The organism is Salinimicrobium oceani, assembly GCF_012037645.1.
Genome location: NZ_JAAVJR010000005.1, coordinates 57,672 through 115,342, shown reverse-complemented (window position 1 = coordinate 115,342; position 57,671 = coordinate 57,672). Strand labels below are relative to the sequence as shown.

The following is a 57,671-nucleotide window of genomic DNA, read 5'->3' as shown; positions in this document are numbered from 1 at the left end:
CCGACATAGATTCAAAAAGTTCCTGCTGTTGCTTTTCCCCGATTCAAAGCGGCATAAAGTACAATCGGTAATCGAAAATTCTGCCAAAGTAACCCAGAAATACCTGGTGGGAAAATTGATACTCATTGGGCTCCTTGCAGTCTTATATGCCATAGGACTGGGTATTTCGGGAGTAAATAATTTCATTCTTATTAGTTTGCTGGCTGCTGTTTTGAGTCTCCTGCCATACATTGGCAATATTGTAGGTTTCGGGCTGGCAATGATCTTCGGCTATCTGGTTTCGGGAGAAACCGGAATATTGATTGGCATCGTTCTCACCTTTACTGTAGCCCAGTTTGTGGAAAGTTACATCCTGGAACCCTATATTGTAGGAGACCAGGTAGATCTTCATCCATTTTTCGTGATCCTGGCCGTGATCATTGGCGGAATGGTATGGGGAATTGCTGGTATGGTGCTATCTATTCCTATCCTGGCCATCGTAAATGTGGTTTTCGATCATATTTCGCCCTTAAAACCCTTCGGATTTTTGTTGAGCAAGGAGAAGGATTAAGATGGAATTCACTCTAGAAGAACAGTTTCAGGGTTTCCTGGCAACGTCAGAAATCTTTGCTGAAAATACCCTTTTTGAGTACCCGCTTCTACGGACCTTCATTCCTGAAGTTCTTGACAACAAAGTTTTATCACCTCCAGGAGCAACTGTGCTAGGGAAACGCATGGAGCATTTCTTTGCCTGTTACCTTTCCTCCTTTACTTCTGAAGAAATTCTGCTGCAGAATCAACAGATCATCCACCACAAGCGCACCCTGGGAGAATTGGATTTCCTCCTGAAGAATTCGGTTTCTGAAGAAATTTCTCATGTGGAGTTGATCTACAAATTCTATCTCTTTGATCCCGCTACAGGCACTTCAGAGCTAGATCATTTTATTGGTCCTAATAAAAGGGACAGCCTGAACAGAAAATTAGAAAGGCTTCAAAAATGGCAATTTCCTATGCTATTTCAGGAGCCAACGAGAGATTTGCTGCGCGAACTTCATATAGCACCTGAAGAGGTGGTTCAAAAAATGTGTTTTAAGGCAGCAGTTTTTCTTCCGAAGCAATTCGAAAAGATCAGCTTTCAGAAAATTCATCCCGCCGCCGTGGCAGGTTTCTGGATCCACGCTTCAGATTTTAATGCAACCACTTATGCTAACAATAAGTTCTTCTGCCCAAGAAAAAAGTACTGGCCAGTTTTACCCACCAGGAAAATTTCCTGGAACTCCTTCGATGAAATTGTGAACATCATCACTCCCCTGCTAAATAAACAGTACGCTCCCCTGCTTTGGATGAAAACTCCCGAGGGCGATTTGGAGCGCTTCTTCGTAGTGTGGTGGTAGGCCTTAGCAGAATATTAACGGCTAAACCCCAGCTCATTAAGGAAAAATTATGATGTGCAGTCCTGTGGCTTTTTTGTCATCTTAGTATCTTAACTAGGTAATATAAATCTGGAAGCGGGCCGCGTGTTTGGGCTCTTTTCTTCCGCAAAAACTATAGATCATGCCAATTTTGACAAAAGAACAATTCGAAAGCTTAGCAAAATTTGACAGTAACCCGTGCGTATCTATTTTCATCCCTACTCAAAGAGCAGGTAAAGACGTACTCGAAGAAAAAGATAAGATCAATCTAAAAAGTCAGTGGAAAAAGGCGACTGAAGAGCTTAAGGCAATGGGCCTGGCACAGGAAAAGATAGATAAAATAGGTAAACCGATTGAAAGCCTCCTGGATGACAGAGATTTCTGGAGACACCAAAGCGACGGACTTGCCCTGTTTCTCGCAGATGGTTTTTCAGAAAGGTATACAGTACCGGTGAATTTTGAAACTTTTACTTATGTCGCAGATCACTTTTATTTAAAACCTCTTGTACCTATGTTCAATGGAGACGGGAGATTCTACCTTCTACACCTGCAACTTGATGAGGTGAAATTGTATGAAGCTACCCGATTTTCAATTGGCGAGGTGAAAATTGATGACCTCACACCAGATCGATTAGAAGACAGGGTGGGATACGATTACGAAGAAAAGAACAGTAAGCATAAAACACAAAGAAACGCTGTAGGTGCCAATGCCGATGGCACTTCCACACAGCATGGATATGAACCGGCCAGTCGCGATCGCAAAAATGAGATCCTGCGATACTTCAGGGCGGTAGACAAAGGGATTTATGAGCTCCTTCACAATGAGCACGTGCCCCTGGTAGTAGCATGCCAGGATTCTTATTTCCCAATTTATCGCGAAGCGAGTCGGTACAAATATCTTTTTCCGAAGCCTGTGCCCGGGAATCCTGAGGCAGACCACGACAGCTTTTTAGGGCTTCATGCCGCTGCTCTTGATGTGCTGGAACCCCATTTCAAAGAAGAAAGAGAAGTGAAAATGAAAGAATTTAACGAACTTAATCCTTCAAGAACATCTTCTAGTGTAAGTGAGATCATTCCCGCAATCTTCGAAGGAAAAGTGGATACGCTCTTCCTGCAGAACCGCGAAGATATTTGGGGGAATTACAATGAAAATATGGCCTCTGTAGATGTACATGATGAAAGGAAAAACGGAAGTCTTTCCCTCATGAACCTTGCAGCTGTAAAAGTTATTGAGCAAAAAGGCAAGGTCTATCTTGTGGAAAAGGAATTTATGCCAAACAATGATTCCAAAATGAATGCAGTTTACAGGTATTGATCGTACTGCTGCGTTATAGTAAAAGAGTCTGTCTGAAAACATGGAATACGTCTTTGGGAATTTATTTCAGTATCCTAAGAATTAGAAAATCAAAATAAATTGGAGATTGAAATAAGTTCGGTATGACGAACAACTGACTTTTCAGACAGATATTTTTTTATGTGTAGTGGGGCACCTTTCCGGTGATATTCTTATAGAATGCTCTTATTTTCTTGAGGTCCAGATCTATATCACTGGTGACACTTAGAGGAGCCGAAACTTTTACCAGTTTTTTACCAAAATCAAAAGCTATCATCACTATAGGCACTTGAGCTGTTTTGGCGATATAGTAAAACCCGGTTTTCCATTCCAACACTTTTTTACGGGTTCCTTCGGGCGCAATAGCCATACGAAATTCCTCTCTGCCTTCAAACTTTGCTGCCATGGCTTCCACTTTATTCTGTCCAGGAGTCCGATCAAGCGGAGTTCCTCCCATCCATCTAAAGTACCAGCCGAAAGGGGGCTTAAAAAGCTCTTTTTTAGCAACGAATTTTATGTCTACTCCCAGGATCCTTCTTACAAGTAGGCCAAGATAAAAATCATGCCAGCTGGTATGTGGAACCACAATGACAACAGCCTTATTCACTCCCTCGGGCCAGTGTCCTTCGAACTTCCAGCCCATTAATTTAAAGTAGATGAATTTAGCTAACCAGTTCACTCTCCCTGTTGCTCTTTGTGATCTTCCCGCCTCTTCGCTTTCGCTCTTCGTAAAGCAGGGATAATTCCCGACCAGTTTGCCCTTTTACAGAGGTATTTTCTTCTGCCCTTCTTATTAGATATGGAACCACTTCCCTGACCGGCCCAAAAGGTACCAGTTTGGCAACATTGTAACCCGCTTCAGCAAGATTGTAGCTAATGTGTTCACTCATTCCAAAAAGTTGAGAGAACCATACGCGATCATCATTTTTGTCGATCTCCTTATCCTCCATTACCTGCAGCGCCAGGTAATTGCTCATTTCATTATGAGTTCCTATAAAGAGGGAAATATCTTCCAGATGTGCAAGGCCGTATGTGAGAACACCGTTATAGTTTACATCTGTCGCTTCCTTGTTTTCACAAATTGGCGATAAATATCCCATTTTTGAAGCTCTTTCATTTTCCTTTTCAAGATAAGCTCCACGTACTATTTTTGCTCCAACAATAAAGCCCTGGTCCTTGGCACGGCTGTGCAGATCTTTTATGTACTGCATCCTATCCCAACGGTAGCACTGCAGGGTGTTATAGATAATCGCTCTTTCGCGGTTATACTTAAACATCATTTCCTCCATTAGAATGTCGGCAGCATCCTGCATCCAGCTTTCTTCGGCATCAGCTAACAGTCGAACTCCTTGTTTATAAGCTTCCTCGCAAATCCTGTTCACCCTGTTCTTGACCCGTTGCCACTCTTCTTCCTCTTCAAGGGAAAGACTGGCATTGGCAGAAACTTTTTGCCAAAGTTCAAAACGACCAATCCCTGTGGGTTTAAATACAGCAAAAGGCATTTCCTTTCTTTTAGAGATGAACTTTACAATATTAGTCTTTCGTTCAATGGCTTTTTCAAATTCACTTTCCTTTTCCTTGCCTTCTACAGAGTAATCAAGGATGCTGTGAAGATTCTTGGAGTACATTTTTTCTATAGTAGGAAGACAATCCTTCTCTGTCACTCCGCCGCAAAACTGGTTGAAAATGGTTTTTTTAATAAGCGTTTCTACCGGCAAATGCACTTTTAGTGCAAGATTTGTCACGGTAGTTCCCGCTTTCACCAGGAGAGGACGATCTATCATCTCAAAAAGGAATATCGCCCTGTTAAGTTCTGAATCAGATTTTAGAGAAAAAGCTGTTTCAGTATCATTAAATATTTTTTTAGTGATCATTACTGAAAATTAGGGATCACAAAGATAGTTATTGGTTAGAGATTGTTAGATTTTTTCTCCTTATTTTCGGGCTTTTATTGCTCATTTTTTTTGCCCAGTTATGACTTCAAATTCAGAGAAATTACCCGTTTATTTTAATGCAAATGGATATGTTACGTTCAACCAGTTTTTAAGGGATCAGAAATTCACTAAACTCTTTGTTCTGGTAGACGATAACACCCATGAATATTGTCTTCCTCGTTTCCTGCAGCACTTAGATTCAGAGACTCCCATTGAGGTTCTTCAAATTGAACCTGGAGAGGAAAATAAAACCCTGGAAACCTGTAGTGGATTATGGAATGTCCTGTCGGAATTAGGAGGTGATCGCAAAAGTCTTTTGATCAACCTGGGAGGTGGAGTCGTCACAGATCTGGGAGGCTTTGTAGCTGCAGCTTTTAAAAGGGGAATTTCATGCGTGCATTTTCCCACCACTTTACTTGCGATGGTTGATGCTGCAGTTGGAGGGAAAAATGGAGTTAACCTCGGAAGCCTGAAGAACCAGGTAGGAATTATTAAAAATCCGGAGATCATTGTAGCCGACACAGCTTTCCTCACCACCCTGCCCGCACCTGAAATGCGAAGTGGCCTGGCCGAAATGTATAAGCATGGACTCATTGCTGATGAATCTTACTGGAAACAGCTGAATTCCCTTAGCTCAATGAAAATGGACGAGCTCGATGAACTTATTGCAGATTCCATTGTTATAAAAGAACGCATAGTGCAGCAGGATCCTTACGAGAAAGGCCTTAGAAAGAGTCTGAATTTTGGACATACGCTCGGTCATGCTATAGAATCTTACTTCCTGGAGCAGCCGCAAAAGACAAAACTTCTGCATGGCGAAGCAGTTGCCGCAGGTATGGTAATGGCAGCATATCTTTCAGTAGAACTGGAAGGATTCCCCAAAGATCAATATAATGAAATTCGTGAGGTGATACATTCCATGTTTGGAAAGATCGATATTCTTGAGGAGGATAAAGCGAAGATCATCGAACTTCTGAAATTTGATAAAAAAAATGAGGGAGGAAAAATAAATTTTGTTCTTTTGCGGAAGATCGCAGAACCCGTTATAGATCGGGAAGTGCCTAATAGCCTCTTGTTTGAAGCTTTTAAGTATTATGCTGATTAACAATTAAATGAGCTCGAAATTAAAGAGTTCTGACATTAAATTTTTTATTTATTTTAACGGCAGCGGAAAAATGAATTGTTACTTTCGCTAAGATGGAGGACCAAAAAATCACTTATGAAAAGAATTATTGTTGACTACAAAAAGCTCACTCCCGAAATTTTAGGTTTATTGGTGGAAAAATATCCTGATGGATACGATGATGACCAGATCATTTCCTTCAAAAATGCCAAAAATGAAACTGTTGAAGCAGTTGAGGTAAGAACCGAAGACAGTATTTACCTTGTTAAGGTAAGTACCCGATTAGAGAACACCATGGCTAATTACGATGAGGATGATTATGAGGATGCAGATTTTAATGAGCCTATCGTTGAAATTCCTGAAAAAACGGAAGACGAGGTAGAGGAAGAACCTGAAGAAGAAGAGGATGCTGAGGAATAGCACAAAATAAGCATTAAAAAAGCCGCTAATAAGCGGCTTTTTTTTATCCCGTTTTAAGAGGTTAAGCATGTTGCTCCTCATGTTTTCCTTCTTTGATCTCTTCGATCAATTTGGAATTAAATGCAGGAAGGTCATCTGGATTTCTACTGGTAACAAAACCTTCGTCAACAACTACTTCCCTATCTACCCAATTAGCACCGGCATTCATTACATCTTCTTTCATAGAGTTGTAAGAGGTCATGGTTCTTCCTTTAACAACTCCAGCACTAATCAAGATCCAGGGAGCATGACAAATAGCCGCAACAGGCTTCTTTTGCTCGAAAAATGAACGCACAAACTTTAATGCATCTTCATTAGTTCTTAAATGGTCTGGATTTATGACACCTCCTGGCAGTACAAGAGCATTATAGTCTTCTGCTCTGGCATTATCCAAGGTTTTGTCAACTTCATATTCCCTGGACCAGTCCGTTTTATTCCAGGCTTTAATACTTCCTTTCTCCGGGCTTACTATATCTACTTCAAACCCTTCGTTTTCCATAGCTTCTTTAGGAGAAGTAAGTTCAACTTCTTCAAAACCATTAGTTGCTAAAATTGCGATCTTCTTTTTCATTAGTCTTTTCTTTTTTCAATTAATACCTGATATAATGTAACCAGTAGAAAAGGAAAATTGTACTAACATGCTGATAAAAAATTATGGCTAAGGTTAAATTTTGTAAAAGTGAGATCAGTATTTATTCTTGTTCTTTTTCGCCTGATGACGAATTTTCCGCTCGTTCTTTTGCCTTTCCCTGTCCTCAGCTTGTTTTTTTTGCTCCTCCTCCTTATCAGAATAGGATTGTAGCGTGTCAAGAATTCTCTTTTCATCAATAAGCTGCCCTCGTTTTTGTTCAAGCCGCTCCAGCTCCTGATATATGGCGGGTTCTGCGTATTCATTAGGTTCCACCTTCTCCCGTTTGTACAAGGCGTACTGCACAGTGAATTCGGCGCCAAAAAACACGATAAGACAGGTATAGTAGACCCACAGAAGTATAAGCACTACAGAAGAGGCACCACCATATACCGAACCCGGATCACTCTGCCCAAAATAGAAACCTATTAGATATTCTGCCACCAAAAACAAAATAGTAGTGAGCATCGCGCCCAGATATGTTGTCTTCCATTTCAACTTAACGTCTGGAAGCCATTTAAAGATAGCCGCAAATAAAGACATGATAATGGTGAATGAGATCAACAGATCTGCAATGCCCAAAAGAAAAGTGGTAATTGCAGGAGCTATGGAAGCCAGGTAATCTCGCAATGCTTTTATTACTGTAGAAATTACCAGGGAAATGAGCAGAAGTAATCCCAGAACCAGAACCATTCCAAGAGAAATAATGCGATTGATGATAATTCGTTTGACCGTATTCTTCTTGACAGCAATATTCCAGATATTATTCATGGCCGCTTTCAGTTGAAAAAAGACTCCTGTGGCACCAAAGATCAGGAATGCAAAACCGAAAATCACTGCCCAGGTAGAGCTCTGATCTAAAGCTGCGTTTGCTATCATGTTTTCTATGGCAATGGAGGCTTCGAGCCCTATAAACTCACCTACTTCTTCCTTGATTCGTCCCTGTACCGCTTTCCTTCCGAAGAAATAACCGGCAATGGTGACAACTATGATGAGCAAGGACGGCAATGAAAAGAGAGCATAATATGCTATGGTTGCACTTCTGGCCCAGGGATCGTTTCTATTCCAGCTGAAGTAGGAATTCTTCAGCAACCTAACGAATACCTTAAACTTTCGTTTTATCTCTCCCATACTACAAGGTAGAAATATATTTCCATAAAAAAACCCTCTAAACTTGCAGCTTAAAGGGTTTTAATAAGACTTTAATAAATCTATAAATTTTCAAAAATCGAATGCATCAAGCGTTTCTTATCATTGATACTCTCCTCAAGTGAGATCATGGTCTCGGTACGATAAACTCCTTCTATATCGTCTAGTTTAAAGATAATCTCCTTTGCATGCTGCGTATCTCGAGCGCGTACCTTGCAAAAAACATTAAATTTCCCTGTGGTAACATGAGCTACCGTTACAAAGGGAATTTCATTGATCCTTTCCAGGACGAATTTTGTTTGAGAAGTATTTTGCAGAAATATTCCCACATAGGCGATAAACGCATAGCCCAGTTTTTCATAATTCAAAGTAAGGGAAGAACCTAAAATTATCCCTGCTTCCTCCATCTTCTTTACTCTTACGTGAACGGTACCCGCCGAAATGTTCAGCTTCTTTGCTATATCGGTGAACGGTGTGCGGGTATTATCGATCAACATATTAAGTATCTGGTGATCGGTTTCATCTAATCTAAACTTTGCCATATCTTGTCTTTTGTAGATTCTCTCAATATTTTAAACGAAGTACAAAATTAGCACAAAATACTTAGTTAATAACCAATATTTCCCGATTTTATGGTGTTTTTATTGATAACTTCTCTTTATTTAACAAAATAACCTCTACTATATCGTTTTCGGAAAGTTCCCCTCCAGTCACATTTTTGAGCACTCCACCATGGCAGTTTATTTCTTCATGACCAAAGGAAGATAAATTTGGAGCCATGGTTTGGACCTTTGGAACAAAGTTTATCTCTCCTGCCTTCATTATCTCTGTATACTGGACTGCAACATCCACTTTTTCTCCCGCTACTACTCCATTTCGAAGAATGATATCATAGAAATTCTTCTGATTCTCGGGAATACTAAAGTACTCATCCTTCACCTTCGCATTTTTCCTACCCGAAACGATCTCCTCCAAGCCAACCAGCAGCGAATAAGCAAATAATTCCCTCGTCTTTTCACGCTGGTAATCCTTGGAAAAATGTCCGCACTCAAAAAGTATCGTAGGTACCTTCAGGGTTTGAAAGTAATCACCGGTGCAATTGATATTATAGCTGTCATCAAACCTGCCCACCTGTCCGGGAATTTTTCCTTGCAGTGCCCTGTTCATTCCAACTATGACGCTCATGGCTTTTTCTCTTACGTCATTTACAGTCCTGGATTCATCCATGGAAGGTGCCAGAAAGGAAAGGGTTGCGGGTTTTCCGTCTACTCCAAAGATCGTTCTTTGATCATGCAAGTTTAAACAGTAATCGGGCCTGAAGTTTTCAAAGCAGGCCCTCAACACCTTGCTTTCCGGCTCCCTTAGTAGCTGCGCATCCCTGTTGAGGTCGATCTTGTTCACATTTTCACGAGTATATCTCGCTGCACCATCTGGATTGAGCATAGGAATAAGCAATAAGCTGAACTTTGTAAGCAATTCCGCTCCATCTGCTTCCTCCTTAATTTCTGCAAAGAATTGGAGCAGATCGAGAACTCCTTTTGTAGTGGTCGTTTCATTTCCATGCATCTGAGACCAGGCAAGGATCTTTATAGGTCCGCTACCAACTTGTATGCTCTTAATAGGAACATTTAAAAAAGAGCGGCCAACTTCAGCAACTTTAAAGTGAGGTGCAAGCTGGTTAAGAATAGGATCCAGATGTTGAAAGGACAAAAATCTTCCGGTGATCTCATCAACTCTGAATCTTGAATAGTTGTCAAGAAAAATGTCTGCTAGGTTCATGTTTACAAAAGTAAATAATCTTAAAGTTACATCTGTAAACATGATTCTGAGATTTACTTGTCCACTTATGTAAACAGTAGTTAACATTAGGGGTGCCAGGAATGCGGAAAAATTCCTATTTATTAATATTTATGGGTCAAATACCTTTGTTTTAATAAATTACAATATGTTATATGAAGTGATAGATTAATTTAAACCTCCTGAAATTAATTGTTATTGTAAAGCTCAAATAATTGTGTTACTTTTGTAAACACACAAAAAACCAACATCGTTTACAATGGTGAACACTGAGGAATTTACAAATAGAATCAATAAGGTGATGGAATACTATGATCTTTCCGCAGCATCTTTTGCAGATAAAATCGACGTTGGTCGCTCTTCCATCTCCCATTTATTATCTGGTCGAAATAAACCTAGTCTGGATTTTGTGATGAAGATCATTAATGCTTTTCCGGAAGTCGAGCTTTACTGGCTTCTTAATGGGAAGGGAACTTTCCCAAAAAAAGATTCAGCAGCACCTGTGGAAACTAAAAAGCCAGAAGTAAAGAAACCGGCAGATGATCTCTTTACCTCCACCCGGGATCCAGAAAATATTCCTGTTCCTCCTCCTGCACAGGGAAAAATCATTCAGAAGATCGTTATCTTCTATTCAGACGGGAGTTTTGAAGCGTATCAAAACTAAAAGCGAAAAAAGATATTAAATTTGCGGCATGAAAAAATTCCTATTCTTCACTGCCGTTGTAATGAGTCTATCCTCCTGTGTACAGCCAGAACGCAACTGCGCCGATTTTAAGACTGGTACCTTCGAGTTTGAATCTCTTTTGAATGGTGAGCTTGTAAAGAGCAGATTTGTACGTAATGACAGCATCGAAATAGACTTCTTTCGAGGGGAAACAGATACTTCTTCTGTACGGTGGATCAATAACTGCGAATATTTGATCTCCAACCTGAATCCAAAGAACAGGGCAGAAGAAAAACCTATTCATATCAAGATCCTGACAACTGAAGGGAATTCTTATACTTTTGAATATGGCCTCGTTGGGGAACCAAAAAAGCAGAGAGGTACTGTTATTAAAGTAGAATAAAAAAAGGGGCAGCCTTTGTAAAGCTGCCCCTTGCCTAAAAGTTTTTGCTACTTACCTAAAAGTTAGAATTATAATAATTCACAAGGGATTGAAGATCTTGTTGCTTTTTAGGCTTTAGATTATTCTCCTTCATAAACTCCTGCACTTCATCCTGATGTTCTTGGGGAAAAAGTTTTACGAATTTTTTGGTCTTTTTCTCCACCATTACTGGTTTGGAGTCATTGAACCTGATATAGAAATAATCTTTATCTATATAGCGTGGCGCTGTGGCCTTTTGCATTGCTGCTGCGGCTTTTCCTCTTCGCACCTCTTTTTTATATTTCTTCAGCAATACAAGCTTTTTGGAATCGGGCTCTGGTGTAAGTATCTCAAAATATCCAAGCAAATCGAATTTCTTGTTTTCTCCGCGGTAGGTCATCATTTTAAATGGTGTTCCTTCAATCTCCACCACTACTCCAGGGTGAAGAATACGGTAAGTATCCTCTTCCAGCTGTATTTGCATTTCCTCTTTTACAACGTCATAACGTACGGCTGCAGTGAGCGGTTGATTTTCAGGAAAGACCAGTTTCGCCATTTCAAACTCACTCTCTAAATAAGGAGATCCCTTCACATCTGTAGGAGTTTCATTCTTTACCATACCTTTGAGGTACTGGTTCATGATCTCTTCGTTATCATCCCTATTCATGGAACCTGCTCCTCCAGAAGTTCCAATTTGTGCTACACCCGGAGCTGCAACAAATAAAAATGCGAAAATAAATAATAGTTGTTTTGTCATTTAATGATTGTTTTGGATTTAGAAAAATAATGAGTGTAGAGGAACTACAAGTTTAAGAACAAAATTTCTAAAGACTGCTGTTTTTCTTCAGAATTTCATTTTGCTCCTGCATCAGGTTGTTGAGACTGGTAAGAAGTTCTATGTCCTTTGGAGTACTAACCGTTTTATCCTTTGGATCTTCTGCCTTTTTCCTGAACCGATTCATAAACTTTACTACCAGGAAAACCGTGAAGCCAATGATGAGAAAATCGATAAAAACTTCAATAAGCAAACCGTAGCCAATAGACACCTCTTCTATCGCTTCTGAAGTTGGTGTAGCAGGAATAGCTTCCTGCAGCACATATTTTCTCTCGCCGTATTTGATCCTTCCGGTCAACATGGATAAAGGTGGCATCACTACCTGCTTGACAAGAACGTCCACTACCCTGTTAAAGGCGGTACCAATAATGATACCTACCGCCATATCTATCATGTTGCCTTTAACGGCAAATTCTTTGAATTCCTTAAATAATCCCATTAGCGCCTACTCATCAAATAGCTTAATCTGTGCTTCATCTGCCTTCCCAGACTTCTTCTGTAGCTGGCTTGCATTAAAATCGGGAGAGCTTTCTTCAGGCTCGCTATCATTGTCTTTCACAGCCTCTTCTCCTACCACCTCCATGTCTTCGGGAGCAGTTTCTTCTGGCTCCACATAGGGCTTTGGATCCAGGAGATTGATCTGTTTCACCTTTTCAGTAGTAAGCTGATTTCCAAGAGCCTTAATTCCTTTTATTGCAATGAATTCTTCAAACTCCAGTAAATCATTTGGCTTCTGTTCCTTATTCCGTGTTTTGTTGTAGACCACTTCAGCTACGGGAAGATAATCTGTAGAGACCACTTCCAGGTACGACTTAGGATGATCTCCAATGAAGTTCTCCTCTTTATCGCGATTTTCTATTAAAAAGCGTTTCACATAGAATTTCTCTTTTTCACCTTCCCAATAGACAGCAGAAACGGGCTTTTTGGGGGACCATTTTTCGAGTACTATAATATCTTCATCAAACCTGGTTGTCAATTCAGGCTTAATGGTTTTTGCTATTCCGCTTTGAGTAATGATCAAAAGGCGGTCATCTCCCTTGAATTCCCCAAGAAGGTCTCCTCTTTCATCAACATTTAGTCTTCTAACTGTATCATCAAACCATATTCTTCTTGGTTTGAGAGTCGACACACCTTCTTCCTTTAATTCTATCTTTTTCACCGGATACTTAGTGACTATGTTTCCTTTAACGGCGCGGCCTTTAATAGCCATATCTGCAAAGTCTACTTCAAATTTCAACTTTTTGATACTTCCAACCTGTCTCAGGTAAACCATTACTACTTCTGCCTCTCCATTTGGATTAGCAGAAAAATAAAGCACTTCTGAACCTTTTTTCCCCTGGGTAAGGTCATATTCCCTGTCCCTGGTTACCGAGGTAACGGCAAAACGTTTTATATATGATGCCCCGCCCTTTCCATCTTTATATATGTAATTGTAGATAGTGCGGCGATCCTTCTTTTTAAAAATAGCGACATGGATGATGTCCTTACCAATAAAGGTTTTGGAATCTACTTTTGTCACCATCACTTTTCCCTCTCTGGTAAAACAGATCACATCATCTATATCGGAACAATCTGTAACGTACTCGTCCTTCTTGAGTGCTGTTCCCACAAAACCTTCCTGCCTGTTGACATAAAGTTTAGTGTTCCTTATCACCACTTTAGTTGCTTCGATATCATCAAATAGACGCAGCTCGGTCTTTCTTTCCTTCCCTGCACCATAATCCTTTTTAAGCCTTGTAAAATATGCAACAGCATAAGCTATAAGGTGATCAAGATGATGCTTGATCTGCGCGATCTCATCTTCAAGCGCATCAATTTTCTGCTGCGCTTTTTCAAGGTCGAATTTGGAAATTCTTTTAATTCTGATCTCAGTAAGCCTTACAATATCTTCTTCGGTCACTGCGCGCTTCAGGTGAGTGGTATGAGGTTTCAGACCGTCGTCAATGGCCCTTATTACTCCCTCCCAGGTTTCCTCTTCCTCAATATCCCTGTATATCCTGTTCTCGATGAAGATTCGTTCGAGGGAAGCAAAATGCCATTGTTCCTGAAACTCGTCCAATCTTACCTCCAGATCACTCTTAAGCAGGCTCAATGTGTGATCTGTAGATCGCCTAAGAATTTCAGAAACCCCTAAAAACGCAGGCTTATTCTCAATAATAATACAACTAAGCGGGGATAGAGATATCTCGCAATTAGTAAAGGCATATAGGGCATCAATAGTTTTATCTGGAGAAATATTTCCAGGAAGATGAATCAAAATTTCCACCTCACTAGAGGTATTATCTTCTATTTTCTTGATCTTGATCTTGCCTTTATCATTGGCCTTTAAAATAGAATCAATTAAAGTGGAAGTATTGGTGCTAAAAGGAATTTCTTTTATAACCAGCGTGTTCTTGTCAAGCTGAGAGATCTTTGCCCTTACGCGCACCCGTCCCCCTCGCATTCCATCATTATAATTGGTAATGTCGGCAATACCTCCGGTAATGAAATCTGGATATAACTTAAACTTTTTCCCCTGGAGGTGTTTTATGCTGGCTTCAATAAGTTCATTGAAATTATGAGGTAAGATCCGGGTGCTTAGGCCTACAGCAATACCTTCGGCCCCTTGTGCCAGAAGCAACGGGAACATTACCGGTAAATTTACCGGCTCCTTTTTACGGCCGTCATAAGATAACTGCCACTCGGTAATTTTTGGATTGTAAACTACATCGAGTGCAAACTTTGAAAGCCTGGCTTCAATATATCTGGGTGCCGCAGCCCCATCTCCGGTTAAAATGTTTCCCCAGTTTCCCTGGGTATCTATGAGCAGGTCCTTTTGTCCTACCTGCACCATGGCATCTCCTATACTCGCATCTCCGTGAGGGTGATATTGCATGGTATGCCCCACGATATTAGCAACTTTGTTGTATCGCCCATCGTCCAGGTCTTTCATGGAATGCATGATTCGACGCTGTACAGGCTTAAAACCGTCTTCAAGAGCTGGAACCGCTCTTTCCAGGATCACATAGGAAGCATAATCCAGGAACCAGTCCTTATACATCCCGGTAACTTTGGTTAGTACCTCCTGATTCTCTGTTTTTATCTCCTCGCTTTGCTCAAATTGCTCGTCTTGCGGATCGTTAAGATTCTCGTTCTCCATTTAAACCCTCGCTTTATTTTTTTCCAACACTTTGGCAAGTGACATTTTTAGTGACTTTACTTTCTTCGCCGTCAAAAAGGTTATATTATACCTGTAGTGTCTGTAACCCTTACTATTTCTGGAATGTATATAAATGTGCAGGCGCTTGTAAAAAAAGTAATTTTCTACTCTAAAATCCTTTAGCTTAGATTTTGGCACCTCAGTTCTCTGTTCCCTGTAATGCATGAACTGTGACACCAGCACCCCGTTGCTTTTAAAATTTATGGTTTCGCCATCACTGTCAAATTCAAAGGTTTTTCCAACCACAAAGATGTATATTCCTACCAGCAGTGCAATCACATTGGGAATAAGGCTGCTGTAATTAAACGGTACATCGTCATATTTAAGCTCTACAGAAGCAAAGGCGTTAGTAATAAAAACTGCCACCACAATAATATAAATTGAGGGGATAACGCTGGTTTCCTTCCTGTTGTTGAACTTCATATATTACTCTTCAATAAGATCCAGCTCAACCTTTAGATTATCAATAATAAACTCCTGCCTGTCGGGCGTATTTTTCCCCATGTAGAAACTCAGCATTTCCTCAATACTCATGTCTTTATCTAACATGACAGGGTCAAGCCGAATATCCTCACCTATAAAATGTTTAAATTCATCGGGAGAGATCTCTCCTAACCCTTTAAACCTGGTGATTTCAGGTTTTCCTGATAGTTTTGCCACCGCATCTCTTCTCTCCTGTTCTGAATAACAGTAAATCGTCTCCTTTTTATTTCTAACTCTAAAGAGCGGAGTTTGAAGGATGTACAAGTGATTCTCTTTAATTAACTCCGGAAAGAACTGGAGAAAGAAGGTGATAAGCAACAGCCTGATGTGCATTCCATCAACATCGGCATCTGTGGCGATCACAATATTGTTGTAGCGAAGATCTTCCATAGACTCTTCGATGTTAAGTGCTGCCTGAAGCAAGTTGAATTCTTCGTTCTCATAAACGATCTTCTTGCTCAAACCATAGCTGTTAAGAGGTTTTCCTTTTAAACTGAATACCGCCTGGGTATTCACATCCCTGGATTTGGTTATGGAACCACTCGCAGAATCTCCCTCTGTAATAAATAAGGTGCTTTCCAGGTAACGCTCTTTTTTATTATCGCCAAGATGTATGCGACAGTCTCTCAGTTTCTTATTGTGAAGACTTGCTTTTTTAGCGCGATCTTTAGCCAGTTTTCTAATCCCCGAAAGCTCCTTTCGCTCTCGCTCTGCCTGCAGGATCTTCCGCTGAAGTAGATCTGCCGTCTCAGGATTTTTGTGGAGGTAATTATCGAGCTGGGTCTTAAGGAAATCATTGATATAGGTTCTTACAGTGGGGAGATTGCCACCCATGTCTGTAGAGCCCAGTTTGGTTTTTGTCTGACTTTCAAAAACCGGTTCCATCACCTTGATACTTATTGCAGAAACAATAGACTTGCGAACATCGCTGGCTTCGAAATTCTTGTTGTAGAATTCCCTTAAGGTTTTCACAACCGCTTCTCTAAAAGCTGCAAGATGAGTTCCTCCCTGCGAAGTATGCTGGCCGTTTACAAATGAGTGATATTCTTCACTATACTGGGTCTTGCTATGCGTAATAGCTACTTCAATGTCATTGCCACGAAGGTGAATTATTGGATACAGGCGATCCTCATCCTTTATACTATCGGCAAGCAGATCGGCAAGTCCGTTTTCTGAAAAGAACTTTTCACCGTTAAAAACTATAGTCAGGCCCGGATTGAGATAGACATAGTTCTTTAGCATTTTTTCGATGTACTCTGCCCGAAACTTATAATTTTTGAAAATAAGTTCATCTGGAGTAAAGGTGACCTTAGTTCCTCTTCTTCTGGAAGTCTCGTCCAGCTCTTCTTCATTGACCAGGTTTCCCTGCTCAAATTCCGCCGACTTCGATCTGCCATCACGGGTAGATTCAACTCTAAAACTGCTGGACAAGGCGTTAACAGCCTTTGTCCCCACTCCATTTAAACCTACCGACTTTTTAAAGGCGCGAGTGTCATATTTTCCACCCGTATTCATTTTTGAAACTACATCTACAACCTTTCCCAGAGGAATTCCCCGGCCGTAGTCTCGTACAATCACCTTCTGGTTTTGCACAGAGATCTCGATGGTTTTTCCTGCACCCATGACGAATTCATCGATACAGTTATCAATTACCTCCTTAAGAAGAATATAAATACCATCATCTGCGCTTGAGCCGTCGCCAAGTTTCCCAATATACATCCCGGGACGCATGCGAATATGCTCCTTCCAGTCTAAAGACCGTATGTTATCTTCTGTATATTTTGTTTCTTCGATCATAGCTGCCTCCTGCGGTTTCGTGGCTAATATAAGGTTTCCCCTAAAAAGTTGAAACCTCCGGCAAACAAAATAATTAACAATTGTTTCACAAACAGGGGAATTTAAAATTCAAAGTTCAGAATTCAAGATTCAATTATTTGTCAAAATACTTCTCAGAAATGTCATTTTTGAAAAGTATTCTTCAGGGAAATAAAAATGGAGTATTCTTTTACTAAAAAGACCTCACAGGTTTTGAAAACCTGTGAGGTCTGATATTTTAAAAAAGTCTCAGATCTCAGATCTAATATCTCATGTCTATTAAACGTTGAACCTAAAATGCATAACATCGCCATCCTTAACAATGTACTCCTTCCCTTCTACCCTCATTTTTCCAGCTTCCTTCACCTTCGCTTCACTTCCATAGCTTACATAATCATCATAAGCGATAACCTCGGCACGAATAAATCCTTTCTCAAAATCTGTATGTATCACTCCTGCAGCTTGTGGAGCAGTAGCTCCAATAGGAATTGTCCAGGCTCTCACCTCCTTTACTCCGGCAGTGAAATAAGTTTGCAGGTTAAGGAGTTTATAGGCTCCTCTAATAAGTTTTGCCGATCCCGGTTCTTCAAGACCAATATCCTGAAGAAACATTTGGCGCTCCTCATAATCTTCTAGTTCTGTGATATCAGCTTCTGTTCCTACAGCTAATACAAGAACTTCAGCTCCTTCATTCTTGACCGCTTCTTTTACCTTTTCAACAAATTCATTTCCGGAAACAGCATCTTCCTCATTCACGTTACATACATACATTACAGGCTTATCTGTAATGAACTGCAAAGGTTTTATGAATTCTGTTCTCTCTTCTTCTGAAAGTTCTATCGCCCTTACAGAATTTCCTGCTTCCAAGCCATTCTTCACTTTCAAAAGGGCAGCTTCTTCTTTCTGTGCCTCTTTATTACCTGTTTTTGCAGCTCTTTTCACCTTTTCAAGCTTTTTCTCTGCTGTTTCGAGGTCTTTCAGCTGCAGTTCCATATCAATGGTCTCCTTGTCTCGCACCGGATTAATATTTCCGTCCACGTGAACAATATTGTCGTTTTCAAAACATCTCAATACGTGCAAGATCGCATCGGTTTCCCGAATATTTCCGAGAAATTGGTTTCCGAGGCCTTCTCCTTTACTTGCTCCTTTTACAAGCCCTGCAATATCCACGATCTCAACAGTCGCAGGCAGCACTCTCTCAGGATTAACAAGAGATTCAAGTTTTTCGAGACGCCTGTCGGGCACATTTACCACTCCAATGTTCGGTTCAATGGTACAGAAGGGAAAATTGGCGCTCTGCGCTTTGGCGTTAGAGAGACAATTGAATAAAGTTGATTTTCCTACGTTGGGTAATCCTACAATTCCGGCTTTCATATATGAGATACTTTGTGGCTTTTTTAGCGGGTGCAAATATAGGTATAAGGATTGGAATTCAAGCCTCCAAAAATTTAACGAAGCCTTATTACGATTTCTCTTAAGTCTCCTATAATTTAGGATGAAAACCCAGAACATATGAGAAGGATTTTCATTGCAGTATTTTTCCTGGTCTTCACCATGAGTCAGGCACAGGAAACACCAGCGAAAGAAGCGGTTGCGAAAACCGAGAATTACAGGCTTACCAAACAGGAAAGCTATAATTTTAATGACCAGACCTTTTCTTTTTCTCCCGAGCTTAACAGCATAAGGGTGAAAAAATTAGTGAATAACGAGGAAATCGATTTTGGATTGCTTCGTAGAACAACAGATGATGGCTTGTACATTATGACTTCAACTCATACCGAAGATGTCTCCTTTGGACGATTTGATTCCTTGGGAAATTTCAAGACCATGAGATACGACAGCAGAACAGATGCTGTAATGGAAGAGTTATATGAGCGAAAGAAGGATGAGACACGAATAAGTATGAAAAAGTAGGATTTTACCCCCTACATGTGAAAGGCGCCCAAGGAGAATCTCCAAAGGCGCCTTTTTTCTGCCCAAGGCCCGGGAATTAAGTGATTTCACCATTTCTACCCACTCTTAGTAAAATTGGAAAATTCACCTTTCCTACTTCACCGAAACTTCTGCGTAGCTCTTTTGAGATCTTTTCTACAGGGTTCTCACCTTTTTCAGCTTCGTAGGCCTTTACTGCAGACCAGGTGTTAAGATATCCAATTAATCTTTCAAGGCTCCAGCGTTGTTCGAAATGAAATTCCGGAGCTTTTATTTCTTTAAATGGAAAAGGAATACTGCGATAAGCTGCGTCGAGGAGACGCCTTTCCGGTTGCCAGTATGGCCCGATCACAATGTCGTAAAAATGCTTTATGATCTCATTGGTCTCCTTATTGCTCTTAAATAATCCATATCCAAAAAGGGCAATTACAGCGTCTTTTTTCAGGACTCGTTTTACTTCAGGATAAAATCGTTCTAAATCGAACCAGTGTACCGCCTGCCCTACTGTCACCAGGTCGAAGTACTCATTAGGAAAGTTTGTTCTCTCTGCAGGTTGCCGTGTATAAATAACGTTCGACATCTGGATGCCCTGTGAAAGCTGATTAATGCTAATATCTGTAGCTGCAACCGTCTTAACATGCGCTGCCAGGGCTCCCGCCACCTGCCCGATTCCTGTAGCACAATCCCAGGCACTGTCATGGGATTTGCAAAGCTGCAGAATAAATTGGATAAGCTCGGCGGGATAGCCCGGCCGGTATTGCGAATATTGCCTGGAATGCCCTGAAAAGAGATCTTTCATTTTTAAAAATTTCAGTCGAAGATGACCTCTCTAAAATAGCATTTTTGAAGGACATTCTTCCGAAGCAAAAACAGGACAGGGAAGTCCGGCTTCAACTGATTTTCGTCAGATTTTCATCACTTTTTAACCCCTTGTTCCGGTTCAAATTTTATATAAGCCTTACTTTTGCAAAAGAATTTCAGAAACTATGAATAAAGGACTTTATATCGCAACTTTAGAACCTAACAGCGGGAAATCTCTTATTTCGCTTGGGGTGATGCGGGCATTGCTGGGAAAAACTGTAAAGGTAGCTTACTTTAGACCCATTATTAATGAGGCAAAGCCGGGAAACAGAGATAATCACATTGATACTGTCTTGAAATATTTTGATCTTCCCATGTCTTATGAAGATGCCTATGCCTACAACCGGCACGAAGTTATTCAGAAAAGGAATGAAGGGAAGTCGGGCGAGATCATTGATACGATCATAAGGAAATATAAGAAGCTCGAAGAAAATTTCGACTTTGTACTGGTGGAAGGCAGTGATTTTTCGGGCGAGGGAAGTGTTTTTGAATTTGATGAGAACGTAAACATCGCAAAGAATCTGGGTCTTCCGGTTATTATTATTGCGAGCGGAAGAGGCAAAACCAAAGAAGGCCTTATGGGAAGTTTGCAAATGGCCTATCAAACCTTTATTAGAAAGGATGTGCGAGTGATGGCCATGGTGAGCAACAAGATCGAACTTGCCAATCTTACGATCGCCACCAACGGGATGAGGGAATTTTTACCAGATGATGTTGCCGTTTTTGCATTGCCTTTAATAGACACTCTCGCAAACCCCACGCTTAAGGAGATCGTGGAAACGCTTAATGGAAAAGTACTTTTTGGAGAGGAGTTCCTGGACAATCAATCGGGAAGTTTTAATGTTGGAGCGATGCAGTTGCGCAATTACCTCAACCACCTTAAAAATGAAAGTCTCGTGATCACGCCCGGAGATAGAGCAGATATCATTCTTGGCGCGTTGCAGGCACACAGCTCCAGCAATTATCCCCGCATTTCGGGAATTATTCTCACAGGTGGTTTGATTCCGGAAGATTCTATCATAAAGTTAATAGAAGGTCTTTCTCAGGTAGTCCCAATTATTTCTGTGGAGGAAGGAACTTTCCAGGTGACGAACAAAGTGGGCGCTATCAACTCGAATATTTATGCCGACAGTACTCAGAAAATCGAAACCTCAATTAGCCTTTTTGAGAAGTATATAAATATTGATCCTTTAATTGAGCGTTTTGCGGGCTTGCAGCCTACGGGCCTAACCCCTCGTATGTTCCAGTACAGCCTGGTAAAAAGGGCGCAGCAGCAGCGTAAACATATAGTTTTACCCGAAGGTACAGATGAACGTATCCTCACTGCAGCTTCCAGACTTATTGCTATGGATATTGTAGATCTCACCATCTTAGGCGATGAGGATGAGATCAAAAAATTAGTAATGAATCTGGCATTGCCAATGGACCTTTCAAAACTAAATATCATCAACCCCACAACTTCTGGATACTTTGACGACTATGTCAAGACCTTTTATGAGCTGCGGAAACACAAGAACGTGAACATGGACATTGCTCGCGATCTTATGAGTGATGTATCGTATTTTGGAACCATGATGATCTATAAAGGCCATGCCGACGGAATGGTATCGGGGGCTGCACATACAACGCAGCATACCATAAGACCAGCACTTCAGTTTATCAAGACCAAACCAGAAGTCTCTGTGGTTTCTTCTGTGTTTTTCATGTGTCTGGAAGACCGGGTTTCAGTCTTTGGAGATTGTGCAATTAATCCTAATCCTACTGCCGAAGAACTTGCCGAAATATGTATCTCTTCTGCCGAAAGTAGTAAGGCCTTTGGAATTGAACCAAAAATTGCAATGCTCTCCTACTCTTCCGGAAGTTCTGGAAAAGGAGAAGATGTAGATCGCGTGAGGGAGGCAACCGAGATCGTAAGAAGAAAGCGGCCAGATCTAAAGATAGAAGGACCAATTCAATATGATGCAGCAGTAGACCTCAACGTGGGCAGAAGTAAGTTACCAGGCTCTGAAGTTGCAGGCCAGGCCAGTGTTCTTATTTTCCCCGATCTCAATACCGGAAACAACACATATAAAGCAGTGCAACGGGAAACCGGCGCATTGGCCATTGGACCAATGTTGCAGGGCCTCAACCAGCCGGTAAACGACCTTAGCCGCGGTTGCACCGTTGATGACGTATTTAATACCGTGATCCTTACAGCTATACAAGCTCAGGGGCTCTAGTGGTTAATGAGCAGTGGTAAAAAAAATACCTCTGTTTATTGGTTATTGTTAATTGTTAATTGCTAATTGTAAAGTCTTGGCTCTTGATCCTAAATTAAAATTATGAACGAAAATATACTGATTATAAACTCCGGAAGTTCCTCCCTAAAGTTCCAGCTGATAGAAATGCCTTCTGAAAAAGTAAAGGCCTCTGGACTTGTGGAGCGAATAGGCCAGGCTCTGGGCAAAATTCATTATAAGTCGGCTGCGTTTAATACTTCAGAAGAAATGGAGATCAAAGACCATTCTGTAGCATTAAAAGCCGTCACCCGGCATCTAATGCACAAGGATTATGGCGTAATAAAGGATCCTGTCGAAATTCCTGCAATTGGCCACCGGGTGGTACATGGGGGCGCCAGTTTTTCTGATACTATTGTGATCGATGAAAAGGTGAAAAGCAAGATCAGAGAACTGTTTTCCCTGGCACCTTTGCACAATCCGCCCAACTTGAAAGGAATTGAAGTGGCCGAAGAAATTTTTCCGCAGGCGAAACAGGTGGCTGTATTTGATACTGCCTTCCACCAGAATATTCCTGAGCGTGCTAACAGATACGCAATTCCTAATGAATTTTATGATCGGGAAAAAATTCAGGTTTATGGATTCCATGGGACCAGTCATAAGTACGTTTCAGAAAAAGCAAATGAGTATCTTGATAAGAAGGATACAAAATTGATCACTGTGCACCTGGGGAATGGTTGTAGCATGACTGCAATAAAGGATGGAAAAAGCGTTGATCATAGCCTTGGATTTGGTCCGGTAAATGGTTTGATCATGGGCACCCGAAGTGGAGACATCGACCAGTCGGTGATCTTTTATCTTATTGAACAACTTGGCTATTCGGCAAAGGAAGTGAGTGACCTGCTGCATCACAAGAGTGGAATGCTAGGGCTAACTGGCTACAGCGATCTTCGCGATATTGAGGAGCAGGCAGAGAATGGCAACAGGGAATGTAAGCTGGCCCTTGAGATGAATGCATATCGCATCAAAAAATATATAGGCGCTTATGCCGCAGCAATGAATGGTCTCGATGCGGTAGTATTTACTGCTGGAATCGGAGAAAATTCAGACGTTATTCGAAAGCTGGTTTGCCAGGACATGGAGTACCTTGGGCTGCACCTTGATCACGATAAGAACAGTGTGCGATCGAAGGAGATAAGAGAAATTGGAAAAGAAGAGGCTGCTGTAAAGATCCTGGTGATCCCTACAAATGAAGAACTCGAAATCGCAAAACAGACCCTTGCGATGTTATAATTAATAAAAACAAAATCAAAAGCGGAGGGTTGCTACACAAAAAGGTGTGCCTCTCCGCTTTTTACTTTTGCTGCAAAAACACTTATATCTTCCTCCAGTTCCCGCCGGAACTTCAGTTTTAAGGGTTGTACAGAAAAATGAACAGGACAAGGCTGATCTGAGCTACATCTTTTCAATCCCAGCACGCACTCATCCAGTCTTTGAGTGCCATCAATAGTATTTACTACATCTATTAAAGGTCTTTTCAAAGCCTGTTCGGTTATGAAAAACCCTCCCGTGGGACCTTTTGAAGAAGAGATTATATTTTCTCGTGATAAGGACTGCAACAGCTTCGCCAAGAACGGCGATGGCAGCTTTATGGCTTCTGCAATCTCTTTTGCTCTTATCTTATTACTGTCACTGGAGTGCACGGCCAGGTACAGTACAGCATTTACAGCGTATTTACTAGAACTGGATAACATTATTTTTCATTGGTTTTTGTTGGCTTTAGCTTGTAAAAAAGACTTGGAAGTCCAAATTTACAGAAAACCTGATTCTTATCAGGTTTTATCTTAGAGAAGGAGGAGATATTTGTCCTAGATATTGCTGCTCCCCTATTTTACCCAAAGGAACAACAATAAAAAATATTAAAAGACCTCTTTATCTTTAATTACAAATAAAGTTATAAATTTGTCCCATAAACACAATAATCATTTATCATGAAATTAACATTTAAAATCTTTTCTGTATTTCTCCTTCTGTTAGTCATAGCCTGTGGTGAAAAGGAAGAAAAGGAAAGCATCAAATTATCTGAGGGGCAAAGCTCGGTCAAAAAAGAGGTTGTCGAAAAAGCCGCAACAACCACTGCTGAAGTAGACAATATGCAAAATAAAGGTATTGGTCCAATTTCGCAGGTCGTCCTAAATGATGAGCTTGACCAGGCCATGGTGACTCGAGGTGAAGAACTATTCAAAAACATGTGTTCTGCCTGTCATAAGATGGACAAGAAATTTGTGGGGCCTTCCCTTGCAGGCGTTACCGAAAGACGTGCGCCAGAATGGATCATGAACATGATCCTCAATCCTCAGACCATGATCCAGCAAGACCCAATCGCCAAAAAACTTCTTGTAGAATCGAACATGGCTGTCATGGCTAATCAGAATCTTAGTGAAGAAGAAACCAGAGCGATCCTCGAATACTTCAGGCATTATGACCTTCAGAATTAGGTGTCAAAAATGTCATTTTTGAGATCTCTCTTTTCAGTTTTTAAACCAATCCAACACCTATGAAAACCATTAAAATCACATTTTTATTTCTATGCCTCGGCACGTTGTTGTTCTCTTCCTGTAAGGAAGATCAACAGCAGAAAGAGGCAGTTGAAAATTCCGAAGAAGTTGCTTCAACCTCTTCTAACAAGGGACAGGCATATATTGATGATGAAGGTGAAACGCCAAATGCCTTACGCACCGCCATTGAATCTCCAGATCACACTACCCTTGTCGCCGCCGTTGAAGCAGCCGAGGTTCAGAATGCGCTGGTTAACGTAGGGCCTCTTACAGTCTTTGCTCCTACTAATGAGGCTTTTAACAAATTACCTGCGGGCACAGTTGAAGAACTCGTTAAGCCAGAGAACAAATCGAAGCTTGCATACATTCTCACAAACCACGTCGCTCCCAGCAACTATCCTGTAGATATGCTCCTCAAAAATGTGAAAAAAGGGAGGACCTTATATATGGCCTCTGGCGAGAACGTGGAAGTAACTCAACAGGGCGACGACCTCTTTGTTGGAGGAGCCAAGATAATTGGTACTGTAAAGGTCAGCAATGGCTGGGTTCACGTAGTGGACGGTGTAATATTACCTAAGAACAAATAATTCCAGATCATGAAAAAACTAAATTCCATTTTATTTCTTACTATGCTTTCTCTGCTTATCACAGCCTGTGGTGGAGAAAACAATAACGGGACCGACAAAGCAACAGGCGGTGCCATGGCCTCTAATGCAGCAGAGCGAGTATATGTAGCTCCCGGAGAGCACGATGAATTCTATGCATTCATCTCAGGTGGCTATAGCGGAAACCTCACTGTTTACGGTCTGCCTTCAGGTCGTATGCTAAAGGAGATCCCAGTGTTCTCTCAGTTCCCGACTTCCGGGTATGGGTACTCTGAAGAAACCAAGCCAATGCTAATGACCTCCCATGGATTTGTACCCTGGGGAGATTCTCACCACCCAGACATTTCTCAAACCAATGGGGAGACTGATGGCCGATGGGTATTCATCAATGAAAACAATACTCCTCGTATCGCCCGTATAAGCCTCGAGACCTTTGAAACAGAAGAGATCATCGAGATCCCTCACAGTGCCGGAAATCACTCCTCTTCCTTTGTAACCGAAAACACAGAATATGTGGTTGCAGGAACAAGATTTTCTGTTCCTTATCCTCAAAAGGACATGCCTATTGAAGATATGAAAGGAAATTTTAAAGGCCCCCTTACCTTTATTGCAGTTGGTGATGACGGGAGAATGAAGATCGACTTCCAGCTGGACATGCCAGGATTCAATTACGACCTTTCACACCCTGGTCGTGGAGATTCTCATGGCTGGTTCTTCTTTACCACTTACAACACTGAAGAGGCGCACACGATGCAGGAAGTAAATGCTTCTCAAAATGACAAGGATTTCATTGCGGCCGTGAACTGGAAGAAGATCCAGGAATATGTGAGAAACGGTGGGGGAGAACAAATGGATGCCGAATATGCACATAACGTCTATGACCACAGCACCCATACCGCTACTACAACTATGGGAAATAAAGTGACCCGAGTTGATCCCCGTAAAGTTGAAGGCGCTGTTTTCTTTATGCCTACTCCCAAATCACCACATGGTTGTGACGTTGATCCTTCGGGAGAATATATTGTAGGTAACGGAAAACTTTCAACAGACCTTACGGTTCACTCCTTCTCAAAAATGCTGAAGGCCATTGAAAATAAAGATTTCACGGGAGAAGCTTATGATATTCCAATCCTTAACTTCGATTCAACCCTTGCAGGAACTGTAAAAGAAGGGGGATTAGGACCACTACACACTGAATTTGACGGAAAAGGAAATGCCTATACCACTTTCTTTATCTCTTCTGAAGTAGTGAAGTGGAAATTAGGAACCTGGGAAGTTCTTGACAGGCAGCCCAGTTATTATTCTGTAGGGCACCTTATGATCCCTGGCGGAAATTCAAGAAATCCTGAAGGGAAGTACCTGGTATCTATGAATAAGATCACCAAAGACCGCTACCTCCCAACCGGGCCTGAACTGGAACACTCTGCCCAACTCTACGATATTTCTGGTGAGAAGATGGAGCTCTTGCTCGATTTCCCAACCCATGGGGAACCTCACTACGCTGCTGGAATATCTGCAGAAAAAGTGAAAGCAAATTCCAGGAAGATCTACAGGCTGGATGAGAATAAACATGCCTTTGCAGCAACAAGTGAAGACCAGACCAAAATGGTTAGGGAAGGTAACAATGTGCATGTTTACATGACCACTGTTCGAAGTCACTTTTCACCAGATAACCTCGAGGGCATTAAAGTGGGAGACAAAGTTTTCTTTCACGTGACCAACCTGGAACAGGATTTTGATGTACCACATGGTTTCGCCATGATCGGAGCAAATACATCTGAATTGCTCATTATGCCAGGACAAACAAAAACAGTGATCTGGGAACCTAAAAAAGAAGGGGTATGGCCATTCTATTGTACCGACTTTTGCTCTGCTTTGCATCAGGAAATGCAGGGATATGTGCGGGTTTCAGGAAAGAATTCAAACCTGCCTTTAAAATGGACTCTGGACGGAGAGTAGTATGTTAAGTTAGTTATAAGATTTCAACTCTTCATTTAAAGAAAGCGGGTTAGGGTAATCTACCCGCTTTCTTTCCTAAACATAAAGACATGAAAACCTCCGGATTTATAATGATAATAGGTTCAGCTTTACTGCTGGGACTATTCTTTTTTCCTTTATGGAATATAAAACTTGAAGCGCCACAGTACCCCGATCCATTAGGAATGGATATTTACATCGCAGGGATCGAGGGGGAAGAAGAATTTGATATTCAGAATATTGACGGTATCAATCACTACATTGGCATGAAGAAAATTCCGAAGCCAAAGGATATGTGGGAGTTCAACACCTTTCCTGTTGTTATTGGTGGAATGGCTGTCTTCGGAATAATACTGGGAATCCTGGGCCTTTTTGGAAAAATAAGCAGCCGTTGGTTCCTGGGCTGGTTTATCCTCATGAGTCTTCTGGGCATTTTGGGAATGTACGATTTCAACAACTGGTTAATTGATTACGGAACAGATCTTGACCCAAAAGCCATTATAAAACTTACCGATGCCAATGGTGATCCCTTAAGCTACAAACCACCATTATTAGGCTCTCAAAAAATCCTGAATTTCACTGCACACTCCTATCCACAAACCGGTGCCTATCTTATGTTTGCCGGCATGTTCCTTACGCTCGTAGCGTGGTTCTTCGGAAGGAACAAAGTAAACAATTAACATGATGAAAAAGCTGCTGTACCTTTTGATCATATTCTTAGTGCAATCCTGCAGTAAGGAGACTAGGCCCATCGCTTACGGAAAAGATGCCTGCGATTTTTGCCAAATGACCATCGTTGACAGAGCTTACGCTGCACAGACGGTTTCTGAAAAAGGAAAACAGTCAAAGTACGATGCTATAGAATGCATGATCCATGATCTTGAAAACAGCACCGTGACTATGGCAGTTCAACGAGTAGCTGATTTTTCTGATCCCGGAAAAATGATCTCCGTAGATAAAGCAGTATTTATCATCAACGATAGTATCAATAGTCCTATGGGAGCAAAACTAGCTGCCGTGAACAGAAAAACTTACGTCGCGACAACTAAAAGTGCAGATACCTTTTCCTGGAATGACCTCCTTGAACATCTGTTGGCTTCAGATTCCATCATTCAGTAAACTATGAGAACCCTGTTATTCTTCCTGAGCTTTTTATTTGCTTTCACCACACTTGGAGCGAAAGAAATAATAGTCTGTGAGTCGTGTAAAATAACTTCTGTGAGAGCGGCTGTAGAAATGGCTGAGAGCGGAGATACACTAAGAATAAAAAAAGGTCTTTACAGGGAACATGAAATAAAGATCATCAATAAATCTCTCGTGATCATTGGAGAAGATTTTCCGGTAATTGATGCCGAAATGAAGGGAACTGCTTTCATTATTAAAGCCGACACTTTTTCTATTGAAGGTCTTCACATCAAGAACATTGGAACCAGTCATACCAGTGATCAGGCTGCCATTCTCGTTTCCCGCTCCAATAATTTTCGCATTGAAAACAACCGGTTAACCAATATTTTCTTTGGTATACTGCTGGAAAAATCTTCAGCAGGAAAAATTGTCGGCAACAGGATAAGGAGTAAAGCCAGGAGTCAGGCGAATTCAGGTAATGGGATTCACATTTGGCACTCCAAAGATATTACTGTAGAAGGGAATGATATCAAAGGGGTAAGAGATGGCATCTACCTCGAATTTGCAAACAACTGCAGGATCTCAGGAAATATCTGTAAGGAAAATCTTAGGTATGGTCTTCATTTCATGTTTTCTGATCACAATAAATATATAGCAAACGATTTTGAGAACAATGGAGCGGGAGTCGCTGTTATGTATTCGAAGTTCATTGAAATGACAGGAAATCGTTTCAGAAAAAACTGGGGCAGTGCTTCTTACGGACTCCTATTAAAAGAGATTGCAGATGCAACCCTGAACCAAAACTATTTCGAGGACAACACTATCGCTATAAGTGCCGACAATACAAACAGGATCATTTATAAGCAGAACGATTTTATAAGTAATGGGTATGCAGTTAGAATAAGAGGAGCCTGCTATAAAAATGTCTTTACTCAAAATAATTTTCTGGCGAATTCCTTTGACGTCTCTTATACGGGAAACCTCAATGAAAATGAATTTCGTGGTAACTTCTGGAGCGAATACACAGGCTATGATCTTGACAAAAATGGGATTGGAGACGTTCCCTTCCGCCCAGTAAAATTATTCTCCTACCTGGTAAATACCACTCCAGAAGCCATCATCCTGTTGCGAAGCACTTTTATTGGCCTGCTTGATTTTTCTGAAAAGGTCTCCCCTATTTTCACCCCAGCCGAACTGGCAGATCCAAAACCCAAAATGCAAAAGATCAAATGGTAAGTATTAAGGAATTACATAAAAAATTTGGCAGCCAGGTAGTCCTGGATGGTCTTAATCTTGAAATCCAGGAACAGGGGATTATTGCAGTGCTTGGACCTAATGGTTCCGGAAAGACGACGCTTATCAAAAGTATCCTGGGAATGGTAGTTCCAGAAAAAGGGGAAATCCAAATCAATAACAAGAGTGTTCTAAAAAGATGGGAATATCGGCAGGAGCTTGATTATCTGCCTCAGATCGCAAATTTTCCGGGTAACCTGAAAGTTCAGGAATTAATTACCATGATCAAGGACCTTAGAGCTAAACCGGCAAGAGATCAACAGCTTATAGACTTCTTTGGCCTGCATCCTTACCTGGAGAAAAAATTGAACAAACTCTCGGGCGGTACCCGTCAAAAAGTGAATTTATTGCTGTGCTTCATGTTTGACAGTCCCTTGATCATTCTCGATGAACCTACCTCGGGTCTTGATCCTGTTTCGATGCTCAGGTTACGCGAACTCATTAGGAATGAAAAGGAAAAGGGCAAAACCATACTTATCACCTCCCATATCATGAGCTTTGTCGAAGAGATGGCAGATCGGATTGTCTTCCTGTTGGATGGAAAAATATATTTCGACGGAGACGTTTGCCAGTTAAAATCTTCCACAGGCCAGGCCGACTTTGAACACGCCATCGCTCATTTATTATCTAAAGACCATGATTAAGATCCTTAAATACAGCTTTTTTGACCTGGTGCGCAGCAGCTGGAGTTATGTATATTTCTTTTTTTATTTGCTCCTGGGCATGACATTGTTGTTCCTGAACAATGATCTCTCCACAGCAGTGATCACTTTAATGAACGTGATCATCATGCTTGTGCCACTAATTGGGACCATCTTTGGTGTGATGTATTACTACAACTCCCGGGAGTTTACCGAACTGCTGCTGGCCCAGCCTGTAAAGCGCAGTTCCATCTTCCTGGGCCAGTACCTCGGTGTGGCCATCTCCCTTTCACTTAGCCTGGTTGTGGGATTAGGGCTTCCTTTTGCCGTCTACGGGATCTTTAAATCGGCAGTGATCTGGGATTTTGCAATGTTGCTGGTAACGGGTCTCTTTCTAACTCTCATTTTTTCTGCCTTGGCTTTTAACATTGCTCTTTCTAATGAGAACAAAATTAAAGGCTTTGGATACGCCATCCTGCTGTGGCTGTTTCTTGCTGTAATTTATGATGGCCTGTTCCTGCTATCTTTGGTTTATTTCCAGGAGTATCCTTTAGACCGGTTCGCACTTTTTGCAACCATGATCAATCCCATTGACCTCTCCCGAATTCTTATTCTCCTGAAACTAGATATTTCTGCCCTTCTTAGTTATACCGGGGCTGTCTTCAAAGATTTCTTTGGAACGGGGCTGGGAGCTCTTATTTCAATGATCATGCTGATAGTATGGGTTATCTTGCCCGTCCTAAGAATTTATGGAATTGTCGAAAAAAAAGACTTTTAACCCTTCCTTTGCTTTGTTTAACAGCTATTTACATTTCTTTCATTACGGGTTTGATTAAATTGAAGGGAATTAACGTTAAACCTAAAAAATTCAAAGATGAGAAATGAAGAAATATTGAATTCGCTTTCAAATTGCATCAATCATTGTAACCATTGTGCAGATGCCTGTCTTGATGAGGAAAATGTTCAGAAAATGGTAAAATGTATTCGAATAGACCGTGCATGTGCCTCTGTTTGCGCTACAGCAGCCGATTTGCTGGTCACCAAATACGGCAATATCCAAGGGCTCATGCAGTATTGTGTACAGATCTGTGAAGAATGCGCCGAGGAATGTGAGAAGCACGAACATCAGCACTGTAAAGATTGTGCAAAGGCATGTAGAGAATGTGCCGAAGCATGTAGGAAATATGCAGCATAACAGAAAAACCCGGGAAATCCCGGGTTTTTTAATGCAATGCTGTTAAGAACCTTCAGGAATTGCTTTCTTCCTCTATTCGGCCATAGAGCTCGTTCATCTCATAAAGGTTATGTGCCTTTGAAAAAGGAATTTGGGCAGCGCGAGCTCGCCATGTCCAGTTCCCTTTTGTACTACCAGGTATGTTCATTATTGCTTCCTCCCCCAGTCCAAGTATATCCTGCAGCGGCACTATAGCTATCCCGCCAACCGATTGTAATGCCATGCGGTGTAAAATTTCAGGGACCTCATCTTCTGATATCTTCCTGTCAAGGTAGTTCTTGAGATGCTGCTTTAAATCTCTATCCCCGTTCCTGTACCATCCAAGAGTGGTGTTATTATCATGAGTACCTGTGTATATAACACTATTGAAAGTGTGATTGTAAGGAATATATGGATTATCACGGTTTTTATCTCCAAAAGCAAATTGCAGGACTTTCATTCCCGGGAAATTGAATTCTTCCAGCAAATCATATACGGGCTGATCCAGCACTCCAAGATCTTCTGCGATAAATGGCATTTTTGGGAAGTGCTGCTTAACGATATGGAAAAAGTCAATCCCTGGCGTTTCCCTCCATTTCCCATTTATTGCTGTCTCCTCTCCTGCCTCCACTTCCCAATAAGCCGCAAAAGCTCTGAAGTGGTCTATTCTCAAAACGTCAAACAGCAGGAGGTTTTGCCTAATGCGTTCAATCCACCAGGAATACTGGAGTTCTTTAAGCGCCTGCCAATCATATACCGGTGTTCCCCAAAGTTGGCCTGTTTCACTAAACATATCTGGAGGTACTCCAGAGATATGTGTAGGCTGCTTATCCTTATCAAGTTTAAAGATCTTTGGGTTAGCCCAGCAATCGGCACTATCGTGATTGACGTAGAAGGGAACATCCCCAAAGATCCTGATTCCCTGCTTGTGTGCCTCCTGCATAAATTTCGACCATTGTGAAAAGAACAGGTACTGGATGAATTTTTCCTTTTCGATCTTTTTTTTAAGCTCCTTTTTTGCTGTTGCCAGAGCATCCTTTTTCCTGTCTCGCAATGCTAATGGCCAATCCACCCAGTTCGCCTGATTATATTTTTCTCTAAGGGCAAGGTATAAACAGTAATTCTCCAGCCAGGTATCGTGATTCAATAAAAATTCCTGGTAACCGGGATCAACTCCTTTCCTTGCCTTGAAGGTTTTAAAGGCAGCTTCAAATAATTGTTCTTTATAGGAAACTACGGTGTCAAAAATGACTTTTTCTTCCTTTCTTCCCTTTGGAAGATCGAAATCTTCAAGATCAAGATATCCTTCCAGTTCCAGAAGCTCGGGACTAATTAGCAAAGGGTTCCCAGCAAAAGCCGAATGACTGCTGTAAGGAGAATGATTGTAAATTCCATCTGTAGGGTTTACGGGCAAAATCTGCCAATAGGTATGCCCGCTTCTTCGCAAAAAGTCAAGAAATCTATATGCCTCAGGACCCAGATCTCCTATCCCGAATTGCCCCGGAAGGGAAGTGATATGTAAGAGGATGCCGCTGCTTCTTTTTATTTTCATATTAGGTGGAACTTGTTAAAAGTACAACTGGAAAGTCCTGAAAAAGATCTGCAATTGAAAGTTTATCTGGAGAAAATTCTTGTTCAGAAAAGACATTTTTGAAAGGTCCTGAGATCTCCGGAGGAAATACAATTTCCAGATCTTCGGCCTCATCTCTCTTTACCTCAAGATCTTCAGAAAACAACGTAGATACCATTAAAGGTACAACAACAACTATTGTCCTGCCCGAAAGTTCCCGGGCAAATGCCAATACCTGTCGGGCATTCTTTCCTTTGATCTCCAGGGGAATGTACTTTCCTTCCTCAAAGACCTCAGCAAAGGTGCTGCGCGCTTTCAATGCTTTATGCAAACAGAACATTTTGATCTTTCCATTGAAAAAATCCTTCTTTAAATCCACTAACGGCACTGGCGAAGTATCTTTAAACTCCTGCAAAATGTGTTTGCGGAGGTCATAATCCACAGGTCTTCTGTTATCGGGATCCACATAACTGAGGTCCCAGAGTTCTGTGCCCTGGTAAATATCAGGAATACCGGGCGCTGTGACCTTTAAGAGTGCCTGTGACAAGGACTTTATTGCTCCAAAGATCGAAATTCTTCTGTGAAAGTCTTTAAAGGAAGTCAGAAACTGTGGATCACTAATTAACTGCTGAAGAAACTCGTAAACATCAGCTTCATACTCTTCATCTGGAGCTGCCCAGGAAGAATGTTCTTTTGCTTCCCGAAGCACTTTCTGTAAATAAGCTTTGGAACGCTCGAGGAATTCTTCGCCGGGGTCTTCAGAAAATGGCCATGCGCCAATGAGCATTTGGAAAATAAAATATTCTTCATTGGCATCGGGGGCATCCTTGTCTTTTCTGATCTCAGCGGCAATAGCTTTCCATTCTGCCACCTTTTCAAACCATTCATCGGCAACTTCGCTCAAGACATTCAGCCTCATTCTGGAATCTTCTCCCCGCTTCGTGTCGTGCGTTGCTGTTGCATTGATCGATAGAGGAAAATCTTCCAGCCTAAGTTGCATTCTCTTGTGAAAACCTTCAGCGGATAATCCGAAATTTTCTGGGGAATCTCCCACTTCATTATGGGAGATCAATTCATTAAAAATGTAAAAAGAGGTGTCCTCCACGCCCTTGGCAGCAAGTGGACCGGTGAACTGCTGGCAGCGCTGAAGGAACTGAAGCATGGCTTCCCTGTCCTTCTTTGCTTCTCCCAGGAAAATACTTCTCACCCGTTCCAGCTCCTTTTGTAAAGCAGGGGCATGAGCGACTGCATTATTAAAGGCAGCATCGATGATCTTCTTTTGTCTTTTCCTTAGAGGAAACTCCTCCGGATAAATCCGATACACAGGAAATCCCGCTAAAAATAAGCCTAAAGCTTCCTTTTGAGTCTCATTTTTTTCTTCCAGCAGGTCAAGGTCTTGCGCCAGTTGCCATAAATTGGCGTACTCTCCTCCCATTCGCTCATTCAGAATGAACAGCTTTTGTTTGAAAACCAGGTCGTGATAATCTGAATGTTTAGGATCAATGGTCTGATACGCTTCCAGGAAACGCTTTTCATTTTCCTTATTGGTCAGCACCTGGTTCACAGTTGCCAGGAACCCATAACCGCTTGTGCCCTGTACCGGCCAATGTACCGGAAGCTTTTCATCCCATTCCAGTATTTTTTCAATAATGATATAAAAATCGTTCCCTAGTTTTTCTCTAAGGTTCTCAAGATATGCCTTGGGGTCGAAAAATCCGTCAATATGATCTATTCTTAAACCATGAATCAGTTTCTCATCACAAAGCTGAAAGATGAACCTGTGATAACGCTCAAACACTTCCTTATCTTCCATTCGCAGGCAAATAAGGTCATTAATAGTAAAAAAACGGCGGTAATTGATGTGATTTTCTGTTTCCTTCCAGTGAGCAGGAAGAAAGTACTGGGCATCCAGGAATTCTCTCAGTTTATCTTCAGAAGAATTGATCTCATCCAGTCTTTCCTCCACTCTACTTCGGAATCCTTCATCCTTCTCATACTCTCTCACCAGTAATTCCTTAACTTCTTCCCAACCTTCTTTTTCGGCTGAAATATTTTCCAGCCTTTTTCCCCAGGCCTCACCAAATCCATCATTTAGGATCAATTTATAGGATTTGGCAGCAACCGAATATTCCTGATCATAATAGGCCATGAAAAATCCTTTTTTTGACACCTTAAGCTGCAATTCGTCCTTAGCGAGTACCTCCTCTAAAGGATTCCCTAGAAAAGGAGCCATTACTTTACCTCCATCTTCCCAGTTAATATCAAAGGCTTGATAATGCACAGCATCGGGACCTAATTCGAAAATTTCCTGAAGCCAGACGTTAGAACCGTCAAAAGCCATATGATTGGGCACAATATCCTGCAACCAGGTCATATTCTTTTGCTGCAGCCGTTTACTTATAGCTCTAAAAATGTCAAGCCTGCCAATTTCCTTGTTGAGCTTAAAGGGATCTGTGATATCATAACCGTGACTACTGCCTTTACGTGCCTGAAAAAATGGGGCAGAATAGATCGTCGAAATGCCGAAGCTTTCGAGATAGTCTACAATTTTACTCAGATCTTCCAGGGTGTATTCTGGAGAAAGTTGCACCCTGTAAGTGGATACAGGATTTTTCATTCCACGACAAGATTTACAGATTCCTCCAGTTCATGAAACGCATCTATCCATTCGGCTGCGGCGGCATCTCCGTTCTCTTTCTTCTCTTGCATGGTCTCGTACTCGTTCTCCTTGATCCCGAAAATAATGTTCTGTGCTTCCCATTTTTCGGGGGTGACAGGAGTTTCTTCAATGAGTTTAACAAGCGCATTGATCTCCTTCAAAAGTGCCAGATTTTCAGAATCTTTTTCCAGTTTCATAATTTTCTCAGTAAGTTTTCGATCCACCAGATAATTCAGGGTTACGAGGTCCAGATTAGCCTCAATGGCTACGGCAGACTTTATTTGCTTCACCAGCTTTTTAAAATTGCAATCTGCCCTCTTTAGCTCTTTCACAAGCCTGTTGTTTACTGCCATCTCTACAGGCAACTTTAACCTTGAAGGCACGTTCATGTTGATCTCCTGGTAAGTTTTCAATAATGGATAGGTATTATCGTACAACTGCTGCATTGCACCTTCTGCTCCCCTAAGGTTATTTTCCATTACCTGTTTCATGATCAAATGCTGTTCATCTCTAAACAAGTGCCAAAAAGAATAATTGTGATTTCCGAAATGTGTATCCATGAGGTTGAAGATCTCGTACATATTCCCCTTTTCAAAGAAAGAGGACATTTTGGAATGCAATTCCTCAAGCGCTTCAGAACTTATGTATTTTCTCACTCCTCCAAAAATGTGATGATCTCCCATATAAAGGACGGCGTACGAAATATCTACTTTTTCCCAGGTAATATCACTTCGGAATTCAGTGCGGGCGATAATCAGTTTCTGTTTCCCTGCTTCGTAAGTGTGACTAGCTTTGGTGGTTGCACTAAAATTATAAAGGGTGACCTCTTCAGGAAATTCTTCAAAAATAGAAGAAATGGCATAGTGGGCACCAACCCTTATCATGTCCAGTTCCGTTGGTTTCACAAAAAGCTCGTATGCCTTATGCACATTCTCATATTCCGGAAGGTTGCTTGGTATCTGCTTAAGTGATTCTATAAAATCGGGTTCATATTCTTCCCCGCTCAGGTCTTCGGCCAGCTGAATGGCCCTCGTTGCATAAAAAATATCCTGCATGGATTCTATGCCTGTCACCTCATCGAAGAACCATCCGCAGCTGGTATACATCAACATGGTATGATATTGCATTTCCAGGAGCTTCAGCAATTTCACCTCATCATCTTCAGCCAGATCTTCTCCAAAGTTATCGGAGAGGAATTGCTTTACATTATCATGTTTCCTGTCGAGGATCACTTGAATATACTTGTTGCGCACCTCCCAGGGATCGGAAGTATATTGCTGCATTTGCTCCTCATAAAGCACAATGAGCTTTTCCCTTACCTGGTCAAAAGCATTGCGAAGTGGCTCCCTCCATTGCTGGTTCCAGTCTCCATTTCCGCCGGTGTTACATCCGCAGTCACTTCGCCAGCGTTCCACTCCATGATAACAGCTCCAGGAGGTATTTTCAATAATTTCAGCCTCATATTCGGGTGGGAATTTTTCCAGGAACTCGCCATAGATGGTAAGGTTGATGTTGTCATCTTTTTCAAGGGAATCAAGGCAGTAGGACAATGCCATTTCTCCCAGTTTATGGTGATGGCCATAACTTTCCCCGTCTGTCGCGATATTTACCAGCTCCAGCTCATCATTGTCGTTTAACTGCCCACGCAGTCTATCGGCAAATGCTTCCCCATTGTTGAGCAGCCCTTCAAAGGCTACAGCCTGAGAAGCCGGGCCGTCATAGAAAAACAGGCTTATTTCATTCCCTGAAGGCAATTTGCAGGTATAGGCCCTGCGTGTATTCACCTTGGCATCTGTAGCGTCTTGCCATTCCTTAGCGCCCAGTTTCCTTACCCTTTTCGCCTGGTAAGGGGAAAGAATGGTAAATTTGATCCCATGCTTTGCAAGCATTTCCAAGACACTGGTATTTACAGCCGTTTCTCCCAACCACATCCCTTCGGGTTCTCTGTTATATCGGGATTTAAAATCTTCAATACCCCAAATAACCTGAGTTTCCTGGTCACGTTCGTTAGCCAGTGGCATGATCAAGTGGTTATATGCCTGCGCTAAGGCTGCACCATGACCCGAAAAGACTTCCATGCTCTGCTTGTCGGCTTCCAGGATAGCTTCATAAGTTTCGGGAGTTTCGTTCTCCATCCAGGCCAGGAGCGTGGGACCAATATTAAAACTCATCCACGCATAGTTGTTCATAATTGCCTGGATCTTACCACCTTCTCCCAGAATTCTCGAAGCCGAATTCCGTACATAACACTCTGCATTGATCCTGTGATTCCAGTCGTGGTAAGGGTAAGCCGACTCCTGAAGTTCTACTTTGTTCAACCACGGATTCTCCCTAGGGGGTTGATAGAAGTGGCCGTGAACGCAAATATATTTCTTACTCATAATCTTTTTTATTAATTAATAAATTGCTGAAGATAAAGGGTCTCAAAAATGTCATTTTTGGACACCTATTTTTTCAAGGTGTAGATAACTACAGCTTCAGGCATGACCACAATTTCCTTCTGTTGTGACGGTTGCTCGTCTAATGGACCGCCCCATTTTCTATCTGCAGAAGACAGAATGATCTCCGGAGGTTTCTTCTCCGGAAAATCTTCACGATAGGTGCTACTTCCGAAGTTATAGATCCCGAAAAGCTGCTCAGTATTATTTTCCGCCGAAATTTTGAGCGTCTTGTTACCTTCATCTGCTTCTGTTGTTAGATCTGCAGTCCCAAAAAGGGCAAAAACCTTCTTCTTTTTAAGATCCAGAAGCTTTTTGTAGAATTCGAACAGCTTTATTTTTTCCTCATCCTCTTTAAAATGCCAGTTCAGTTTTGAATTTTTAAAGGTTTCCTCGGCCTGCGGATCGGGAAAATCGAGATCTTTATGACTTCGGAAAAAATATTCGAACTCTTTTTTCCGCCCTTCCTGAACAGCTTTCACAAGGTCGGGATCACCATGACTCACGAAGTACTGAAATGGATTCTTTTCTCCAAATTCCTCTCCCATGAACAACATTGGAACAAAGCCTGCGGTAAGTAAAGTGGCAGCTGCCAGTTTTTGCGCTTCAAAGCTCACCAGCTGTGATAGCCGCTCTCCTACCGGCCTGTTCCCTACCTGATCATGATTTTGTATACAGATCACAAAATTCTCTGGCCCAAATCCCTTGGGGCTATTACCTATAGACCTCTTTCTAAAAGGAGAATATATGCCATCATAGATGAAAGCCTGCTTAAATGTCTTTGCAAGGTATTCCATCTTGCCAAAATCGCTGTAATAACCCGAATTTTCTCCTGTAAGAATGGTATGGACCGCGTGGTGGAAGTCGTCTACCCACTGGCCCTCTAAACCATATCCACCTTTTTCGTAATCGGCAATTATGCGGGTATCGTTAAGGTCGCTTTCGGCAATGAGCACGTAATTTCGGTTTGTTTTTTGTTCGAGCAGATCCGTTTCCTCGCTAAGCTCTTTAAGAAAATGCCGGGCACCCCTGTCGATGATCTCATGTATGGCATCCAGTCTCAAGCCGTCGAAGTGATATTCCTCAAGCCACATGAGAGCGTTCTGGATGAAGTGATTTCGCACGGCATCTGCATAATCATCGTCAAAGTTGATGGCACTACCCCAGGGAGTATGATATTTATCTGTAAAATAAGGTCCGAATTCAGAAATGTAATTCCCTTCTGGCCCCAAATGGTTATACACCACATCAAGCAGAATGGAAAAATTGCGGGCATGGCAGGTATCAACAAGTTTTTTTAAGCCTGCCGCCCCTCCATAGCTGTGTTGCGCAGCAAAAGGATAAACCCCGTCGTAGCCCCAGTTCCTTTCTCCGGGAAATTGCGCTATAGGCATTAACTCGATCGTATTTATCCCTAATTCTTCGAGGTGGTCGAGCTTATTAATAATTGCTTCAAAGCTGCCTTGAGGAGTAAAGGTGCCAACGTGGAGCTCGTAGATGATCATTTCGCTTAGCTCCCGGCCCTTCCAGCCGTTGTCCTTCCAGGAATGCGCACCAGGATCTATGATCTGAGACCAGGAATGCACCCCTTCAGGTTGTGATTTGGAGGCAGGGTCCGGCAATTCAGATTCTCCATTGAGCCTGAATTTATAATGACTTCCAGGTTCAATTTCAGATAGCCTTGTATGCCAATAGCCTTTTTTATCCTGGGTTAAAGGATAGGACCGAGTGTTTTCCCTGATTACAACTTCAACCGAATCGACCTGAGGCGCCCAAACACAAAATTCGCAGATTCCGTTTCCTAAATATTCAGCACCAACTTTCTTTCCCATAGATCTGTTTTCTCTCATTTTTTTCCAGCACAATCAAAGCTAAGAATGATATCACGGAAGATTTTATGTTTAATAGTTTTTTAACTAAGGGTGTGGGTTTACTTGCCTAAATTTAAGTGTTTTAGATTGCCGAGGTCCTGTAAATACGGGCACTTCAGAAAGTAACAGCACATTTACCTATAAATAAATCATATGAAGATTGATGGCCATAAAAGAGTAAGTATAAGAAATGTAAAACCTCAAATTGACTGTGGAAAATATCCTATAAAAAGAATAATCAATGAAGAAATAAAGGTCGAAGCCGACATCTTTGGTGATGGCCATGATAAGGTCGATGCAGTCCTACTGTACAGAGAAAGGAAAAAAGGCCGGGGTAAGGATAAGAAGTGGCAGGAACAGCCAATGGAATTTGAAGGGAATGATCATTGGAGCAGCACCTTCAGTTTAACCAATACCGGCGTTTTTGAATATACTATTGAATCCTGGGTAGATCACTTTGCGACCTGGCAGGACGGACTAAAGAAAAAAGCTGCCGCCAATCAAGATCTTAAAACAGAGCTGCTCATTGGTGCAGAACTTATGGAAGAAACTTTATCAAGGGCCTCTGCACCTCATAAAAAAAAGCTTAAAGAATGGATCGCACTGCTGAAAAACGAGGAGCATGAAAAGCGCGCTGTCTCTGAAGTGTTAAGCGATACCGCCACTCGCGTGATGTACGAAGCCCGAGACCGCAACAGGGCATATCCATATGAGCGGGTCCTGGAGGTAAGGGTAGAAAGAAAAAAGGCACTCTTCAGCGCCTGGTATGAGTTTTTCCCAAGATCGGCTTCTCCTGAAAAAGGAAGACACGGAACTTTTAAAGACTGTGAGAACATCTTACCTGAGGTCTCAAAAATGGGTTTTGACGTCATCTATTTTCCGCCCATTCACCCTATTGGCCGCAGCCATAGAAAAGGCCTAAATAATGCCACCGAAGCCAAAGAAGGAGACCCTGGATCTCCATGGGCAATTGGCGCAAAGGAAGGCGGACATAAAGCCATACATCCCGAATTGGGAAGTATGGAAGATTTTACACAGCTGGTTTCAAGGGCAAAGGAAATGGATATTGAAATCGCTTTGGACTTTGCCATTCAATGTGCTCCAGATCATCCTTACGTGAAGGAGCATCCGCAATGGTTCAAGTGGAGACCAGACGGCACTGTACAATACGCCGAAAATCCGCCGAAGAAATATCAGGACGTTCTCCCGGTTAATTTTGAAACTGAAGATTGGGAGAATTTATGGGAGGAGTTAAAAAGCATTGTTGAGTTCTGGATAGAAAAAGGCATAAACATATTTCGCGTTGATAACCCACATACCAAGACCTTTCCGTTCTGGGAATGGTGTATCAGGGAGATCAACAGCAAATATGAAGGTATCATCTTTCTGGCTGAAGCTTTCACCCGACCCCGGGTCATGGAAGAACTTGCAAAGATCGGGTTCAACCAGTCCTACACCTATTTCACATGGCGAAATACAAAAGAAGAGTTTATCAAATATCTAACCGAGCTTACAAAAACTGAAGTCAGGGAGTATTACCGTCCTAACTTCTGGCCAAATACACCCGATATTCTTCCCATTTCCCTGGAAAATAAAGAGGAGCCATCGTTTATCATAAGGCTCATTCTCGCGGCAACCATGTCTTCTAATTACGGACTGTACGGGCCGGTGTTTGAATTTGGACTTAATGAAGCCTATCCTGGCAAGGAAGAATACGTTCATTCTGAAAAATATCAGATCTACCAGTGGGACTGGCATCGCAATACCAGGATCAAAGAAATGATAAGCATCCTTAACCGTATTAGAAAGGAAAATGCTGCACTTCAAACGACCTGGAACATCGAATTCTGTGATACAGATAATGATCAGATCATTTGTTACTCCAAAATAGACCAGGAGGAGACTAACAAGCTCATCATTGCGGTTAACCTGGATCCAAATCACACACAATCTGGCTGGGTAAAGGTGCCACTAAAAAGATTGAAGATCGAAGATCACGATTCATATTCGGTCAAGGATCTGCTTACTGGTGCCAGTTACATATGGCAGAATGAATGGAATTATGTGGAGTTACATCCAAAGGCAGTGCCAGCTCATATTCTAAAAATAGAAACCAAAAAACCAATTAGTTAAAAACAAAAGCATGATCAAACCAATAAATTCAGGCGACCAGGAGACCTGGTATAAAGACGCCATAATATATGAGTTACACATCAAGGCATTTTTTGACAGTAATGGAGATGGGATTGGCGACTTTGAAGGCCTGCTTCAAAAACTGGATTACCTGGAGGACCTCGGAGTTACTGCAATCTGGCTTCTGCCTTTCTATCCGTCGCCTCTAAAGGATGACGGCTACGACATTGCAGATTATTACAGTATTAATCCCTCCTATGGCGATCTTGACACTTTTAAACGGCTGATCGATGAAGCACATAACCGCGGATTAAAGATCATTACCGAGCTGGTCATTAATCACACTTCAGATCAACATCCATGGTTTCAACGGGCCCGTAATGCCCCGATTGGTTCTCCGGAAAGGGATTACTATGTCTGGACAGATGATCCTAATAAATATAAGGACACACGTATCATTTTTACAGATACAGAACCTTCCAACTGGACATGGGATCCAGTGGCCAATCAATATTTCTGGCATCGGTTCTTTAGTCATCAGCCCGACCTTAATTTTGACAACCTGCAGGTACAGCAGGAGGTTTTCAATGTGCTTGATTTCTGGTTTGATCTCGGAGTGGACGGATTTCGATTAGATGCCGTTCCTTACCTGTTCGAGAGAGAAGGCACAAATTGTGAAAATCTTCCGGAAACCCATGATTTCTTAAAAAAACTCAGAGCTCATGTGGACAGTAAGTATACAAATAAGTTGCTGCTGGCCGAGGCAAATATGTGGCCCGAGGATTCTGCGGCCTATTTTGGGGATGGAGATGAGTGTCATATGAACTATCATTTTCCCATCATGCCACGTATGTTCATGTCTGTAAAAATGGAAGATCGATATCCTATCATGGACATCATAGACCAGACTCCCGAAATACCTGAGACCTGCCAGTGGGCTATTTTCTTAAGGAATCATGATGAGCTTACGCTGGAAATGGTGACCGATGAGGAAAGAGATTATATGTACAAAGTGTATACTAAAGATCCGCAGGCCAAGATCAACGTAGGTATTAGGCATAGACTGGCACCTCTCCTGGAGAACAACAGAAACAAGATAGAACTGATGAACGTACTCCTGTTCTCTCTTCCCGGCACTCCTGTAATTTATTACGGCGATGAAATAGGAATGGGAGATAATTTCTATTTGGGAGATCGTGATGGTGTGCGCACACCAATGCAGTGGTCTTCAGACAGGAATGCGGGCTTCTCGGCAGCAAATCCTCACAAACTTTACCTGCCGGTGATCATTGATCCAGCTTATAAATACGAATCTGTGAACGTAGAGACAGAGCAATTGAACTCGTCTTCCCTGCTCTGGTGGATGAAACGCATTATTGCTATGCGTAAAAAATATAAGGCTTTTGGAAGAGGTGATATCAATTTCCTCTCTCCAAGTAACGCTAAGATCATAGCCTACACTAGAACTTATGAAGATGAGGATGTTCTGGTTCTTGGAAATCTTTCACGTTTTCCACAGGCTGCCGAACTGGATCTGGAACCCTATGAGGACTTCATTCCTGTAGAAGTTTTTAGCCATAATAAGTTTCCGCGGATAACTGATCAGCCATACCTCTTTACTATGGCCCCACACGGCTATTACTGGTTTGTTTTGCAAAAAGAAGAAGGTCATCAGGCAAAAACTGAAACGCCCGATCTTCATATCCAGGAGTGGGAACAATTGTTCCAGAACAAGGTGCGAGCCAAATTCGAACATGATATATTACCCAGCTACCTTAATTCCTGCAGGTGGTTTGGAGGAAAATCAAGGGTCATCCAGAATGTCACGGTACTAAACAAGGTGGATATTCCGGTTCCTGAGCTGCCCTCCACTCTTATTACCATTGAGGTGAATTATAATGACGGACTGCCAGAAGTATATCAACTTCCCTTGGGCTTTATGAGTCCAAAGATGGATGAAGAATATAAAGAGGTACCACCTAAAGGAATCATTGCCAAACTTACTCTGAATGGTGAAGAGGGATATCTTTTTGATTCGGTCTACAGTGAAAGCTTTAGAAATGTCTTATTCCGGAATATTAAAAAAGGAAGGAAACTGAAAAGCGGTCGCGGAAATCTCGTCTTCTATCATAGCGAAAATGGTATTGACCAATATGACAAGGTGCATTCCAAGATCCTTAATGCTGAACAAAGCAATACTTCGCTCATTTTTGATAATAAGTATTTTCTCAAACTTTATCGGAAGCTGGATAATACTATTAATCCAGATCTTGAGATCACAAAATATCTTACTGAAAAAACGGAATACAAGAATTCTCCAAGATTTGTGGGCGCAATTGAATATAAGCCAGATTCAAAGAATATTATTGTTCTGGGGATGATGCAAGACCTCATTCCGAACCAGGGAGATGCCTGGGATTATACAAAGGATGCATTAAATCGCTTTTTTGAGAGGGTACTTACCACCCCTAAAGAAATGGAATTTGAGGCGGTGCAGCACAATCTTAATCCCCTCTCCTATCAGGATCTTTCTGAAAACATGAAGGAGCTTATGGGCGTGGTATTCCCCGAGCGCATTTCTCTACTGGGGCAAAGAACAGCAGAAATGCACAAAGCCCTGGCAGCAAATCCGCATGAAAAGGATTTCGAGCCCGAACCTTTTTCCCTTCATTATCAGCGATCCTTATTCTCCTCTTTACAGTCCCTCACAAGGAATGCTTTTCAGAATCTTCAAAAAAGCATAAAAAGCCTTCCAAAACATATTCGCCCAGAAGCCCAGGAAGTGCTGGATATGAAAGCTGAGGTGCTTAAGACCTTCAGAAAGGTGTATAACCACAAGATCCCAATAATGAAGATAAGAACCCATGGAGATTATCACCTGGGGCAGGTACTGTGGACCGGAAAAGATTTTGTGATCATCGATTTTGAAGGAGAACCTGCACGATCCTTTAGTGAAAGAAGATTAAAAAGATCGCCTTTAAGGGATGTTGCTGGAATGGTTCGCTCCTTCCATTATGCTGCGTACAGCAGTATCATAGAGTCTGAATTCGACCAGCAGAACAAGGAGGGAGATCTTGACCATTGGGCAGAAAACTGGTATTATCTGGTCACCCAGATGTTCCTGAAAGGATATTACGACCATGTGGGAGAAAATGATTTTATCCCGCCAGATAAGGAAGATACTGAAATTCTCATGCAGGTCTTCCTGTTGGAAAAGGCAATATATGAGATGAATTATGAATTGAACAATCGGCCAGACTGGGTATTGATCCCATTAAGAGGTATTAAATCATGTATAAAAAAGTAAGAAATGGCTAAGAAAAAGGAAGATAAAAAAGACATACAAGGAAAGATTTCAAAATCGGGGGAAGCGCCAAAAACAAGCGCAGGAAGAAAACCTTCAGATAAGCCTACAGCTTCTGGCGAGGTCAAAGGTCCAATGGGAGTGGGAGACACCACTAGAAATGCTGGTGAAAAAAGCGAAACTCCTTTAGGAAAAACCTCCTCAGGAAATTCGGATGCTTCAAAAGGAACAGCAACAGTAAAAACTTCAGAAACAGCTTCGGCAACACCAAAACTTCCGAAGCCAAAGAAAGCGCTGCCTCAAACGGGTACACCAGATGGGGTTTCGGGTGATACAGCGCCATCAAAAAAGAAAGCTGCAACTAAAAAGAAACCTGCAGCCAAATCGCCAACGAAAAAAACTTCAAAGCCAGGAAAATTTCAGGAGCCGCTAACAGATGAACCAGTACCACACGTTGCTGCTCCTGCCACGAACGTGACTGCAAGTCCAGATGAAGACCCTGGAAAATCAAAGCGACCGAGTCGAGAACCTGTTGCAGGGAAAAAGAAAGCATCACCAGCTCGTTCCAAAAAGGAAGATAAAGAAATTAAGGATCAGACACAGGAAGAAGACCGAAGACCGGCCAAGAAAATGTCCCGGCAAAAATCTGTACCGGGAATAAGTGCAGAAGAAAAAATGAAACTGCCAAACACTTCTCCTTCAGACGATCTAAAAAGGACTGCAAAAGAAACTGCCGAGGGAATCAAGGAAAAGCTTTCGCCAGATGAGCAGACGAAAAGAGATCTCGAGCAAATGGCGAAAGATTACGTTCCAAGTGCTGAATCCATAAAGGACACAGCTCAGAAAATTGCCGACAGGTTCATTCCCGACCCTGCTAAGGCAAAGGAAATGGTTGAGGGAATAATTCCCGATAAAGACACCATAGACAGTGTTACCGAGAAGGCAAAAAAAACTATCGAAGATCTCGCCTCAGGTAAGACCGAGGAGCAAAAATCTTCTGCCGAAAAACCGGTAGAAGCAACACTGCTTTCAGATTTTGATATACATCTTTTTAAAGAAGGCAAACATTACCACCTCTACAATAAGCTGGGTTCTCATGTTATGGATTACATGGGAACAGAGGGTGTATATTTTGCAGTTTGGGCACCAAATGCAGAACAAGTATCAGTTATAGGAGATTTCAATAACTGGGACAGAGGTGCTAATATCATGGCGTCACGCTGGGATCATTCCGGGATCTGGGAGGTCTTTATTCCGGGTGCCAAAAAAGGTAGTTTATATAAGTATTTCATAAAGTCCAATAATGGTTATGAAGCCGAGAAAGGAGATCCTTTTGCTTTCATGTGGGAAACTCCCCCTAACACAGCTTCTGTTGTCTGGGATCTTGAAAATACCTGGAAGGACAAGACGTGGCTTAAAAATCGCAAAAAGAAGGAACAACAACCACAACCCATGTCTGTTTACGAATTGCACCTTGGATCGTGGAAAAGAGTTCCCGAAGACAATTTTAGATCGCTTACTTACCTCGAACTTGCCCAGCAGCTGCCAGAATATCTAAAGGAAATGGGATTTACCCATGTGGAATTTATGCCGGTAATGGAACATCCCTTCTTCGGGTCATGGGGTTACCAGATCACCGGTTATTTCGCGCCTTCCAGTCGTTTTGGAACTCCCCAGGAGTTCATGCAGCTTATTGACAGCCTTCACCAGGCAGATATTGGTGTGATCCTGGATTGGGTGCCTTCACACTTCCCTTCAGATCTTCACGGACTCCATTACTTTGACGGCACATACCTATATGAACATGCAGATCCAAGAAAAGGCTTTCATCCAGACTGGCAGAGCTACATTTTCAACTACGGAAGAAGTGAGGTAAGATCATTTTTAATAAGCAACGCCCTATTCTGGTTAGACAAATTTCACGCAGATGGTCTTCGGGTTGATGCCGTTGCTTCCATGCTTTACCTTGATTACTCAAGGAAGGAAGGAGAATGGGAACCAAACGAATTTGGAGGAAGGGAGAACCTGGAAGCTATTAGTTTCTTAAAAGAATTTAATGAGGCGGTCTACAAGGAATTTCCTGATGCAGTTACAATTGCCGAAGAATCCACCGCCTGGCCAATGGTTTCCAAACCTACATATCTTGGCGGCCTTGGCTTCGGAATGAAATGGATGATGGGATGGATGCATGACACGCTGAAGTACTTCAGCGAAGATCCCATCCACAGAAGGTATCACCAAAATACCATCACCTTTAGTTCTAACTATGCCTTTACCGAGAATTTCATGCTCCCGTTATCTCATGACGAAGTAGTCTATGGGAAGCACTCCATTCTGAATAAAATGCCGGGAGATCAATGGAACAAATTTGCAAATCTAAGAACCCTGTACGCATATATGTATGCACACCCGGGCACCAAACTGCTCTTTATGGGAGCAGAATTTGGGCAACCTTCAGAATGGAACCATGACGGCAGCCTGGAGTGGCATCTTACCAATGAAGATCCACACCGCAAGATTCAGGAGACCCTTAAAGAGCTGAATAAGCTTTACAAAAAGGAACCTGCTCTTTATGAAAAAGCTTTTTCGCATGAAGGTTTTGAATGGGTAGACATTATGGATGCTGAAAACAGTATTATCAGCTTTATGAGAAAAGCTAAAAAGCCGGAAGATAATATTCTTGTGGTATGCAACTTTACCCCGGTACCACGGGAGAATTACAGGATCGGAATTGAGCAAGCAGGGAGTTGGAAAGAGATCTTTAATAGCGATGAAGAACGTTTTGGCGGCAGCAATGTGAAGAATTCAGAGGAAATAGGAACACAGGATATTCCTGCTCACCGTCAGGAGAATTCCCTTTCCCTTACCCTGCCACCCATGGCGGTCATTTACTTAAAAAGGACCTGATGCAAAAAAGAAAAAAGCTACCTCCGATAATCCGCAGGTAGCTTTTTTATTAGAACATAAAGATCATCTTAAGAATTTCAATTAAAATCGAGCACACGGGGATGTTCAACTTCCTTTTATTCTATTCCTGAAGTTAAGTTAGTTTTAACCTCCTTAAGGGCGATTTTCCTTCGTAAATTCTTATCTTCAGAAGCGAATAAAAAAATATGAAAAACGTAAAAGCTTATGCCGCACAGGCAGCAGATAAAGATCTGGAACCCTTCCAAATTGAGAGGCATGAACCCGGACCGGGAGATGTTGAAATAGAAATTCTGTACTGCGGGGTCTGTCACTCAGATATACATACTGCGCGTAATGAATGGGGTGGCACTAAATATCCCTGTGTGCCGGGTCATGAGATCGTGGGAAGGGTTACCAGGATCGGAAATGCAGTCACGCAACATAAAGAAGGTGATACCGTGGGCGTGGGTTGTTTTGTTGACTCCTGCGGGCACTGTGAAAACTGTGAGGAAGACCTGGAGCAATACTGCCTAAATGGTCCTACAGCAACTTATAATTCTCCATCTCCATTAGATAAAAATGTGCATACCTACGGTGGCTACGCTACACATATTGTAGTAAAACAGGAATTTGTTCTAAAGATTTCTGATAAGTTGCCACTGCACGCGGTAGCACCACTTTTATGTGCAGGAATAACAACTTATTCTCCGCTGCGCCGGTGGAAGGTTAAAAAAGGTGATAAAGTTGGCGTTGTAGGTTTAGGCGGACTGGGTCACATGGCGGTTAAACTGGCCTCCTCTATGGGTGCAGAAGTAACGATGCTAAGTCGTTCTCCCGAAAAAGAAAAAGATGCCAATGAACTGGGAGCTGCAAACTTTGAGCTCACCACCAGTGAAGAAAACATGAAAAGGCTCTCTGGCAGTTTTAATCTTATAATTAATACAGTCTCGGCTCAACATGATTACAATCCATATCTCAATCTTTTAAAGACCGACGGCGTTATGGTGTTGCTCGGTATTCCTCCAAAACCTTCAGAAGTGCAGGCAGCGCAATTGATTATGAAAAGGAGAAGCCTTGTAGGTTCTTTAGTAGGTGGGATAAAGGAAACCCAGGAAATGCTTGACTATTGTGCGTCCCACGGCATTGTTTCTGAAGTTGAAATGATCAATATAGACCAGATCAATGAAGCTTATGAGCGAACTTTGAATGCAGATGTTCGCTATCGCTTTGTGATCGATATGAAATCTTTAAAAAACCAAAACCAACATAATTAAAATGAAAAGAAATGCAACTGCCATTTGGAATGGTACAATAAAAGAAGGAAAAGGACATCTCTCTACACAAAGTCAGGTGTTACAAAACACGCCCTATTCCTTTCACACGAGGTTTGAAAATGAGAAAGGGACTAATCCGGAGGAACTCATTGGTGCAGCACATGCTGGTTGTTTTACCATGCAATTGTCTGCTAATTTAAGTAAGGAAGGTTTTAATCCTGTTGAGCTGGAAACAAAATGTGATATTACGTTTGAAGACGGTACTGTAAAGAGATCACACCTCCAGCTATCTGCAAAAGTACCCGGAGTTTCGCAAGAAAAATTTGATGAACTCGTAAAGCATGCAAAAGAGAACTGTCCTATTTCGAAACTTTTAAATACAGAGATCACCTTAGATTCTTCTCTAAACGGATAATAGCTCTCTTATTTTAAAGGATATCGTTAAGCGCTTCAAAAATGACATTTTTGAGGCGCTTTTCCATTATGTTCTTTTCAACAAACTTTTGATTTACCTCAAGCTCGATCCCCAGGTAATGTTCTGGAAACTTATCCCTTAAGTAGGTAGTAAACCCGTCATCCACTCCCAGGTAAGGATAATTAAAGCGAACATGAAGATCCTTATCCTTTTTAAAAAGGCTTTTTTGGAAGCTCTTACAGAAGTCGGCTTCTTCCCTTCTGGCGGGATCGAAAAGCAGACCTATATCGGCCGTTCTTACTTCCCCGTCCAGAATAGGAGTGAATGTGTGTACCGAGAGATGCAATACTATATGCCCTTCTGCTCTGTAATTTTCGATTCTCCCTTCTATATAATTTCGGTAAGGAAAATAAAGCTCATGGAGAATTTCCTCTTTTTCGGGATCTGACAATTGTTCTGTGAATTCAGAAAACAACTGTGGATGCCCTATGGACCTGTTGGGCTCTACCAGCAGCCTGCTTATCATATAAGGCTGTGAAAAATGTGACAGTCTTGAAAGCCTATTGAAGAGGTTTAATGCCCCGGGATCGTAACCCCGGTGAGTTTCGAGGATAACTTCAGCCTCCTGGAAATATTCCTGGTATTGATCGGGAAGTTCATTCCCGGCATGCTCGCAGGTAAGAAATAAGATCACACTAAAAATTTGATGTTCGAAGATACATTTTTGAAATTGCTCCTGTGGCAGCTTATCTCATAATTTCTGAAGCTGAAAAAAACCTGTTCTCTTCTAGACAGTCACTAAGGGTTCTGTAAACCTTCAGAATTTCTGCTTCAGAAGGTTTTTCTCCCAAAGCTTTGATGATCCTGGTGGCAAGGCTTCCATGCTGCAGAATAAATTCAATGTTCTTCTGATGTTTTTCGGAGATGTTCTCTTTCACCATAGCATAGATCTTACTCCAAATGTCTTTTACAGCCTTCCCAGCTCGTAAATCAAAAATATCAAGGTATTTGTCATTTTTGGCACCTGTGCCTTCAGCATCAATGATCACAGCATTAAGGATCTCAAAAAGGTCATTTTCATGCCAGTTTTTTTGATCTTCAAGGGAGATCAACTCCTCACCCACCAGTAATTTCAAAGCTTCTATAATTAATACAGCAATTGCTACATCTGCTTTTGGACATTCCTGTATATCTATAACGCGTATTTCAATTGCACCACGATCAAATCTTGCAATTGCACCGCGAGAATTAAGAAAATGGTGATCCAGGATCTTTTCGTGATCATGTGGGGCAATGGCTTTATTGATAGGTTCAAAGATCCCCTGGAAGTAATCTTTTTTGGTAAAATATTGCTCTGGAATGACCTTCCCCGTCATTTCAGGAATTTCCTTTTGATTGGTCTTGTACACCTGCATTCTTGAATCCTTGAAACCTGTGAGCCGTCCTTCAAAAATTGGAGAGCTGGCACTCAGGGCTGGGATAATAGGCAGGAGAATACGTACAGCTGCATGTAATTTTTCGAATTCGGCATCTCCCGAAAAGGGAAGGTTAATGTGCATGCTCTGTACATTGCTCCACCCATGTCCTCTACAGTCGAAAATGCGGTTATATAGCGCATATATCCTGCTATAGCTATGTTGCCATAATTGCATTTCCTCCTCCGGGTGCATGAGGGGATGTGCTGCTGAAGGTAACAACCGGCTATTGAGATCCTTCAGAAGGCTATTCATTTCCGATACATTTTCGGCAAAAAGTTCGTCAAGATCCTCAAGATTTGCAGTAGGACCATTAGTTTTCATTTCAACTACATGGGCTACCAGCTCATTGCTCCATTCTATTTTGCCGTTCTCAACATCTGAGGTGAGCGTGCCATTTTTCCTGGTGAGCAGTTTATCCACAATAGGATTGACTTTGAAGGTTTCTGTGTCTACCAGCATGTACTCCAGTTCAATACCAAATACTTCGAATAGGTGGTAACTCATTCTGTTTTCTTTTCTAAACGATTTTTTAGGGCAGTGAGAATTTCTATATAAACCTTATCTCCATAGAACCTGTCCTCTACTCCAAAATCTATATTTGGATTGTCATTTATTTCTATAACCAGAGGTTTTCCATCTACCTCTTTCACATCTATTCCATACAGGCCTTTCCCCATGAGTTTTGCCGATTTCAAGGCGACATCCATGATCTTCTTTGGCACCTCCTCAATGGCTATAACATCGGCATCTCCATCACGATCGTCTTTCTTCTTTGCATCCCAGTTATAGATTTGCCAGTGCCCTTTAGCCATATAATACCGACAGGCAAAAATGGGCTTATCATCCAGGATGCCAATCCTCCAGTCATAATCTGATGGTGTGAATTCCTGTGCAATCACCAGCTCCGATTTCCGAAGCATCTCTCCTACCAGTTTCTCATATTCTTCGGGCGTTGAAGCTTTTTTTACTCCAAAGGAAAAGGTCGAATCGGGAGATTTTAAGACCAGAGGCAGGCCTGTTTTTTCTATAACCTTATTGCGGTTTTCTTTATGTACAATAATAGTGCGAGGAGTGGGAATTCCGGCGTTTTCCAGGGCTTCGGCCATAAAAACCTTGTTACAGCATTTTAGTATAGCATCGGGATAATCTATGATCGCAATATCTTCCTGCTGTGCTTTTCGTGCAAAAGCGTAGGCTTCGTTATTCACTTCGGTACTTTGCCTAATAAAAAGTGCATCAAAGGCCGAAAGCCGTGAAAGATCACGGGGAGAAACGAATTCGACATAAAAATTCATTTTTTCAGCCAGTTCTGCGAACTTCTTTAAAGCTTTTTGATTGCTGGGAGGAGCAGGATCATGCTCCTTTACAAGAATAGCCAGGTCATACTCGTAGGATTCATTTTTGGGAGTGTCGTATCGCTTTTTCGCAAAATACTGAACTGCAAATTTTCGCATTAGAGGCAAATGCTCCTCTGGAATTTCCATTTCCGATAAGGCTTTTATCGATTTGATGTTCCATTTGTTGCTATAACTGAACTTAACCCGCAAAAACGGAATTTGAAAATGCCGGTGAAACATTGCACTAAGTTCCCGATACTTCTGCGCCACGTTCTGACCAAAATAGATACTCAGCGTAAACTCCTGGGACTTGATGCTCTTCAGGCTTTTTTGAATGAGATCATCAAATTCGTCTGAAACGATCTTCACCAGCCTTGGCTCCCTTAGATCCACGAGATTCTTAACCGTAGGAATTGCAAGATGGCCCCGGGCCTCGGCCAGCAGGGAAACATAATAACCTTTACTTTGATAGGAATAGTCCTTGCATAAATTGAAAATTCGTGCCTTCTTTAGTTGCGAATATTCGGGGGTTGTAAGATAATCCCGAGCCGAGATCACTTCCATGTTCTCAAGGGAAAGATCCCAATTCTCAGGTTTATTTACTACTAAAAACTTCTTCATTAATGTATAACAAATTTGATCAAAGGTATATGAAATATCAGAGGAAAAATGTGCCGTTTGGAAATATTTTAGAGAGCTTAACTTATTGAATTACAACACACCATCTCCAGGAATTCCAGCGAAAGAAGGAAATGCGAATTTGAATATGGCTGGAAAAATAAAAGAGTTTGCCTGAAAAGCACGGTATACGTCATCCTGAATTTTTTCAGGATCTTAACTATTTAAAAATCAGAATGACTTGGTAGCCGAAACAAGTTCAGCCTGCCGCAAAATGGCTTTTCAGACAGCCTCTTTTCTTCTGAAGAAAACAGATCTTGCCCCTAAATTAGCCCCGAAATATTTCCTTCCAGATCTATATTTATATTTTCAGATGCCGGATGAGGCGGTAAGCCTGGCATCCGCATCATTTCTCCGGTGATGGGGATTAAAAATCCTGCACCGGCAGCAATCTCAATTTCTCGAACATTTAAAGTAAATCCTGAAGGTCTTCCCAGAAGTGATGGGTCATCTGACAGGGATTTCTGGGTCTTGGCAATACAAACTGGCAGCCCTTCCAACCCCAGATCCAGAATAGTCTTGAGATCTTTTTGTGCCTTTGGAGCAAAAACTACTTTTGCGGCACCATAGATATTTTTAGCAATCATCTCAATTTTTGATACCACATCCTGCTCCCAATCATATAAGGGTTTAAAATTAGACTGGTCTTCTTCAATAATTTCGATCACCCTGGCTGCAAGGTCAAGCGCTCCCTCGCCTCCTTTGGCCCATCCTTCAGATAAGGCAACCTTTACTCCCATCTTCTTTGCAAAATCTATGATCAGCTGGATTTCTTCATCACTATCTGTATAAAATTTATTGATAGCTATTACAGGAGGGATCTGGTAAAGCAATGCATTTTCCAGGTGTTTTTCCAGGTTTGGAAGTCCGTTTTTCAAAGCTTCAAGGTTGGGAATAGTAAGCGAATTTAATGCTGCGCCTCCATGATACTTTAAAGCTCTAATGGTAGTGGTCAATACGACGGCTTTGGGCTTTAGTCCTGCACTTTGGCATTTGATGTCCAGAAATTTTTCTGCCCCAAGGTCAAACCCAAAGCCGGCTTCTGTAACTGTATAATCAGAAAGGCTCATTCCCATGCGAGTGGCAATGACCGAATTTGTTCCCTGTGCGATGTTCGCAAATGGCCCAAGGTGAATAATGGCAGGATTTCCTTCAATGGTCTGTACAAGATTAGGCTTAAGCGCATCTCTGAGCAATGTGGCCATAGCTCCTTCAGCATTAAGATCTCGAGCAAAGACGGGTTTTTTATTAAATGTATATCCTATAAAGATATTTCCCAACCGACCCTTCAGATCTTCCAGATTTTCGGTAAGGCACATAATGGCCATGATCTCGGAAGCTGCTATGATGTCAAATCCGCTTTCTCTTGGAATGCCCGATCCCGTTCCGCCAAGGCCAATAACAATATTCCGAAGCGCCCGGTCATTAACATCCATAACCCTCTTAAGGCGTACTGTGCGGGGATCAATGCCCAGGTTATTGCTCCTGGACTGAATATTATTGTCTACCAGGGCTGCCAGAAGATTGTGGGCCTTTTCTATGGCAGAAAAATCTCCTGTAAAATGCAGATTGATATCCTCCATTGGCAGAACCTGAGAAAAACCGCCACCGGTTGCACCGCCTTTTATTCCAAAGACCGGTCCCAGGGAAGGTTCCCTAAGAACTACAGTGGTTTTCTTTCCCAGCCTGTTCAAAGCTTCAGAGAGACCAATGGAAACAGTAGTCTTTCCTTCTCCTGCAGGTGTTGGTGAAATAGCCGAAACCAGGATCAACTTTCCATTTTTCAGCTTTTCCTTGTCAATTTTAGAGAGTGGAAGTTTGGCTTTATACTTTCCATACATTTCGATCTCATCTGGCTCCAGACCTAACTTCCTGGCGATCTCGGTAATGGGTTTTAACTGAATGTTTTGAGCGATCTCAAGATCTGTAAGTGGCGCTGTGGTCATCATGATTTTCCTGCTGTTAATGATCCCAAAAGTACATTTTAGGCAAGGCAGGAGGAATGATCAGGATCAGGTTTTTAAAGATTTCTACAACGTTTTAGCTCCGTTTTAATTCTAGTTTACAGCTTTATAGAATGAGTCAATATGCTCCTGATCTCCGCTTATGAATATGTGATCATTTTGCAGGAGCCTTTCATTGGGAGAAACATTTGTGATCATATCTCCCTTTCTGGAAACCGCCAGGATATTCACGCCGTAATTTCGACGTACATCCACTTCTTCAATACTTTTGCCAACAACAGGACCACTATCGGCCAGGAGGCGGATGCAACTTATCTTAAAATCGGGAATGGTCGATGAATTAAAGGTCTGCAAGCTTTTCCTGGACTGGAATACCTGATAATTGTCTGCCCTTACTGAATCTACCAGGCTCTCCAGTTCATTGATCGGAACGAGGTAATTGGTTAAAACCCGCGAAAAGATCTCAATGGAAGTTTCAAATTCCTCCGGAATCACCTCATCTGCACCCAAGGCCAGCAGCGTCTCAATTTCTTTCACATATCTCGTTCTCACCACGATATAAACCGACGGTGACAAATGCCGAATATTGGAAACAATTGCTTTTGTAGCCTGTGGATCTGAGATGGCTACCACCACTACCCGCGCTTTCTTTACGTTGACTGCATCCAGCATATGTTCCTGCACTGCATCTCCAAAAATGATAGGTTCTCCTTTCGCTTTTTCCTGTTTTACGATCTGTGCGTTAAGTTCCAGGATCATATAAGGGATCTCGGCGTATTTGGCGGCTTTCGCGAGATTGGTGCCATTGATTCCATATCCAATAATGAGCAGATGGTTTTCCAGTCCGTACTCTTCATCGCTCTTTTTTTCGGTTTTTGTCCTTGTAGCAGATTTACTCCATATTGGCCGCAACAGGTAATTTGATATTTTCCCAGAAAAGAGGATGACAAAGGGCGTGAGGAACATTGTAAATACTGAAACCGAAAGGAAATATTGATTCATTTGTGGAGAAAGCAATCCATTTTCGATTCCTATTCTTGAAAGTATAAATGCAAATTCCCCTACCTGGAAAAGCGCCATTCCTGTTAACAAAATAGTTCTGAAAGGATATTTTAGAGCGGCTACTGCAAAAGAAACAACTCCTCCTTTTATGATAAAGACCACGAGTACCATCAAAAGAATAATTCCGGCATTTTCGATGAAGAACTGCAGGTCAAGAAGCATCCCTATGGAAATAAAGAAAAAACTGATGAACAGCTCCCTAAAAGGCAGGATCGTACTTGTAGCCTGGTGGCTGTAATCTGATTCAGAAATAATAAGGCCTGCTAAAAATGCGCCAAAGGCAAGCGAAAGGCCTGCCGAAGCCGTGACAAAGGCGACTGTAAAACAAAGCGTTATTGTGGCGAGTAGGAAAAGCTCTTTACTTTTAGTTTTGGCAATAAGATACATTGCTCTGGGGACAAGATATTTAGCACTTATGTATGTAAACGCAATGATAAGTGCACTTTTAAGGAGCAGGAAAAGGATCTCGTTTAAAATATTTGAGGAACTTCCAGCCATAATAGGGGTTACCAGCATCATTGGCACCACTATGAGATCTTGAAAAATAAGGATCCCCAGGGCTGTACGGCCATGGGGCGTGGTGATCTCATTCCTGTCCTGAAGGATCTTAAGTACGATTGCAGTACTGGATAGCGAAAAAAGAAAACCTGTAAAAACGGCTTCATTCCAGGAAAAGCCGAGAAAATAAAAAACCAGTCCTGTTACCAGCACACTTAGCCCCACCTGAAGGAATCCGCCGTAAATTACGGTCCTTTTCATGAGGGCGAGTTGCTTAATGGACAATTCCATTCCAATCACGAACATAAGCAGAATGACCCCGATCTCTGAAAGGATCTCTACCTGCTCGTTGTTTTCAATGAGTCCAAAACCAAAGGGCCCGATAATTATGCCCGTAATAAGGAAGCCAAGAATGGAAGGCAGGCGAAATC

47 protein-coding genes (2 of these 47 cut by a window edge) are annotated in these 57,671 nt (G+C 41.9%); 24 read left to right on the top strand and 23 right to left on the bottom strand.

Annotated features, from left to right (window positions below):
- The 3 genes from HC175_RS10120 to HC175_RS10110 all read left to right on the top strand — a co-directional run.
- Positions 1–550, top strand: partial view of an AI-2E family transporter gene (locus tag HC175_RS10120; RefSeq protein WP_168138381.1) — the 3' portion only. Its footprint begins 524 nt before the window's first position; 550 of the gene's 1,074 nt are visible here — the last part of the coding sequence; its start codon lies beyond the left edge, outside the window; the stop codon is at positions 548–550.
- Position 551: 1 nt separating this feature from the next.
- On the top strand, positions 552–1,373 hold the full coding sequence (locus HC175_RS10115; protein ID WP_168138380.1) for a DUF1853 family protein: 822 nt from the start codon (positions 552–554) through the stop codon (positions 1,371–1,373).
- Between the two features lie 160 nt (positions 1,374–1,533).
- The gene (locus HC175_RS10110; protein WP_168138379.1) at positions 1,534–2,706 is read left to right on the top strand and encodes a baeRF7 domain-containing protein; all 1,173 of its coding nucleotides are present in this window, start codon (positions 1,534–1,536) and stop codon (positions 2,704–2,706) included.
- 157 nt (positions 2,707–2,863) lie between these two features.
- Here HC175_RS10110 and HC175_RS10105 read toward each other — a convergent pair whose 3' ends face one another.
- Positions 2,864–3,403 carry a 1-acyl-sn-glycerol-3-phosphate acyltransferase gene (locus tag HC175_RS10105; protein WP_168138378.1) on the bottom strand — a complete coding sequence of 180 codons (540 nt, stop codon included), beginning with the start codon at positions 3,401–3,403 and terminating at the stop codon, positions 2,864–2,866.
- The gene (locus HC175_RS10100; protein ID WP_168138377.1) at positions 3,387–4,598 is read right to left on the bottom strand and encodes a proline dehydrogenase family protein; all 1,212 of its coding nucleotides are present in this window, start codon (positions 4,596–4,598) and stop codon (positions 3,387–3,389) included. The genes HC175_RS10105 and HC175_RS10100 overlap by 17 nt, the downstream gene beginning before the upstream one ends.
- A gap of 100 nt (positions 4,599–4,698) precedes the next feature.
- On the opposite strand from HC175_RS10100, the gene aroB reads away from it, so the two are divergent.
- Positions 4,699–5,763: a 3-dehydroquinate synthase gene (gene aroB / locus HC175_RS10095; protein WP_168138376.1), complete on the top strand. Its 1,065-nt coding sequence runs from the start codon at positions 4,699–4,701 to the stop codon at positions 5,761–5,763.
- A gap of 114 nt (positions 5,764–5,877) precedes the next feature.
- Complete coding sequence (locus HC175_RS10090) at positions 5,878–6,201, top strand: hypothetical protein (RefSeq protein ID WP_168138375.1); 324 nt, start codon at positions 5,878–5,880, stop codon at positions 6,199–6,201.
- A 61-nt stretch (positions 6,202–6,262) separates the two neighbouring features.
- Here the strand turns inward: HC175_RS10090 and HC175_RS10085 are convergent, their stop codons facing one another.
- The 4 genes from HC175_RS10085 to HC175_RS10070 all read right to left on the bottom strand — a co-directional run bounded on the left by HC175_RS10085 (position 6,263) and on the right by HC175_RS10070 (position 9,838).
- Positions 6,263–6,811, bottom strand: coding sequence for a type 1 glutamine amidotransferase domain-containing protein (locus HC175_RS10085; RefSeq protein ID WP_168138374.1), 549 nt, complete (start codon positions 6,809–6,811; stop codon positions 6,263–6,265).
- Between the two features lie 114 nt (positions 6,812–6,925).
- Positions 6,926–7,999, bottom strand: coding sequence for a YihY/virulence factor BrkB family protein (locus HC175_RS10080; protein ID WP_168138373.1), 1,074 nt, complete (start codon positions 7,997–7,999; stop codon positions 6,926–6,928).
- Between the two features lie 80 nt (positions 8,000–8,079).
- On the bottom strand, positions 8,080–8,559 hold the full coding sequence (locus HC175_RS10075; RefSeq protein WP_168138372.1) for an Lrp/AsnC family transcriptional regulator: 480 nt from the start codon (positions 8,557–8,559) through the stop codon (positions 8,080–8,082).
- A gap of 88 nt (positions 8,560–8,647) precedes the next feature.
- Positions 8,648–9,838 carry a M14 family zinc carboxypeptidase gene (locus HC175_RS10070; protein ID WP_168138371.1) on the bottom strand — a complete coding sequence of 397 codons (1,191 nt, stop codon included), beginning with the start codon at positions 9,836–9,838 and terminating at the stop codon, positions 8,648–8,650.
- 235 nt (positions 9,839–10,073) lie between these two features.
- Between HC175_RS10070 and HC175_RS10065 the strand changes: the two genes are divergently transcribed.
- A complete protein-coding gene (locus HC175_RS10065) occupies positions 10,074–10,478 on the top strand; it encodes a helix-turn-helix transcriptional regulator (RefSeq protein WP_168138370.1) in 405 nt (134 codons plus the stop codon).
- 28 nt (positions 10,479–10,506) lie between these two features.
- A complete protein-coding gene (locus HC175_RS10060; RefSeq protein WP_168138369.1) occupies positions 10,507–10,881 on the top strand; it encodes a DNA topoisomerase IV in 375 nt (124 codons plus the stop codon).
- A gap of 55 nt (positions 10,882–10,936) precedes the next feature.
- On the opposite strand, the gene HC175_RS10055 is transcribed toward HC175_RS10060, so the two are convergent.
- The 6 genes from HC175_RS10055 to ychF all read right to left on the bottom strand — a co-directional run bounded on the left by HC175_RS10055 (position 10,937) and on the right by ychF (position 18,605).
- The gene (locus HC175_RS10055; RefSeq protein ID WP_168138368.1) at positions 10,937–11,656 is read right to left on the bottom strand and encodes a hypothetical protein; all 720 of its coding nucleotides are present in this window, start codon (positions 11,654–11,656) and stop codon (positions 10,937–10,939) included.
- 67 nt (positions 11,657–11,723) lie between these two features.
- On the bottom strand, positions 11,724–12,173 hold the full coding sequence (mscL, locus tag HC175_RS10050) for a large conductance mechanosensitive channel protein MscL (RefSeq protein WP_168138367.1): 450 nt from the start codon (positions 12,171–12,173) through the stop codon (positions 11,724–11,726).
- Positions 12,174–12,179: 6 nt separating this feature from the next.
- The gene (locus tag HC175_RS10045) at positions 12,180–14,873 is read right to left on the bottom strand and encodes a DNA gyrase/topoisomerase IV subunit A (RefSeq protein ID WP_168138366.1); all 2,694 of its coding nucleotides are present in this window, start codon (positions 14,871–14,873) and stop codon (positions 12,180–12,182) included.
- Positions 14,874–15,356: a hypothetical protein gene (locus HC175_RS10040; RefSeq protein WP_168138365.1), complete on the bottom strand. Its 483-nt coding sequence runs from the start codon at positions 15,354–15,356 to the stop codon at positions 14,874–14,876. It abuts the gene before it with no gap.
- Between the two features lie 3 nt (positions 15,357–15,359).
- On the bottom strand, positions 15,360–17,213 hold the full coding sequence (locus tag HC175_RS10035; protein ID WP_168138364.1) for a DNA topoisomerase IV subunit B: 1,854 nt from the start codon (positions 17,211–17,213) through the stop codon (positions 15,360–15,362).
- Between the two features lie 297 nt (positions 17,214–17,510).
- Positions 17,511–18,605, bottom strand: a complete 1,095-nt coding sequence (gene ychF / locus HC175_RS10030; RefSeq protein ID WP_168138363.1) for a redox-regulated ATPase YchF — start codon at positions 18,603–18,605, stop codon at positions 17,511–17,513.
- A 138-nt stretch (positions 18,606–18,743) separates the two neighbouring features.
- Here ychF and HC175_RS10025 point away from each other — a divergent pair, with 138 nt between their 5' ends.
- Positions 18,744–19,145, top strand: coding sequence for a hypothetical protein (locus HC175_RS10025; RefSeq protein ID WP_168138362.1), 402 nt, complete (start codon positions 18,744–18,746; stop codon positions 19,143–19,145).
- 76 nt (positions 19,146–19,221) lie between these two features.
- On the opposite strand, the gene HC175_RS10020 is transcribed toward HC175_RS10025, so the two are convergent.
- A complete protein-coding gene (locus tag HC175_RS10020; protein WP_168138361.1) occupies positions 19,222–19,962 on the bottom strand; it encodes a class I SAM-dependent methyltransferase in 741 nt (246 codons plus the stop codon).
- A gap of 187 nt (positions 19,963–20,149) precedes the next feature.
- Between HC175_RS10020 and pta the strand changes: the two genes are divergently transcribed.
- Complete coding sequence (gene pta / locus HC175_RS10015) at positions 20,150–22,243, top strand: phosphate acetyltransferase (RefSeq protein ID WP_168138360.1); 2,094 nt, start codon at positions 20,150–20,152, stop codon at positions 22,241–22,243.
- Positions 22,244–22,345: 102 nt separating this feature from the next.
- Positions 22,346–23,533 carry an acetate/propionate family kinase gene (locus HC175_RS10010; protein WP_168138359.1) on the top strand — a complete coding sequence of 396 codons (1,188 nt, stop codon included), beginning with the start codon at positions 22,346–22,348 and terminating at the stop codon, positions 23,531–23,533.
- Positions 23,534–23,565: 32 nt separating this feature from the next.
- Here HC175_RS10010 and HC175_RS10005 read toward each other — a convergent pair whose 3' ends face one another.
- Positions 23,566–23,994 carry an RrF2 family transcriptional regulator gene (locus tag HC175_RS10005; protein ID WP_168138358.1) on the bottom strand — a complete coding sequence of 143 codons (429 nt, stop codon included), beginning with the start codon at positions 23,992–23,994 and terminating at the stop codon, positions 23,566–23,568.
- A gap of 237 nt (positions 23,995–24,231) precedes the next feature.
- Here HC175_RS10005 and HC175_RS10000 point away from each other — a divergent pair, with 237 nt between their 5' ends.
- The 9 genes from HC175_RS10000 to HC175_RS09960 all read left to right on the top strand — a co-directional run bounded on the left by HC175_RS10000 (position 24,232) and on the right by HC175_RS09960 (position 31,634).
- Positions 24,232–24,738, top strand: a complete 507-nt coding sequence (locus HC175_RS10000; protein ID WP_168138357.1) for a c-type cytochrome — start codon at positions 24,232–24,234, stop codon at positions 24,736–24,738.
- 59 nt (positions 24,739–24,797) lie between these two features.
- Positions 24,798–25,385 carry a fasciclin domain-containing protein gene (locus HC175_RS09995; protein ID WP_168138356.1) on the top strand — a complete coding sequence of 196 codons (588 nt, stop codon included), beginning with the start codon at positions 24,798–24,800 and terminating at the stop codon, positions 25,383–25,385.
- Between the two features lie 9 nt (positions 25,386–25,394).
- Positions 25,395–27,362: a Sec-dependent nitrous-oxide reductase gene (nosZ, locus tag HC175_RS09990; protein WP_168138355.1), complete on the top strand. Its 1,968-nt coding sequence runs from the start codon at positions 25,395–25,397 to the stop codon at positions 27,360–27,362.
- Positions 27,363–27,451: 89 nt separating this feature from the next.
- Positions 27,452–28,060, top strand: coding sequence for a hypothetical protein (locus HC175_RS09985; protein WP_168138354.1), 609 nt, complete (start codon positions 27,452–27,454; stop codon positions 28,058–28,060).
- A 1-nt stretch (position 28,061) separates the two neighbouring features.
- Complete coding sequence (locus HC175_RS09980; RefSeq protein WP_168138353.1) at positions 28,062–28,499, top strand: nitrous oxide reductase accessory protein NosL; 438 nt, start codon at positions 28,062–28,064, stop codon at positions 28,497–28,499.
- 99 nt (positions 28,500–28,598) lie between these two features.
- Positions 28,599–29,741, top strand: a complete 1,143-nt coding sequence (locus HC175_RS09975) for a nitrous oxide reductase family maturation protein NosD (protein WP_317172105.1) — start codon at positions 28,599–28,601, stop codon at positions 29,739–29,741.
- Positions 29,735–30,442, top strand: coding sequence for an ABC transporter ATP-binding protein (locus tag HC175_RS09970; RefSeq protein WP_168138351.1), 708 nt, complete (start codon positions 29,735–29,737; stop codon positions 30,440–30,442). The genes HC175_RS09975 and HC175_RS09970 overlap by 7 nt, the downstream gene beginning before the upstream one ends.
- On the top strand, positions 30,435–31,217 hold the full coding sequence (locus HC175_RS09965; RefSeq protein WP_168138350.1) for an ABC transporter permease: 783 nt from the start codon (positions 30,435–30,437) through the stop codon (positions 31,215–31,217). The genes HC175_RS09970 and HC175_RS09965 overlap by 8 nt, the downstream gene beginning before the upstream one ends.
- A gap of 96 nt (positions 31,218–31,313) precedes the next feature.
- A complete protein-coding gene (locus HC175_RS09960; RefSeq protein WP_168138349.1) occupies positions 31,314–31,634 on the top strand; it encodes a four-helix bundle copper-binding protein in 321 nt (106 codons plus the stop codon).
- A 52-nt stretch (positions 31,635–31,686) separates the two neighbouring features.
- Here HC175_RS09960 and malQ read toward each other — a convergent pair whose 3' ends face one another.
- From malQ to treZ, 4 genes are all read right to left on the bottom strand, one after another.
- Entirely contained in the window at positions 31,687–33,204 is a 1,518-nt protein-coding gene (gene malQ / locus HC175_RS09955; RefSeq protein WP_168138348.1) for a 4-alpha-glucanotransferase, read from the bottom strand.
- A gap of 1 nt (position 33,205) precedes the next feature.
- On the bottom strand, positions 33,206–35,839 hold the full coding sequence (treY, locus tag HC175_RS09950; RefSeq protein ID WP_168138347.1) for a malto-oligosyltrehalose synthase: 2,634 nt from the start codon (positions 35,837–35,839) through the stop codon (positions 33,206–33,208).
- Positions 35,836–38,262, bottom strand: a complete 2,427-nt coding sequence (locus HC175_RS09945; protein ID WP_168138346.1) for a DUF3536 domain-containing protein — start codon at positions 38,260–38,262, stop codon at positions 35,836–35,838. Before HC175_RS09945 ends, treY begins: the two co-directional genes overlap by 4 nt.
- Before the next feature lie 65 nt (positions 38,263–38,327).
- Positions 38,328–40,169: a malto-oligosyltrehalose trehalohydrolase gene (gene treZ / locus HC175_RS09940; protein ID WP_235942580.1), complete on the bottom strand. Its 1,842-nt coding sequence runs from the start codon at positions 40,167–40,169 to the stop codon at positions 38,328–38,330.
- 174 nt (positions 40,170–40,343) lie between these two features.
- On the opposite strand from treZ, the gene HC175_RS09935 reads away from it, so the two are divergent.
- From HC175_RS09935 to HC175_RS09915, 5 genes are all read left to right on the top strand, one after another.
- Positions 40,344–42,323, top strand: coding sequence for an alpha-1,4-glucan--maltose-1-phosphate maltosyltransferase (locus tag HC175_RS09935; protein ID WP_168138345.1), 1,980 nt, complete (start codon positions 40,344–40,346; stop codon positions 42,321–42,323).
- Positions 42,324–42,333: 10 nt separating this feature from the next.
- The gene (gene treS, locus HC175_RS09930; protein ID WP_168138344.1) at positions 42,334–45,630 is read left to right on the top strand and encodes a maltose alpha-D-glucosyltransferase; all 3,297 of its coding nucleotides are present in this window, start codon (positions 42,334–42,336) and stop codon (positions 45,628–45,630) included.
- A gap of 3 nt (positions 45,631–45,633) precedes the next feature.
- The gene (glgB, locus tag HC175_RS24850; RefSeq protein WP_438865928.1) at positions 45,634–48,534 is read left to right on the top strand and encodes a 1,4-alpha-glucan branching protein GlgB; all 2,901 of its coding nucleotides are present in this window, start codon (positions 45,634–45,636) and stop codon (positions 48,532–48,534) included.
- Between the two features lie 206 nt (positions 48,535–48,740).
- Entirely contained in the window at positions 48,741–49,808 is a 1,068-nt protein-coding gene (locus tag HC175_RS09920) for an NAD(P)-dependent alcohol dehydrogenase (protein ID WP_168138343.1), read from the top strand.
- 1 nt (position 49,809) lies between these two features.
- Entirely contained in the window at positions 49,810–50,223 is a 414-nt protein-coding gene (locus tag HC175_RS09915; protein ID WP_168138342.1) for an OsmC family protein, read from the top strand.
- Between the two features lie 13 nt (positions 50,224–50,236).
- On the opposite strand, the gene HC175_RS09910 is transcribed toward HC175_RS09915, so the two are convergent.
- The 5 genes from HC175_RS09910 to HC175_RS09890 all read right to left on the bottom strand — a co-directional run.
- Positions 50,237–50,917: an N-formylglutamate amidohydrolase gene (locus HC175_RS09910; RefSeq protein ID WP_168138341.1), complete on the bottom strand. Its 681-nt coding sequence runs from the start codon at positions 50,915–50,917 to the stop codon at positions 50,237–50,239.
- 52 nt (positions 50,918–50,969) lie between these two features.
- Entirely contained in the window at positions 50,970–52,205 is a 1,236-nt protein-coding gene (locus HC175_RS09905; RefSeq protein WP_168138340.1) for a carboxylate-amine ligase, read from the bottom strand.
- On the bottom strand, positions 52,202–53,659 hold the full coding sequence (locus HC175_RS09900) for a RimK family protein (RefSeq protein WP_168138339.1): 1,458 nt from the start codon (positions 53,657–53,659) through the stop codon (positions 52,202–52,204). Before HC175_RS09900 ends, HC175_RS09905 begins: the two co-directional genes overlap by 4 nt.
- 320 nt (positions 53,660–53,979) lie before the next feature.
- Positions 53,980–55,665, bottom strand: a complete 1,686-nt coding sequence (locus HC175_RS09895) for a formate--tetrahydrofolate ligase (RefSeq protein ID WP_235942579.1) — start codon at positions 55,663–55,665, stop codon at positions 53,980–53,982.
- Between the two features lie 108 nt (positions 55,666–55,773).
- Positions 55,774–57,671 carry the 3' portion of a monovalent cation:proton antiporter family protein gene (locus HC175_RS09890; protein WP_168138338.1) on the bottom strand. Its footprint extends 73 nt past the window's final position, so 1,898 of the gene's 1,971 nt are visible here — the last part of the coding sequence; the start codon falls outside the window, past its right edge; its stop codon occupies positions 55,774–55,776.

Bases quoted from the DNA above. Each gene is read 5' to 3' on its own strand.
- HC175_RS10115 (WP_168138380.1), top strand. From the start codon at position 552: ATGGAATTCACTCTAGAAGAACAGTTTCAGGGTTTCCTGGCAACGTCA.
- HC175_RS10110 (WP_168138379.1), top strand. From the start codon at position 1,534: ATGCCAATTTTGACAAAAGAACAATTCGAAAGCTTAGCAAAATTTGAC.
- HC175_RS10100 (WP_168138377.1), bottom strand. From the start codon at position 4,598: ATGATCACTAAAAAAATATTTAATGATACTGAAACAGCTTTTTCTCTA.
- aroB (WP_168138376.1), top strand. From the start codon at position 4,699: ATGACTTCAAATTCAGAGAAATTACCCGTTTATTTTAATGCAAATGGA.
- HC175_RS10090 (WP_168138375.1), top strand. From the start codon at position 5,878: ATGAAAAGAATTATTGTTGACTACAAAAAGCTCACTCCCGAAATTTTA.
- HC175_RS10085 (WP_168138374.1), bottom strand. From the start codon at position 6,811: ATGAAAAAGAAGATCGCAATTTTAGCAACTAATGGTTTTGAAGAAGTT.
- HC175_RS10080 (WP_168138373.1), bottom strand. From the start codon at position 7,999: ATGGGAGAGATAAAACGAAAGTTTAAGGTATTCGTTAGGTTGCTGAAG.
- HC175_RS10075 (WP_168138372.1), bottom strand. From the start codon at position 8,559: ATGGCAAAGTTTAGATTAGATGAAACCGATCACCAGATACTTAATATG.
- HC175_RS10070 (WP_168138371.1), bottom strand. From the start codon at position 9,838: ATGTTTACAGATGTAACTTTAAGATTATTTACTTTTGTAAACATGAAC.
- HC175_RS10065 (WP_168138370.1), top strand. From the start codon at position 10,074: ATGGTGAACACTGAGGAATTTACAAATAGAATCAATAAGGTGATGGAA.
- HC175_RS10060 (WP_168138369.1), top strand. From the start codon at position 10,507: ATGAAAAAATTCCTATTCTTCACTGCCGTTGTAATGAGTCTATCCTCC.
- HC175_RS10055 (WP_168138368.1), bottom strand. From the start codon at position 11,656: ATGACAAAACAACTATTATTTATTTTCGCATTTTTATTTGTTGCAGCT.
- mscL (WP_168138367.1), bottom strand. From the start codon at position 12,173: ATGGGATTATTTAAGGAATTCAAAGAATTTGCCGTTAAAGGCAACATG.
- HC175_RS10045 (WP_168138366.1), bottom strand. From the start codon at position 14,873: ATGGAGAACGAGAATCTTAACGATCCGCAAGACGAGCAATTTGAGCAA.
- HC175_RS10040 (WP_168138365.1), bottom strand. From the start codon at position 15,356: ATGAAGTTCAACAACAGGAAGGAAACCAGCGTTATCCCCTCAATTTAT.
- HC175_RS10035 (WP_168138364.1), bottom strand. From the start codon at position 17,213: ATGATCGAAGAAACAAAATATACAGAAGATAACATACGGTCTTTAGAC.
- ychF (WP_168138363.1), bottom strand. From the start codon at position 18,605: ATGAAAGCCGGAATTGTAGGATTACCCAACGTAGGAAAATCAACTTTA.
- HC175_RS10025 (WP_168138362.1), top strand. From the start codon at position 18,744: ATGAGAAGGATTTTCATTGCAGTATTTTTCCTGGTCTTCACCATGAGT.
- HC175_RS10020 (WP_168138361.1), bottom strand. From the start codon at position 19,962: ATGAAAGATCTCTTTTCAGGGCATTCCAGGCAATATTCGCAATACCGG.
- pta (WP_168138360.1), top strand. From the start codon at position 20,150: ATGAATAAAGGACTTTATATCGCAACTTTAGAACCTAACAGCGGGAAA.
- HC175_RS10010 (WP_168138359.1), top strand. From the start codon at position 22,346: ATGAACGAAAATATACTGATTATAAACTCCGGAAGTTCCTCCCTAAAG.
- HC175_RS10005 (WP_168138358.1), bottom strand. From the start codon at position 23,994: ATGTTATCCAGTTCTAGTAAATACGCTGTAAATGCTGTACTGTACCTG.
- HC175_RS10000 (WP_168138357.1), top strand. From the start codon at position 24,232: ATGAAATTAACATTTAAAATCTTTTCTGTATTTCTCCTTCTGTTAGTC.
- HC175_RS09995 (WP_168138356.1), top strand. From the start codon at position 24,798: ATGAAAACCATTAAAATCACATTTTTATTTCTATGCCTCGGCACGTTG.
- nosZ (WP_168138355.1), top strand. From the start codon at position 25,395: ATGAAAAAACTAAATTCCATTTTATTTCTTACTATGCTTTCTCTGCTT.
- HC175_RS09985 (WP_168138354.1), top strand. From the start codon at position 27,452: ATGAAAACCTCCGGATTTATAATGATAATAGGTTCAGCTTTACTGCTG.
- HC175_RS09980 (WP_168138353.1), top strand. From the start codon at position 28,062: ATGATGAAAAAGCTGCTGTACCTTTTGATCATATTCTTAGTGCAATCC.
- HC175_RS09970 (WP_168138351.1), top strand. From the start codon at position 29,735: ATGGTAAGTATTAAGGAATTACATAAAAAATTTGGCAGCCAGGTAGTC.
- HC175_RS09965 (WP_168138350.1), top strand. From the start codon at position 30,435: ATGATTAAGATCCTTAAATACAGCTTTTTTGACCTGGTGCGCAGCAGC.
- HC175_RS09960 (WP_168138349.1), top strand. From the start codon at position 31,314: ATGAGAAATGAAGAAATATTGAATTCGCTTTCAAATTGCATCAATCAT.
- malQ (WP_168138348.1), bottom strand. From the start codon at position 33,204: ATGAAAATAAAAAGAAGCAGCGGCATCCTCTTACATATCACTTCCCTT.
- treY (WP_168138347.1), bottom strand. From the start codon at position 35,839: ATGAAAAATCCTGTATCCACTTACAGGGTGCAACTTTCTCCAGAATAC.
- HC175_RS09945 (WP_168138346.1), bottom strand. From the start codon at position 38,262: ATGAGTAAGAAATATATTTGCGTTCACGGCCACTTCTATCAACCCCCT.
- treZ (WP_235942580.1), bottom strand. From the start codon at position 40,169: ATGAGAGAAAACAGATCTATGGGAAAGAAAGTTGGTGCTGAATATTTA.
- HC175_RS09935 (WP_168138345.1), top strand. From the start codon at position 40,344: ATGAAGATTGATGGCCATAAAAGAGTAAGTATAAGAAATGTAAAACCT.
- treS (WP_168138344.1), top strand. From the start codon at position 42,334: ATGATCAAACCAATAAATTCAGGCGACCAGGAGACCTGGTATAAAGAC.
- glgB (WP_438865928.1), top strand. From the start codon at position 45,634: ATGGCTAAGAAAAAGGAAGATAAAAAAGACATACAAGGAAAGATTTCA.
- HC175_RS09920 (WP_168138343.1), top strand. From the start codon at position 48,741: ATGAAAAACGTAAAAGCTTATGCCGCACAGGCAGCAGATAAAGATCTG.
- HC175_RS09915 (WP_168138342.1), top strand. From the start codon at position 49,810: ATGAAAAGAAATGCAACTGCCATTTGGAATGGTACAATAAAAGAAGGA.
- HC175_RS09905 (WP_168138340.1), bottom strand. From the start codon at position 52,205: ATGAGTTACCACCTATTCGAAGTATTTGGTATTGAACTGGAGTACATG.
- HC175_RS09900 (WP_168138339.1), bottom strand. From the start codon at position 53,659: ATGAAGAAGTTTTTAGTAGTAAATAAACCTGAGAATTGGGATCTTTCC.
- HC175_RS09895 (WP_235942579.1), bottom strand. From the start codon at position 55,665: ATGATGACCACAGCGCCACTTACAGATCTTGAGATCGCTCAAAACATT.